A 56,900-nucleotide genomic window follows, 5' to 3' on the forward strand; every position below is an offset into this window, starting at 1 on the left:
GACCGGCCTGGGCGTGGAGCGTGTCGATGAGGAGGGTCTTGTCGGAGGACAGCGGGGAATAGAAGCGCAGCAGGCGGTTGCTGTCGGTGAAATGGGGGATGGCGGCTGCGGCGAGGGCGGCCAGGGTATCTTGGGTGTCGTCAGCGGTGTCGGCTTGCTCGGTGGAAGCGAAGGTGGGGAAGAAAGGGGCGATGGGGCTGGCGAAGTCGCGGATGGCCATGCCATGCAGCGGGTGGCCGGCGATGTGGAGCGCTTCGGCGGCTTGCTGCGCGAGGCTGGCGGCCTGGGCAGCCCTGGCGATGTCGGGGTTGAGGCGGGAGGCGGCTTGCAGGCCGTGCTGCAGGGCGCTGCCGGGGGTATCGGCTTGCAGGCCCGAGGCTGATGATGGCGATGAAGGAACGAGACCCTTGAGCGGGTCCTGTTCAGGATCATCGAAAGGCTGAAGCGACATGTGTTATTCCCGGCAATGGCATTATTTTGTTGAGCCGCGCGTCCGCAAGCAGCGCGCACAAAATTGTGCATACGACAACTAAAAAGTTGCCGGGATACTAACATGTCAAACAACGTTCGATAGTGTTTTATTAACTTTCTGTTGCGTTTAGGTTGGTATTCGCGACAGTGGACTCATCGGCCGATGTCGCTCGGTCTGGCAGATCGATGAGCCAGTCAGCCGCCGCTTTCCGTGGGCGGGGCATCGACAACTTCCCGCTTTCTGCCTTTTTCCCAGAGTACATCGCTCCCTCCCGCAAACCGGTTGAGCACCCGCGACAGCACGAACATCAGATCGGACAGGCGGTTCATGTACTGCCGCGGATTGTCGTTGATCTTTTCCGTATTGCCGAGGCTGACGATGGCGCGTTCGGCGCGGCGGCAGATGGTGCGGCAGACATGGGCGAGGGCGGCGGCGCGCGAGCCGGCCGGAAGGATGAAGTCCTTCAGCGGCGGCAGGTCGGCATTGTATTTTTCCAGCAGCGTGTCGAGCCGGCCCACGTGCACATCGGTGATCAGCGTATAGCCGGGAATGCAGAGTTCGCCGCCGAGGTCGAACAGGTCGTGCTGGATGGAAACGAGTTCCTCGCGCAGCGCATTCGGCAGTTCCTCGCACAGCAGCAGGCCGATATGGGAATTGAGTTCATCCACATCGCCCATCGCATGCACGCGCAGGCTGTCCTTGGCGACGCGGCTGCCGTCTCCCAGTCCGGTGGTGCCGTTGTCTCCGGTGCGCGTCGCGATTTTCGAAAGTCGGTTTCCCATGGCTTTTCGTCAGGTATGGTCGGGTTTGGAATGAGGCCAGCATACGACAAAAGCCGTCCCTGCGCAGTCGCCGGGGCGACGATGTCATCGGCCGCGGGAAGGGGCAAGAGAGTAAAATCGGGCAACGCCTGCAATTACACCGGAGACGCCCATGAACCATCCCGCCCAACTGGCCGCGCTGAAGAAGCCGGTGCCTGCCGAACTGCTTGCCGCGCTCGAATCGATTTTCGAGGATCGCTTTTCCACATCGCAAGCCATGCGGGAACATCACGGCCGCGACGAGTCTTCGTATGATCCGATGCTGCCCGATGCGGTCGTCTTCGCGCAGACCACCGAGGAAGTAGCGCAGGCGGTCAAGCTGTGCAGCCTGCATGAAGTGCCCATCATTCCCTACGGCACCGGCACCTCGCTCGAAGGCCATATCCTGGCGCTGCGCGGCGGCGTCACCATCGACCTGTCGCAGATGAACCAGGTGCTGGCGGTGCATGCGGAAGACCAGACCGCCACCGTCCAGGCCGGCGTCACCCGCAAGCAATTAAACCAGGAGATCCGCGACACCGGCCTGTTCTTTCCAATCGACCCCGGCGCCGATGCCTCGCTCGGCGGCATGGCCGCCACCCGCGCATCCGGCACCAATGCCGTGCGCTACGGCACCATGCGCGAAAACACGCTGGCCCTGACGGTGGTCACCTCCGACGGCCGCATCATCAAGACCGGCACCCGCGCCAAGAAATCCTCCGCCGGGTACGACCTCACCCGCGTGTTCGTCGGCAGCGAAGGCACGCTCGGCATCATCACCGAAGTCACGGTGCGCATCTATCCGCAGCCGGAAGCGGTATCGGCCGCCGTCTGTTCCTTCCCCTCGACCGCCGATGCGGTCAATGCGGTGATCCAGACCATACAGATGGGCGTGCCGATCGCCCGCGTCGAATTCCTCGACGAGCAGAGCGTGCGCTCCATCAATGCGCATGACCGGCTCAACCTGCCGGAAAAGCCGCTGCTGCTGTTCGAATTCCACGGCAGCGAACGCGGTGTCGAGGAGCAGGCGCGGACGGTGCAGGAAATCGCCGACGGCTTCAATGCCATCGGTTTCGAATGGGCAACCCGTCCGGAAGACCGGACCCGGCTCTGGACCGCGCGCCACAATGCCTACTTCGCGATGCTGCAGATGCGCCCCGGCGGAAGGGCGATCTCCACCGACTGCTGCGTGCCGATCTCGCGCCTGGCCGAATGCATCCTCGATACCAAGGCCGACTGTGAAAAGAACGGCATCATCCATGCCATCATCGGCCATGTCGGCGACGGCAATTTCCATGTGCTGATGATGGTCGACCCCAACGATCCGGCCGACATCGCCAAGGCGGAAGGCGTCAATGCCCGCATGGTGGCGCGCGCCATCTCGATGGACGGCACCTGCACCGGCGAACACGGCGTCGGCCTGCACAAGATGGACTTCCTGATCCAGGAGCATGGCGAGGAAGCCATCGAAACCATGCGGCTGCTCAAGCATGCCTTCGACCCGAAAAACATCATGAATCCAGGCAAGATCATTCAATGGTAGGACGATTTCCGATGGCGACCCGACTGCCTCCCGTACATGCCTTGTCCGCCTTCGAGGCGGCGGCCCGGCTCGGCTCTTTCGCGCTGGCGGCCGAGGAACTGTGCATCACGCCGTCGGCGCTGTCGCACCGCATCCGCCTGCTGGAGGAGTTCGTCGGCGAGCGCCTGTTCCTGCGCGACGGCCGCGCGGTCAGCCTGTCCGAGTTCGGCCGGCGCTATCTCGATGTGGTGCGGGCGGCGCTGCGCACGCTGACCGAATTTCCGATGCCGCACCGCAGCGCCCCGGCGCAGCCGCGCATCAAGGTGACGGTGCCGCCCACCTTCGCCCGCTACTTGCTGGTGCCGCGCCTGGGCGACTTCACCCGCCAGTATCCCGACATCGTGCTGGAACTGTTCCTGTCGGTGCCGCTGTACGACCTGGCGCTGTCGGAAAGCGACGTGGAGGTGCGTTTCGGCGCCGGCAATTACACCGATACCGTGACCGAAAAACTGTTCGAGGAACCGACCTTCGCGGTGGCCAGCCCGGCCTACCTGGAAAAGATCGGCCCGCTGGAGCAGCCGTCGGACCTGGCCAGGGCCACCTTGCTGCGCTCGGCGCTGGAACCCTGGCAGCCCTGGTTCGAAGTCGCCGGCCTCGACTGGCCGGAGCCGTCGAACGCGCTGCGCCTGGACGACCTCGGCCTGCTGCTGGAAGCGATCCGCCACGGCTACGGCGTCGGCCTCACCCGCAAGCATTTCGTGCAGGAGCTGCTGCAGCGCGGCGAAGTCGTCCACCTGTTCAAGGATGTGGAACTGAAGTCGCCGCCGCATGCCTACTATGTGGTCTATGAGCCGCAGGCGCGGGTGCGGCCGGAAGTCGGCGCCTTCATCGACTGGCTGAGGAAGAGTTTCGGCCGGCTGTGATGAACGATGTTCGTTCGGCAATACCCGTGAAAAGAATTCAAGCAGCCGCTGCGCAGCTTTCACCTCAGGCAGGACAATTGCACGGATAATCATCCTGCCGATGCGCGGCCGCTTGCCGCGCACCACGATGGCGGCACCGGCCGCATCATCGATGCAACGCCGACTCTCCCTGGAGCAGGACATGAACGCCCCCGCAACCCCCCAATTCACCCTGGAGCGCCAGCGCCAGGTCGCCAGCGCCCTCGACCGGCTGCTGCCGGCCGGCTGCGTGCTCTTCAACGAGGAAGACACCCGTCCTTACGAATGCGACGGCCTGTCGGCCTATCGCCAGCTGCCGATGGTGGTGGTGCTGCCGCAGAACGAGGCGCAGGTGATCGACATCCTCAAGACCTGCCGCGAGCTGCAGGTGCCGATCGTGCCGCGCGGCGCGGGCACCGGCCTGTCCGGCGGCGCGATGCCGATCGCCGACGGCGTGGTGCTGTCGACCGCCAAGTTCAACAAGATCCTCAAGCTCGATGCCTATTCCCGGACCGCCGTGGTGCAGCCCGGCGTGCGCAATCTCGCCATTTCCGAAGCCGCCGCGCCGCACGGGCTCTACTATGCGCCCGATCCCTCGTCGCAGATCGCCTGCACCATCGGCGGCAACGTCGCCGAGAACTCCGGCGGCGTGCATTGCCTGAAATACGGCCTCACGGTGCATAACGTGCTGCGGGTACGCATGGTGACCATCGAGGGCGACGTGGTCGAGCTCGGCGGCGATGCGCTCGACGCGCCGGGGCTGGATCTGCTCGCGGTCTTCATCGGTTCCGAAGGCATGCTCGGCGTGGTCACCGAAGTCACCGTCAAGCTGGTGCCGAAACCGCAGCTGGCGCGGGTCATCATGGCGTCCTTCGACGACGTGGTCAAAGGCGGCGACGCGGTAGCCAGGGTGATTGCCGCCGGCATCATCCCCGCCGGCCTTGAGATGATGGACAAGACCTCGTCGCGCATGGTCGAGCCTTTCGTGAAAGCCGGTTACGACATCGATGCCGAAGCCATCCTGCTGTGCGAATCGGACGGCATCCCGGAAGAGGTGGAAGAGGAAATCGCGCGCATGACCGAAGTGCTGAAGGCCTCGGGCGCGACCGCGATCGCCGTGTCGCAGAACGAGGTCGAGCGGCTCAAGTTCTGGTCCGGCCGCAAGAATGCCTTCCCGGCCGCCGGCCGCATTTCCCCCGATTATTACTGCATGGACGGCACCATTCCACGCAAGCATCTCGCCCATGTGCTGGTGAGCATCACCGAGATGGAAAAGAAGCACGGCCTGCGCTGCGCCAACGTGTTCCATGCCGGCGACGGCAACCTGCATCCGCTGATCATGTTCGATGCCAACATGCCGGGCGAATTCGAGCGCGCCGAAGCCTTCGGCGCCGACATCCTCGAACTCTGCGTCGAGGTTGGCGGGACGATCACCGGCGAACACGGCGTCGGCATCGAAAAGATCAATTCCATGTGCGTGCAATATTCGCCGCAGGAGCGCGAAGCCTTCTTCGCCGTCAAGCGGGCCTTCGATACCGCCTTCCTGCTCAACCCGGACAAGGCCATTCCTTCGCTGCACCGCTGCGCCGAGTACGGCAAGATGCATGTGCAGCGCGGACAGCTGAAGTTCGCCGACCTGCCGCGCTTTTAGTGGACCACTAGGAAACTTATGGAACAGGCATTGCAACAATTCCGCGACGCGATCAACGCTGCAGCATCGGCGGGCAAGCCGCTGCGCATCCGCGGCGGCGGCACCAAGGACTGGTACGGACAGGCGCTGCAGGGCGATATTCTCGATACCCGCGAATATTCCGGCATCATCGCCTACGACCCGACCGAGCTGGTCATCACCGCGCGCTGCGGCACGCCGCTGCTGGAGATCGAGGCCGCGCTGGCCCAGCACAACCAGGTGCTCGCGTTCGAGCCGCCGCAGTACGGGCCGGCATCGACCATCGGCGGCGTGGTGGCGGCCGGCCTGTCCGGTCCGCGCCGGCAGGCGGTCGGCGCGGTGCGCGACTTCGTGCTCGGGGCGGTGCTGATGGATGCGAAGGGCGAGGTGCTGCATTTCGGCGGGCAGGTGATGAAGAATGTCGCCGGCTACGACGTGTCGCGCCTGCTGGCCGGTTCGCTCGGCACGCTCGGCCTGATTCTCGAAGTCTCGCTCAAGGTATTGCCCAAGGCCTTCGCCGAAACCACGCTGCGCTTCGAGATGCCGCAGGACAGGGCGATCGACCAGCTCAACCGCTGGGGCGGGCAGCCGCTGCCGGTGTCGGCCAGCGCCTGGCACGGCGGTGTGCTGATCGTGCGCCTGTCGGGCGCCGAAGCGGCGGTGCGCTCGGCGGTGCAGAAGATGGGCGGCGAGGAAGATACGCAGGCCGAGATGTTCTGGAGCGAGCTGCGCAACCACAACAATGCCTTCTTTGCAGCCACCACCGGCCCCACCGCCTTGTGGCGCCTGTCGCTGCCATCGGTGGCGCAGCCGCTGGCGCTGGACGGCGAGCAATTGATCGAATGGGGCGGCGCCCAGCGCTGGCTGCGCAGCGAAGCCGATGCGGCCACGATACGCAACGTGACCGCGCAGGCCGGCGGCCATGCGACGCTGTACCGCGGCGGCGACAAGAGCGTCGGCGTGTTTCATCCGCTGGCGCCGGCGGTGGCGAAGATCCACCGCAACCTGAAACAATCCTTTGATCCGGCCGGTATCTTCAACCGCGGCCGGATGTACGAAGACGTCTGAATATGCAAACCAATCTTGCCGATTTCATCAAGAACACCCGCGAGGGTGAAGAAGCCGACGCCATCTTGCGCAAGTGCGTGCATTGCGGCTTCTGCACCGCCACCTGCCCGACCTACCAGCTGCTGGGCGACGAGCTCGACGGCCCGCGCGGCCGCATCTACCTGATCAAGCAGGTTCTCGAAGGCAAGCCGGCGACACAGAAAACGCAGACCCATCTCGACCGCTGCCTGACCTGCCGCAACTGCGAATCGACCTGTCCTTCCGGCGTGCAGTACGGCCGCCTGGTGGACATTGGCCGCAAGGTGGTGGAAGACCAGGTGCCGCGCCCGCTGTCGCAGCGTATCGTGCGCAATGCCCTGAAGGAAGGCTTGCCGCGCCAGTGGCTGTTCAAGCCGGCCATGGGCGCGGGACAGATGGTGCGTCCGCTGCTGCCCTCGGTGCTGCGCAACAAGGTGCCGAAGAAGCAGAGCGCCGGCGCCTGGCCGCGCACCGAACATGCGCGCAAGATGCTGGTGCTGCAGGGCTGCGTGCAGCCGTCGATGTCGCCCAACATCAATGCCGCGACCGCCCGCGTGCTCGACGCGCTGGGCGTGCAGCTGATCACCGCGCCCAAGGCCGGCTGCTGCGGCGCCATCCGCTATCATATGAACGACCATGACGGCGGCCTGAACGACATGCGCAACAACATCGATGCCTGGTGGCCGCTGGTCGAGTCCGGCGTGGAAGCGATTGTCATGACGGCCTCCGGCTGCGGCGTCACCGTCAAGGACTACGGTCACCTGTTCGCGCATGACGAGAAGTATGCGGCCAAGGCGAAGCGGATTTCCGAACTGACCAGGGACCTCAGCGAAATCCTGCCGTCCTTCGAAGCCGAACTGGCGGCGAAGCTGCAGGGCAAGCTGAACAAGCGGGTCGCCTATCATCCGCCGTGCACGCTGCAGCATGGCCAGCAGATCCGCGGCAAGGTGGAAGGCCTGCTGCGCGCCATTGGCGTCGATGTGCAGCTGTGCGCCGACAGCCACCTGTGCTGCGGCTCGGCCGGCACCTATTCGGTGCTGCAGCCGGAGATGGCCTACCAGCTGCGCGACAACAAGCTGCAGAATCTGCAAGCCACCAGGCCGGACATGATCGTGTCGGCCAACATCGGCTGCCAGACCCACCTACAGTCCGGCACCGACACGCCCGTCGGCCACTGGATCGAACTGGTCGACCAGGCTCTGGCCGAGGCGCGCTGAAATTTTCCCGCTGTTAAAATGGCGCAGGTTCCAAGCATGAGCTTTCCGGCACCGCCGGGCATCCCGCCCGGTCCGATGTCGAAATGACCATGCGCTGACGAACCTCTTGGAGAGGCGTTTCGCCCAGGCGCCCGGCCTCTCCGCAACTGCCGCCTGCCCCATCCCCGCAGTCGATATTGCCGATAAGAACCAACCGGATTTGAACCGGTCAATGTCTCCATATCCGGCATTTCTCGCTCCCATGCAATGAAGCGAGGAAACTCCATCCCATGACAAGCGCACGGCGCCCGCCGGCTTGCATGGATGGCATCGACATTCAACGCCGGCAAGGCCGGGCGATCAAGATCGCTTGCCGGCACAGGGGAGCACGCTACGTGATTACAGAACAAGAGGACCTGTTCCTGCGGGCGTTCAGATTCACCTCCATGGGCATGGCCCTGGTGACGCTGGACGGCCGCTGGCTTGATGCCAACGAGGCATTCATCCGACTGGTCGGTTATACGAGGATGGAACTGAAGGAATTGACCTTTCAGGACATTACGCATCCTGACGACCTGAGGGCCGATGTGCATCTTGCCAATCAGATGGTCAATGGCCTGATCCCGTCTTATCAGCTCGACAAGCGCTACCTGCACCGCAACGGCCAGCCGGTCTGGGTTTCGCTGACGGTTTCCATGGTGCGCGACAGGGATGGCGATCCCGACTTCCTGGTGGTGCAGGCGAGCGACATCTCCGCGCGCAAGCGGGTAGAGGCCGAACGCGATGCCTTCTTCGACCTGTCGCCGGACATGCTGGTCATTCCTGGCCGGTCGGACTGCTTCGAGCGCGTCAACGATCGGTGGACCGAGGTGCTCGGCTGGTCCGCGCAGGAACTGACTTCGCGGCCATTCCTCGACTTCGTGCATCCGGACGACCGCACGCGCACGATCGCCGAAGCCCGTGCCACTTGTCATGGCCGGCCGCTCAGGGGCTTCCGCAACCGCTATCGCCACAAGGATGGCGACTATCTCTGGCTGGAATGGAATACGCGGCTGGTGGGCAACGGGCGGCTGTACTGCAGCGCGCGGGATGTGACCGCGCAGCAGCAGGTGCTTGAACGCCTGCGGGTGCAGGGGGATGCATTGCGCGCCGCCAGCAACGGCATCGTCATCATCGACCCGACCGTTGCCGAAAGTCCGATCGTCTACTGCAATCCGGCGTTCGAGCGCATCACCGGCTACGGCCAGGCCGAAGTGCTCGGCCGGAACTGCCGTTTCCTGCACCGCAACGACAAGGACCAGGACCAGCTGCGCAAGCTCAACGAAGCCATGGCCGCCGGCCGCGAATGCCAGGTCGTGCTGCGCAACTATCGCAAGAGCGGCCAGCTGTTCATCAACGAATTGCTGATGGCGCCGGTGCGGGACAAGGCCGGACGCCTGCTCAATTATGTCGGCATCCTCGAGGACATCACCGAGCGCGTGCGGGCGCAGGATGAACTGCGGCACCGTGAACTCCACCTGCAGCAGATCATGAAGCGCGTGCCGGCGCTGATCTTCCAGTGGCATGCCCATCCGGACGGCAGGCAGGGCTTCAATTACATCAGCGAGCGCTGCCAGGACGTGTTCGGCGTGCCGGCCAGGGCACTGATGGCCGACTGGAGCCGCGTGCCCATTCATCCCGAGGACATGACCTGCTTCACCGATTCGATCGAATTGGCGATCGCCGACCGCAGCGACTGGTATTTCGAAGGACGGCTGCTGCGGCCGGACGGCGAGGTGCGATGGATCAAGGCCACTTCCTCTCCTACCGAGATGTCGGGAGACGCCATGACGTTTACCGGCATCGTGCTCGACGTGACGTCGGAACGGCAGGCGCAGGAGCACCACCGCGTGCATGAGCATCGCATCCGGCAGGTGGTCGAAAGCGCCAGTGAAGCGTTCTCCACCCGCAAGGAACTCGAACGCAAGCTGGAGCAGGAACGCCAGCTGCTCAATACCATCCTCGAAACCATTGATGTCGGCGTCAAGGTATGCGACGCCAACGGCCTCATCGTGCTCGTCAATCGCGCCGCGCGCGAGCTCAGCGGCATCGCCGACGGCCGCGGCATGACGCTCGTCGAATGGGCCGAGGCTTCGGGCATGTATGGCATGAACGCGTCGGGAGAGAAGAAGGAAATGGGCTTGTCGCAGTCCCTGCAGGGCAGGCTGGTGCGCAATCTCGATCTCGAAGTGCAGGGCGGGCAGGAGGCGCGGCAAGTCACCGTCAATGCCAAGCCGCTGCGGGACGGAACCGGCGCCATTTATGGCGCGGTGGCGGTGATGAGCGACGTCACCGAGCTCAAGGCGGTCGAGCAGCAACTCATCCTGCTGGCGCGCTACGACACGCTCACCGGATTGCCGAACCGCCGCCATTTCGATGAAAGGCTGGCTGAAGCTCTGGCGCGCGCCGGGCGTTCCGGGCAGATCCTGGCGCTGATGGTGATCGATGTCGACCACTTCAAGCACATCAACGACACCCATGGCCATGCCGGCGGCGACGCGGTGCTGCGCGAGATGGCCATGCGGCTCAAGCGCCATGTGCGGGCAACCGATACCGTGGCCCGCCTCGGCGGCGACGAGTTTGTCGTCATACTCGAAGGGCTCGGCAGTGACGAAGAGGCGGACCTGATCGCCGCCAAGCTGGTGCATGCCTGCCGTCAGCCCATCGTCCTGCAGGATGGCGAGGTCGATATCAGCATCAGTATCAGTATCGGCATCGGTTCTTCCGCGCCGGGCAGGGACCAGGATGCGCTGATGCTGGGAGCCGACAAGGCGCTCTACGAGGCAAAGTGGGCGGGGCGCAACTGCTTCCGGCGTATGCACTGAATCTACCGGGAGTAAGCAATGACGCCGGCATGGCAAGGCCCGCCCGGATTACACTAGCACCGTTATCGTTCGAACCCGGATGCAAGACGTGATCTATACCTTTGCCACCCTGCTGGTGTTCCAGACCCTGGGCGAAAGCCTGGCCTTCGCCCTGTCCCTGCCGGTTCCCGGACCGGTGATCGGCATGCTGCTGCTGTTCTGCTACCTGCTGCTGCGGCCCGCGGTCGCGGAGCGCCTGGCGCCGACCACGCTGGAATTCCTCAAGCATCTGTCCCTGCTCTTCATCCCGGCCGGCGTCGGCATCATGGTGCATGCCCAGCGGGTCGCGTCCGAATGGCTGCCGCTGGCCGCCGCGCTGCTCATCAGCGCCACCGTTTCCCTGGTGGTCACCGCGCTGGTGCTGAAGGCGCTGCAGAAATGAAGTCCGAAATCAGCCAGGTCTGGGTCTACCTGTCCGCGTCGCCGCTGCTGTGGCTGACCGCGACTTTGCTTGCCTACCAGTTTGCCTATGCCGTCTATGCGCGGGCGAAATTCAATCCGCTGGTCAATCCGGTCGCCATCGCGGTGGCGCTGCTGGTGCTGGTTCTCGTCGGCACCGGCACCCGCTATCCCACCTATTTCGAGGGCGCGCAATTCGTCCATTTCCTGCTCGGGCCGGCGACCGTGGCGCTGGCCATTCCCCTCTACCAGCAACTGGAAAAGCTCAGGCGCAACTGGTTCGCATTGGTCGTCAGCGCGCTGGTCGGCGGCGCGGCGGCGATTGCCACCGCGATGGGCGTGGCCTGGGCGCTGGGCGCCTCGCCGGCGACGGTGCTCTCATTGGCGCCGAAGGCGGTGACCATGCCGATCGCGATGGGCGTGTCGGAAAAGATCGGCGGCCTGCCGTCATTGACGGCGGTGCTGGTGATGCTGACCGGCATCCTGGGCGCATCCACCGCGCGCTGGATCTTCAACCTGATGAAGATCGACGACCACGGCGTGCGCGGCTTCGCGCTCGGCGTGACCTCGCACGGCATCGGCACGGCAAGGGCATTCCAGGTGAGCGAGGAGATGGGTGCGTTTTCCGGGCTGGCGATGGGATTGTCGGGAGTGTTGACGGCATTGCTGCTGCCGCTGGTGCTGCGGCTGCTGGGCGCGGCCTGAGCGGGAGCCGGGGAGGACGGAGCTCTTCGGAACGGCTTGCCTTGTGCAGGCACGGAGGCCTGCACTACCCGAGCGGCACTTGTCTATTCGGCCAGCAGCTTCTCGATGTCGTCGGCGATGTCCTTCGGCGCGGTCTGCGGCGCATAGCGCTTGTAGACCGTGCCGTCCTTCTTCACCAGGAACTTGGTGAAATTCCACTTGATCGCCTGTGTGCCCATCAGGCCGGGCGCTTCCGCCTTCAGGTACTTGAACAGCGGATGCGCGTTGTTGCCGTTGACGTCCACCTTGGAAAACAGCGGGAAGGTGACGCCATAATTCTTTTCGCAGAAGGCGCCGATCTCGTCTTCGCTGCCCGGTTCCTGCGAGCCGAACTGGTTGCAGGGAAAGCCGAGCACTTCCAGTCCGCGCCCCTTGAACTGCTTGTAGAGCGCTTCCAGCCCCTGGTACTGCGGCGTGAAACCGCACTTGCTGGCGGTGTTGACGATCAGCAGCACGCGGCCGCGATAAGTCTTCATGTCGACCGGCGCGCCGGCAATGCCGGCAGGGCTGAATTCGAAAATGCTCATACGATTCCCAGGTGTTCGGTGCCCTTGCTCAGGTCGCGGCCGTGGGCTTCCTTGCCATGCAGCTTGATCGACAGGCGCAGGTCGTTGACGGAATCGGCATTGCGCAGCGCATCCTCGTAGGAAATCTTGCCGCCTTCGTACAGGTCGAACAGCGCCTGGTCGAAGGTCTGCATGCCGAGCTCGCGCGACTTCTTCATGATCTCCTTGATCTCGTGGACGTCGCCCTTGAAGATCAGGTCGGAAATCAGCGGCGAATTGAGCATCACTTCCACCGCCGCGCAGCGGCCCTTGGTGTCCTTCAGGGGAACCAGCCGCTGCGAAACCATCGCTTTCAGATTGAGCGACAAATCCATCAAAAGTTGCGCCCGCCGTTCCTCGGGGAAAAAGTTGATGATGCGGTCCAGCGCCTGGTTGGCGCTGTTGGCATGCATCGTCGCCAGGCACAGGTGGCCGGTCTCGGCGAAGGCCACCGCATAGTCCATGGTCTCGCGGTCGCGGATCTCGCCGATCAGGATCACGTCCGGCGCCTGGCGCAGCGTGTTCTTCAGCGCCGCGAACCAGTCGGCGGTATCGACCCCGACTTCGCGCTGGGTGATGATGCAGTTCTTGTGCGGATGGATGTACTCGACCGGGTCCTCGATGGTGATGATGTGGCCGTAGCTGTTTTCATTGCGGTAACCGATCATGCCGGCCAGCGTGGTCGATTTGCCGGAGCCGGTGGCGCCGACCATGATCACCAGGCCGCGCTTGGTCATCGACACTTCCTTGAGCACCGGCGGCACGCCCAGGTCTTCCAGCTTGGGAATGGTGGTGGTGATGGTCCGCAGCACCATGCCGACCCGGCCCTGCTGCACGAAGGCCGACACGCGGAAGCGGCCCAGCCCGCCGGGGCTGATCGCGAAGTTGCATTCCTTGGTGGCTTCGAATTCCGCCGCCTGCTTGTCGTTCATGATGGCGCGCGCCAGTTCGACGGTATGGGTGGGCGTCAGCGGCTGGTTGGAGACCGGCGTCATCTTGCCGTCGATCTTGAAGGCCGGCGGAAATTCCGCCGTGATGAACAGGTCGGAGCCGTTCTTGCTGAGCATCAGCCGCAGCAGGTCGTGCATGAATTTGGTGGCCTGATCGCGTTCCATGTAGCTTCCTTGTCTTGATGGATTATCCCGGGAAGTTTTCCGGGATCTTCGCCGCGGCGCGCGCGGCGGCGGGTGAAATGATATTGCGGCGCACCAGGTCGGTCAGGTTCTGGTCCAGCGTCTGCATGCCGACGTTGCTGCCGGTCTGGATCGCGGAATACATCTGCGCGACCTTGGCTTCGCGGATCAGGTTGCGGATGGCCGGCGTGCCGAGCATGATTTCATGCGCCGCCACGCGGCCGCTGCCGTCCTTGGTCTTTAGCAGGGTCTGCGAGATCACCGCCTGCAGCGATTCCGACAGCATCGCCCGCACCATTTCCTTTTCCTCCGCCGGGAACACGTCGACGATACGGTCGATGGTCTTGGCGGCCGACGAGGTGTGCAGCGTGCCGAACACCAGGTGGCCGGTCTCGGCCGCGGTGAGGGCGAGGCGGATGGTTTCCAGGTCGCGCAATTCGCCGACCAGGATTGCATCCGGATCTTCGCGCAGCGCCGAGCGCAGCGCATTGTTGAACGACATCGTGTGCGGACCGACTTCGCGCTGGTTGATCAGGCACTTCTTGGATTCATGCACGAACTCGATCGGGTCCTCGACGGTGAGGATGTGCGCGTATTCGGTTTCGTTGAGATGGTTGATCATCGCCGCCAGCGTGGTCGACTTGCCGGAACCGGTCGGGCCGGTCACCAGCACCAGGCCGCGCGGCTTGAGCGCGAGGTCGGCGAAGATCTTCGGCGCGTTCAGCTGTTCCAGCGTCAGCACCTTGGAGGGAATGGTACGCAGCACGGCGGCGGCGCCGCGATCCTGGTTGAAGGCATTGACCCGGAAGCGGGCGAGGCCGGGAATGGCGAAGGAAAAGTCGCACTCCAGCACTTCCTCGTAAGCCTTGCGCTGGCCGTCGTTCATGATGTCATAGATCATGCCGTGCACGTCGCGGTGCTCGAGCGGCGGCAGGTTGATGCGGCGCACGTCGCCGTGCACGCGGATCATCGGCGGCAGGCCGGCAGACAGGTGCAGGTCGGATGCCTTGTTCTTCACGGAAAAGGCAAGGAGTTCGGAGATGTCCATTTATAATCCCGGGGATTGGCGAAACGCCATGAAAGTTACGCAACAGTGGCAGGCCGGTCAGGAGAGAAGCGCCGGATTGTTGCGAGTGTTGCAAGTATCGCAATTGTTGCTTCAAGCAAACTGATTATGTCCCCAATCTCCAGCAACTTGCAAGCCGTCAACGACCGTATCGCCACTGCCGCCCGGGCCGCATCGCGTGATCGCAACAGCGTGGTGCTGCTGGCCGTCTCCAAGACCTTCGGCGCCGACGCGGTGATCGAGGCGGCGGAGTGCGGGCAGCGCGCCTTCGGCGAAAACTACCTGCAGGAAGCGCTGGACAAGATGGCAGCCGTCAAGGCGCAGCGGCCGGACCTGTTGCTGGAATGGCATTTCATCGGCCCGATACAGAGCAACAAGACGCGGCCGATCGCCGAGCATTTCGACTGGGTGCATTCGGTTGACCGCGAAAAGATCGCGCAGCGCCTGTCCGACCAGCGGCCCGCGCATCTGCCGCCGCTCAACATCTGCCTGCAGGTCAACATCAGCGGCGAAGCCAGCAAGAGCGGCGTGATGCCGCGGGAAGCATCAGCGCTGGCGCAGCGCATCGCCGCCATGCCCCGCCTGAAGCTGCGCGGCCTGATGGCGATTCCCGAGCCGGCCGCCGACGAAGAGGCGCAGCGCGCGCCGCACCGGCAGCTGCGCCTGCTGGCGGAAGATATCGGCAGGCAGGGCATTGAACTCGACACCCTGTCGATGGGCATGTCGGCGGACCTTGCGGCTGCGGTTGCCGAAGGCGCCACCATCGTCAGGATAGGAACAGCAATTTTTGGACAACGACACTATGGCTAACTTGAAGATCGGATTCATCGGCGGCGGCAACATGGCGACCGCATTGATCGGCGGCCTCGCCGGCAAGCTCACGGATGGCGGCAACATCCACGTGGTCGACCCGAATGGGGAAGCGCTGGACAGGCTGCGGCAGCAGTTCGGCGTCACCACCGCGGGCGGCATCGATGCCGGGCTGGCGCAGTGCGACGTGATCGTGCTGTCGGTGAAGCCGCAGCAGATGAAGGATGTGGTTGCGCAGCTGCGCCCGCATGTGACGCGCCAGCTGATCCTGTCGATCGCCGCCGGCATCCGCGCCGCCGACCTGTCGCGCTGGCTGGGCGGGCATCGCGCCATCGTGCGCACCATGCCCAACACGCCGGCGCTGATCGGCAAGGGCATCACCGGCATGGTGGCGATGGATGGCGTGTCGCCGGAACAGCGCGATGCCGCCGATGCCATCCTGCGCGCGGTCGGCGCCACCGTCTGGCTGAGCGACGAGGCGCTGATCGATCCGGTCACCGCGGTGTCCGGCAGCGGTCCGGCCTATGTGTTCTATTTCATCGAGGCGATGCAGCAGGCGGCGCAGGAAATGGGCCTGACCGCGGAGCAGGGCAATGAACTGGCGATCGCCACCTTCGTCGGCGCATCGCAGCTGGCGGCGCAATCGACGGAGCCGGTGTCGCTGCTGCGCGAGCGGGTCACGTCCAAGGGCGGGACCACTTATGCCGCGCTGACGAGCATGGAGGCCAGCGGCGTGAAGGACGCGATCGGCAAGGCGCTGAAGGCGGCTGCCGCACGCGGCAAGGAACTGGGCGAGGAATTCGGCAGGGATTGAGCACAAGCGGGTCGCGCTTCCTGCGCCGACCCGCCATCCGCATCAATCCTCCCCGAATTCCCGATCCTTGCGCGCAGGCCGGTAACGGCGGCTGATGCCGACCACCACGCCGAGCGCGATGCCGGCAAGCGCGCCGACGGCGACCGCCTGCCAGGGATTTTCCTTCACATAGCGATCGGTGCTCTCCATTGTTTCGCGTGCCGTCACGGCGAGGTGATCCTCGAGCTCCGATATGCTGTGCCGGGCGGTGCTGAGCGTCGATTCAAAGCGTTCGCGGGCGGCTTGATAGCCTTCTCCGGCTTGCTGGCCGGTGCTGCGCAGCAGCTCCTCGGCCTCCCGCATGACCCGCCTGATGTCGTCCAGCAGCCGGTCGCGTGAGTTGCCGGATTGGCCGTTGCCGTCGTTGTAGTCGTTGTATTCATTGTCCATTGCGGGCTCCGCTTGGTGGTGGGGTTGTCTGCAGTGTATAGGGGCGCTTGATGGCTTGATCTTGCGCTGCGTCAAATGATTTCCTTAAGTCCACAACGCTTCGCTAGCGCAGCGCATAGTCGAGCGCAATGCCGCCGAAGATGGCCGCGCCCAGCCAGTTGTTATGGCGGAAGGCGGTGAAGCATCCCATGCGGTCGCGCTCCCGGATGAGCCGGTAATGATAGACCGCGCACGCCGCCGCTACCGCAAGGCCGGCGGCGAACCAGAAGCGCAGCCCATATTGCCAGCCAACCACGAGAATGATCGCAAAGCTTACCGCATAGCAGAGCATCACCGCCGCCACATCATGGCGGCCGAAGGTGATGGCCGAGGTCTTGATGCCGATCTTGAGATCGTCGTCACGGTCCACCATCGCATATTCGGTATCGTAGGCGACCGCCCAGAAGATATTGGCGATCAGCAGCAGCCATGCCGCCACCGGTACGCTGTCCTGCACCGCCGCGAAGGCCATCGGAATGCCGAAGCCGAAGGCGATGCCGAGATAGGCCTGCGGTATCGCGAAGAAGCGCTTGAAATAGGGATAGCTGGCGGCGATCAGGACAGCCGCGACGGAAAGCTGCTTGGTCAGCGCATTGAGCGGCAGAATCAGCGCAAAGGACACCAGCGCCAGCACGGCGGCCACCATTACCGCTTCCCAGCCGGCGATCTTGCCGCTGGTCAGCGGCCGTTCCGCGGTGCGCTTCACATGCTTGTCGAAGTCGCGGTCGGCGTAATCGTTGATCGCGCAGCCGGCCGAGCGCATCAGGATGGTGCCGAGCGTGAAGATGGCGACCAGTTTCCAGTCCGGCCTGCCCTCGGCCGCGAACCATAGCGCCGCCAGCGTCGGCCACAGCAGCAGCAGGATGCCGATGGGCTTGTCGAGGCGGACCAGGCGGGCATAGAGGGCAAGGCGGTTCATGGGCTGCTGTTTCGATGGAAGTTGATGAAGACCGCAACGCGTTCTGCGGAACACGGCTACACTTGCGCCGGTGCCCGCATCCCGCATGGGGATTTTGCGCTGCAAAATCGAATTATAAGCGCCGTGCGCGAAGTTTCAGTTATCGTAACGGGGCTGTCATATCGCACCAATAGACTACAAAATTTCTGGAGACAAGACATGCAATTTCGATGGAAGGCGCTGGCCGCCGCCAGCCTGTGCGCCACGGGCGCCGCAATCACCCTCCCTGCCTTTGCCGCAACCGAAATCGCCTGGTGGCATTCGATGACCGGCGCTCTCGGCGAGCGCGTCGCCGGCCTGGCCGACCAGTTCAACAAGAGCCAGAGCGAATACAAGGTCAATCCCATCTTCAAGGGCAACTACGAAGAGGCGATGGCCGCCGCGATCGCCGCCTACCGCGCCGGCAATGCGCCGCACGTCCTGCAGGTATTCGAGGTCGGCACCGCCACCATGATGTATTCCAAGGGCGCGATCATGCCGGTCACCGAAGTGATGAAGGCCGCCGGCGAAAAATTCGACGCTTCGGTCTATGTGCCCGCGGTCGCCGGCTACTACACCTCGCCCAAGGGCGACATGGTGTCCTTCCCGTTCAACAGTTCGACCACGGTGTTCTATTACAACAAGGACATGTTCGCCAAGGCCGGGCTCGATCCGAACAAGCCGCCGGTGACCTGGCAGGAAGTGGTGGCCGCCGCCGCCAAGCTCAAGGCCGGCGGAGAGAAATGCGCGTACACCACCGGCTGGCAGTCCTGGGTGCATCTGGAAAGCTTCTCGGCCTGGCATAACGTCGAGTTCGCCTCGAAGAACAACGGCTTCGGCGGCCTCGACGCAAGGCTCAAGTTCAACAGCCCGCTGCATGTGAAGCACATCGAGAATCTCTCCAACTGGGCCAAGCAGGGCTACTTCACCTATGCCGGCCGCAAGAACGAGCCGGAAGCCAAGTTCTATTCCGGCGAATGCGCGATGCTGACCTCGTCCAGCTCCGCCTATGCCAACATCACCAAGAACGCCAAGTTCAAGTTCGCCGTCTCGCCGCTGCCTTACTACAACGACGTGCAGGGCGCGCCGCAGAACACCATCATCGGCGGCGCCTCGCTGTGGGTCATGAGCGGCAAGAAGACCGACGAATACAAGGCGGTCGCCAAGTTCTTCAAGTTCCTGTCGCAGCCGGAAATCCAGGCCAAGTGGCACCAGGAAACCGGCTATCTGCCGATCACCACCGCCGCCTACGATCTGACCAAGAAGTCGGGCTTCTATGAAAAGACGCCGGGTCCCGACGTGCCGGTGCAGCAGATGATCGTCAAGACCACCGACAAGTCGCGCGGCCTGCGCCTGGGCAGCATGGTGCAGATCCGCACCATCATCGACGAGGAACTGGAGACCGTCTGGAACGGCAAGAAGACGGCGAAGGAAGCGCTCGACACCGCGGTCAAGCGCGGCGATGAACTGCTGGTGCGTTTCGAGAAGGCGAACAAGTAAGGCGCCGTCCAGGTAGTGCGGGCCTCCGTGCCCGCACTTGATGCATCGGTTACCTTAAAGCGCAGGCACGGAGGCCTGCGCTACTTTTATTCGCTTCATTCATGGAAAAACGCGCCCGTTTCAAATCGGCCTGGCTGCCTTATGCGCTGGTGGCCCCGCAAATCCTCGTCACGCTGCTGTTCTTCTTCTGGCCGGCGGTGCAGGCGCTGTACCAGTCGGTGCTGATCCAGGATGCCTTCGGCGCCTCGTCGCAATTCGTCTGGTTCGACAATTTCAAGGACCTGTTCAACGACTCCAACTATCTGGAGTCGTTCAAGACCACCGCCATGTTCTCGGTGATGGTGGCCTTCTTCGGCTTGTCGCTGTCGCTCATCCTTGCCGTCTTCGCCGACCGCATCATGCGCGGCGCGTCGGTCTACAAGACCTTCCTGATCTGGCCCTACGCGGTCTCGCCGGTGGTGGTGGGCGTGCTGTGGATGTTCCTGTTGAATCCGACGCTCGGCGTCCTCGCTCATGCGCTGCGCGGCATCGGCATCGAGTGGAACAACCTGCTCAACGGCCGCCACGCGATGATCCTGATCGTGATGGCGGCGATCTGGAAGCAGATCAGCTACAACTTCCTGTTCTTCCTGGCAGGCCTGCAGGCGATTCCGAAATCGCTGATCGAGGCGGCGGCCATCGACGGCGCTGGCCCGGTGCGGCGCTTCTTCACCATCGTCTTTCCGCTGCTGTCGCCGACCACCTTCTTCCTGCTGGTGATCAATATCGTGTATTCGTTCTTCGATACCTTCGCCATCATCGAAGCCACCACGCATGGCGGCCCCGGCAAGGAAACCGAGATCCTGGTGTACAAGGTCTTCCATGACGGCTTCAAGGGCGGCGACCTCGGCAGCGCGGCGGCGCAGTCGGTGGTGCTGATGGTCATCGTCATCACGCTGACCGTGGTGCAGTTCAAGTACGTGGAAAAGAAGGTGCAGTATTCATGAAGACATTCACACTGAGCGGGGAGGGCCGCCATGATTGAGCGCCGTCCCATCCTCGATTTCATCAGCCACCTGGTGCTGATCCTCGGCGTGGCCATCGTCGCCTTTCCGGTGTACGTGGCCTTCGTCGCCAGCACGCAGACGCCGGAGCAGGCGGCAATGGCGCCGATCTCGCTGATTCCCGGCGACCAGTTCTTCCACAACTATGCGTCGGTCATCATCAGCGGCGCGTCCGGCAACGCGGCGGTGCCGCCGGTGGCGCGCATGATGTGGGTGAGCCTGGCGTCGGCATTGATCATCGCCATCGGCAAGATCACGATTTCGATGCTGTCGGCATTCGCGATCGTCTACTTCCGCTTCGCGGGGCGCGGCTTTTTCTTCTGGATGATCTTCATCACGCTGATGCTGCCGGTCGAAGTGCGCATCACGCCGACCTACCAGGTGGTGTCGGACTTCGGCATGCTCAACAGTTACGCCGGCCTGACCATACCGCTGATCGCATCGGCCACCGCCACCTTCCTGTTCCGGCAGTTTTTCCTGACCGTGCCCGACGAGCTGGCGGAAGCGGCGCGCATCGACGGCGCGGGGCCGATGCGCTTCTTCAAGGATGTGCTGTGGCCGCTGTCGCGCACCAACATCATCGCGCTGTTCGTGATCATGTTCATCTATGGCTGGAACCAGTATCTGTGGCCGCTGCTGGTGGCGACCGAGCAGAGCATGTATCCGATCGGCATCGGCATCAAGACCATGATCACCGGCGGCGACGCGGCCATCGAATGGAACATGGTGATGGCCACGCTGATCCTGGCCATGCTGCCGCCGGGACTGGTGGTGGTCATCATGCAGAAATGGTTCGTCAAGGGTCTGGTGGACTCCGAAAAATAAACGAATGAACAAGACAGGGGATCCGGTGCTCCAACGCGGGATCGCTCAGGGACGCAGGCACACATGGCACAAGTACATCTGAAAAACATCACCAAGACCTACGGCAAGGGCGCAAAGGGCGTCGATGTCATCCATGGCATTTCCATCGATATCGCCGACGGCGAATTCATCGTCATGGTCGGCCCTTCCGGCTGCGGCAAGTCGACGCTGCTGCGCATGGTGGCGGGACTGGAGGAAATCACCGGCGGCGACATCGTGATCGGCGACCGCGTGGTCAACAACCTGGAACCGAAGGACCGCGACATCGCGATGGTGTTCCAGAACTATGCGCTGTATCCGCACATGAGCGTGTACGAGAACATGGCGTATGGACTGAAGATCCGCAAGTTTTCCAAGGCGGACATCGATACGCGGGTGCAGAAGGCGGCCAGGATCCTGGAACTCGGCGCGCTGCTCGACCGCACGCCGCGCCAGCTTTCCGGCGGCCAGCGCCAGCGGGTTGCGATGGGCCGCGCCATCGTGCGCGAGCCGGCGGTATTCCTGTTCGACGAGCCGCTGTCGAATCTCGATGCCAAGCTGCGGGTGCAGATGCGGCTGGAAATCCAGAAGATGCATCGCGCGCTCGGCACCACCAGCCTGTATGTGACCCATGACCAGGTGGAGGCGATGACGCTGGGGCAGCGCATGATCGTGATGAACGCCGGCCGCGCGGAACAGATCGGCACGCCGGCCGAGGTTTACGGCAAGCCCGCCACCACCTTCGTCGCCAGCTTCATCGGTTCGCCGCCGATGAACCTGCTGCCCGGCAAGCTCGGCATCGACGGTACGCAGTTCATGCTCGGCGATGGCGCCGGCATCACCTTGCCGGGCGCGATGGGATCACTGGCCAATCGCGATTGCATTCTCGGCGTGCGACCGGAGCATCTGGTTCTCGGCAGGCCGGGCATTGCGATGCAGGTGGAAATGGTGGAGGCCTTGGGCGCCGATGTCCTGGTGCATGCGCAGGCCGGCGGCCATCCGCTGGTGATCCGCGCGCCGGCGGGAATTGCGGTTGAGGCCGGGCAGCAGGTGCAGGCGGGGTTCGAAGCGGCGGCCATGCACTGGTTTGATCCGCAGAGTACGCGGCGGATCGACGTGTAGCGAAAGCCCGGACGCTGGCGCCTCGATGAGGGAAATAACCTGGCACCGGTCCTGACTCCCCTCTCCCGCAGGCGGGAGAGGGGCCGGGGGTGAGGGCGGCGTTAAAACCGCATGAGGTCGTACGATCCCCTCAACCCCAACCTTCACTCAAGCACCGAGTGTTTGCAAAGCTCCGCCTGCGGGACAAGGGAGCTCGTCCAAATCAAGCCTCCGCCGTCTCCGCCTCGTCCAGCATCATCACCCCGTGCAAGTCGCAGGCAAGCACCGCCTGCCGCACCGCCTCGATCGCCGGCCTGCGGGTAAAGCTCTTGCGCCAGGCAATCACGACGCGGCGCGACGGTCCGGGTTCCTTGAACGGCACATAGCGCAGCATGCCGTCCTTGGCCTGCATGTCGGGCACCGAAGCCTGCGGCAGCACCGTGATGCCGATCCCGGAAGCCACCATGTGGCGGATGGTTTCCAGCGACGAACCCTCGAAGGTGCGCGCAATGCCGTCGCCGGAGGTGGAGAAGCGCGCCATCTCGGGGCACACTTCCAGCACCTGGTCACGGAAACAATGGCCATTGCCGAGCAGCAGCATGGTTTCCGATTTCAGCTCTTCCGCATCGATGGCGTCACGGCTGGCCCAGGCATGGTGCTTGGGAAGCGCAACCACGAAGGGTTCGTCATACAGCGGTTGCACCATCAAGCCCTGGTCGGCGAAGGGCAGGGCCATGATGGCGGCGTCGAGTTCGCCCTGGCGCAGCAGTTCGATCAGCTTGGTGGTGAAATTTTCCTGCAGCACCAGCGGCATCTGCGGCACCGTTTCGATCATGGTCTTGACCAGGGGCGGCAGCAGGTAGGGCGCGACCGTGTAAATGACGCCGAGGCGCAAGGGCCCGGCGAGCGGGTCCTTGTTCTGCTTGGCGATTTCCTTGATGGCCGCCGTCTGTTCCAGCACGCGCTCGGCCTGGGCGACGATCTGCGAGCCCAGCGGCGTCATCGAGATTTCGGTGCCGCCGCGTTCGAAAATGGTGACGCCAAGTTCGTCCTCCAGCTTCTTGATGGCGACCGACAGCGTCGGCTGCGCAACGAAGCAGGCTTCGGCTGCATGTCCGAAATGTTTTTCACGTGCAACGGCAACGATATATTTCAATTCAGTCAGTGTCATGTGTACTGCTTACCTCAATGCTTGACGGGAGAGGGATCACTCCGTATTTTCCAAAATCAATTGATTTTTTAAGTTCGATAGTGACAGTATATAAGCTATTCCGGGATTTGCAGCAAATGGATCTGCCGGCGCGAGCGGCGATCGCATTCGATGCCAAAACCATGCCGGCGTTCGCGGTTGGCATGAAGCGTGGCGAGCCTCATACCTTCAGGAATTCCTCGCGCCCGCCCAGCCAGCGCGCCAGATGCGCCTCGACGGTGGCAGGGTCGTTCTGCAGCAGCATCTGTGCGAGACCGCGCGCCTTATCGACAAGCCATTGGTCCCGTTCCAGGTCGGCGAAGCGCAGCATCGCCTCACCCGACTGCCGCGCCCCGAGGAATTCCCCCGGCCCGCGTATTTCCAGGTCGCGCCGCGCGATCTCGAAACCATCGGTGGTTTCCCGCATCGTCATCAGTCGCTGCTTGGCGACCTGTCCGACCGGGCTCTGGTAGAGCAGCAGGCAGATGCTCGCCGCCGAACCCCGGCCGACGCGTCCGCGCAGCTGGTGCAGCTGCGACAGGCCGAACCTCTCCGCATGCTCGATCACCATCAGCGAGGCATTCGGCACGTCGACGCCCACCTCGATCACCGTGGTGGCGACCAGCACATGCACCTCCGCGCGGGTGAAGGCATCCATCACGACCTGCTTCTCCGCCGGTTTCATGCGCCCGTGCACCAGTCCCACCCGCAGGTCGGGCAGGGCGGCCGACAGCGCGGCATGGGTATCGGTCGCGGTCTGCAACTGCAGCGCTTCCGACTCCTCGATCAGCGGACAGACCCAGTACACCTGCCGGCCTTCGAGCGCCGCCGCATGCACCCGCTCGATCACTTCCTCGCGCCGGTTCTGGTCGATCACCCGGGTGACGATCGGCGTCCTGCCCGGCGGCAGCTGGTCGATCACCGACACTTCCAGGTCGGCGTAATAGGTCATGGCCAGCGTGCGCGGAATCGGCGTGGCAGACATCATCAGCTGGTGCGGCACGGTCTGATCGCCTTGTCCCGCGTTCCTCCCGGCGTTCCCGGGACCGACGCCCGCCGCATCCAGCCCCTTCGCATCGAGCCCCTTGTTGCGCAGCGCCAGCCGCTGGCCGACGCCGAAGCGATGCTGTTCATCCACGATCACCAGGCCGAGCCGGGTGAATTCCACGCCTTCCTGGATCAGCGCATGCGTGCCGATCACGAGATGGGCTTCGCCGGAGCCGATCATCGCCTGCGCCGCTTCCTTTTCCTTCTTCTTCAGGCTGCCCGTCAGCCAGGCGACCCGCACGCCGAGCGGCTCCATCCACTGTGCGATCTTGCGGAAATGCTGCTCGGCGAGGATTTCGGTGGGCGCCATCAGCGCCGCCTGGAAGCCGCTGTCGATGGCCTGCGCCGCCGCCAGCGCGGCGACCACGGTCTTGCCGCTGCCGACATCGCCCTGCAGCAGGCGCTGCATCGGAAAGGACTCGCGCAGGTCGGCACGAATCTCGGCCAGCACCCTCTGCTGGGCATCGGTCAGCTGGAAGGGCAGGGCCTTGAGGAAAGCTTCCGAGAGAGTGCCGACGACCGGCAGGGCCGCCGCGCCTTTCGCGCGCCGCGCCTGCTGCGCCCGCTTGAGCGACAGCTGCTGCGCCAGCAGTTCATCGAACTTCATGCGCGTCCAGGCGGGATGGGTGCGCTCCATCAGCGCATGTTCGTCGACGTCCGGCGGCGGATTGTGCAGCAGCTTCACCGACGGCTCGAAGCCTTGCAGCTGCAGCGAATCCAGTAATGCCGGCGACAGGGTGTCGCGCCAGTCCACGCGCTTGAGCGCATTGGAGATGGCCTTGCGCAGGTAGGACTGCGACAGGCCCTCGCCGGCGGGATAGACCGGTGTCAGCGAATCGGGCAGCGGATCGCCTTCCTCGACCACCTTGTAAGTCGGATGCACCATCTCGGCGCCGAAAAAACCGTGGCGGATTTCACCGCGCGCGCGGATGCGCACGCCGACCGCGAACTGCTTGACCTGGCTGCCGTAGAAATTGAGAAAGCGCATCACCAGCGAGCCGCTGTCGTCGGCGATCGTCACCACCAGCTGGCGGCGCGGCCGGTACTGGATGTCGCAGTCGGTGACCAGGCCTTCGACCTGGGCCGCGTTGCCGCCCATGAAGCCGGCGTCGCTGATCGGCCGGATCTGGGTTTCATCCTCGTAGCGCATCGGCAGATGCAGCACCAGATCCATGTCGCTGCGCAGGCCGAGCTTGGCCAGCTTGCTTTCGTTGGTGGCTTTCGGCTTCGGCTTGGCCTTGGCCTTGGGCTTCTCATCAGCCTTGGCCTTGGCCTGGTCCGGGCTCTTCTCGGGGGCGGCTGGCGTGGGCTTGGAGTCAGGCATACGTGAATCGGGCGGCAAGGCGTAAAATAGCGGGTTTTGTTTGCGGAAGTCGGCGTATCACGCAGTTCGACACTGCCAATCCGATACCGGTTGCAGCGATTGCAGTCAAGGGCGCGCCTGCCATTGTATGGCAATCTTGCCAAGTCGGGCAGCGCCGTTGCATACCGGATAACGCCATTGCGCGCCGACCGCCGCCTCGTTCTAGCGATCCTGAAGCATGTATTCCCTTTCCGATTTCGATTTCGACCTGCCGCAAGATTTGATCGCGCAACTGCCGCTGCCCGAGCGCAGCGCGTCGCGCCTGCTGCATGTCGACGGCGACCGCCCGGTCGACCGCGCCTTCGCTGACCTTGTCGATCTGCTCATGCCGGGCGATCTGCTGGTCTTCAACAATACCCGGGTGCTGAAGGCCCGCTTCTTCGGCGCCAAGGAGACCGGCGGCAAGGTCGAGGTGCTGGTCGAGCGGGTGCTCGACAACCGTACCGTGCACGCCCAGGTGCGCGCCTCCAAGTCGCCCCAGCCCGGCAGCCGCATACGCCTGGCCGATGCCTTCGATGTCACGGTCGGCGAACGCGCCGGCGAATTCTTCACGCTGAGCTTTCCCGAGGATGTGTTCGAACTGATCGAGGCCCACGGTCGCCTGCCGCTGCCGCCCTACATCGAGCATGCCGCCGATGCCGTCGACGAGCAGCGTTACCAGACCGTCTATGCGAAGGAGCCTGGCGCGGTCGCCGCGCCCACCGCCGGCCTGCACTTCGACCAGCCGCTGCTCGACAGGCTGCGGGCCAAGGGCGTGCGTTTCGCTTACGTGACGCTGCATGTGGGCGCCGGCACTTTCCAGCCGGTGCGCACCGAAAACCTGGCCGAGCACAAGATGCACAGCGAGTGGTACACCATCGCGCAGGACACCGTCGATGCCGTGCGCGCGACCAAGGCTGCCGGACGCAGCGTGGTGGCCGTCGGCACCACCAGCATGCGTGCGCTGGAATCGGCCTCGCAGTCGGGCGAACTGCAGGCCGGCAGCGCCGATACCGCGCTGTTCATCACGCCGGGCTATGCCTTCAAGACGGTCGACCGCCTGGTGACCAATTTCCATCTGCCCAAATCCACGCTGCTGATGCTGGTGTCGGCCTTCGCCGGCTACCGGCAGATCCGCGACGCCTATGCGCATGCGATACAGCAGCGCTACCGTTTCTTCAGCTATGGCGACGCCATGCTACTGACCCGACTCTGAATTCCGACATGCTCAATTTCAAACTACTCAAGACCGACGGCAAAGCCCGCCGCGGCCAGCTGACGCTCAACCACGGCGTGGTGGAAACCCCGATTTTCATGCCGGTCGGCACCTACGGTTCGGTCAAGGCGATGTCGCCGCTCGAACTCGAGGAAATCGGCGCCCAGATCATTCTCGGCAACACTTTCCACCTGTGGCTGCGTCCCGGTCTGGACGTGGTCGGCAAGTTCGAGGGCCTGCACCGCTTCATCGGCTGGAGCAAGCCCATCCTGACCGACTCCGGCGGTTTCCAGGTGTTTTCGCTGGGCGCGATGCGCAAGATCACGGAAGAGGGCGTGAAGTTCGCCTCGCCGATCAATGGCGACAAGCTGTTCCTGTCCCCGGAAATCTCGATGCAGATCCAGCGCGTGCTCAATTCCGACATCGTGATGCAGTTCGACGAATGCACGCCGTACCAGATCGGCGACCGCCCCGCCACCGAGGACGAGGCCGGCAAGTCGATGCGCATGTCGCTGCGCTGGGCCAAGCGCTCGCGTGATGAATTCGACAAGGGGGAAAACCCGAACGCCCTGTTTGGCATCGTGCAGGGCGGCATGTACGAGAACCTGCGCGACGAGTCGCTGGCAGGGCTGCAGGAAACCGGTTTCGAAGGCTACGCCATCGGCGGCCTGTCGGTCGGCGAACCGAAAGAGGACATGATGCGGGTGCTGGAGCACGTCGGCCCGCGCCTGCCGGCCGACAAGCCGCATTACCTGATGGGCGTCGGCACGCCGGAAGACCTGGTGGCCGGCGTGGCCAACGGCGTCGACATGTTCGACTGCGTCATGCCGACCCGCAATGCGCGCAACGGCTGGCTGTTCACCCGCTTCGGCGATCTGAAGATCAAGAATTCCCGCTATAAAGATGATGAAAAGCCGCTGGATGAAAGCTGCGGCTGTTATGCATGCCGCAACTTCTCCCGCGCCTACCTGTACCACCTGCACCGGGCGGGCGAGATCCTCGGCGCGCGCCTGAACACCATTCACAACCTGCACTATTACCTGCAGCTGATGAAGGAAATCCGCGCAGCCATTGACGAAGATCGCTTCCAGGCTTTTGTCATCCAGTTCCACGCCGACCGCGCGCGCGGCGTCTAGCGCGCAATCGCCTCGGCCGGCCGCGCTGCCTGTCCCCGGCCGGCCATGCCGGAATGCCATCGGCGCAAGGCCGGCTGCCATTCCGGCAAGCGTTCGGAAGACTTTCCCGAACGCTCAAGAATCGCATTCCCGGGTGTTAGAATCACGGGTTGATCACCATTACAACCCGGAGTTAAAAAAGTGTTCATTTCCAACGCCTACGCACAAACCGCCGCCGCAGGTCCCGAGAGCAGCCTGATGAGCTTCCTGCCCATCATCCTGATGTTCATCGTGCTGTACTTCCTGATGATTCGTCCGCAGATGAAGCGTCAGAAAGAGCAGAAAGCCATGATGGACGCGCTCGCCAAGGGCGATGAAGTCATTACCGCCGGCGGCATCGTCGGCAAGGTGTCCAAGGTAACCGACGCCTATGTCACGCTGGAAGTCGCCGACGGCACCGAAATCGTCGTCCAGAAAGCCGCTGTTTCCACCTTGTTGCCCAAGGGCACCATCAAGGCGCTGTAACGTAGCGCGGAAAGCCAAGGCAAGCGCCGGCCATCCGCGGCGCTTCCTGCGGGCGCAGCGCCCGCTCAACATGCAAGTTGAATCCTATGAATCGCTACCCCATCTGGAAATACATCCTCATCCTGCTGGTGCTCACCTTCGGTGTGCTCTACACGGTGCCCAATTTCTTCGGCGAGTCGCCGGCGGTGCAGGTCAGCAGCGCCAAGGCCACCGTCAAGGTCGATCAGTCGACCCTGGTACGGGTTGACGAAGCCCTGAAAAAAGCCGGCATCGCCGCCGACGGCGTGCAGTTCGACGTGGCGGGCAACCAGGGCTCGGTGCGTGCGCGTTTCCACGACACCGATACCCAGTTCCGCGCCAAGTCGCTGCTGGAAAAATCGCTCAACAGCGACCCCGCCGATCCGACCTACATCGTTGCCTTCAACCTGCTGCCCAATACGCCGCAGTGGCTGCAGAACATCCGTGCGCTGCCGATGTATCTGGGTCTCGACCTTCGCGGCGGCGTGCACTTCCTGATGCAGGTGGATACCAAGGCGGTAGTGAGCAAGCGCATGCAGGGTCTGCAGACCAGCGTGCGCAGCCTGCTGCGCGACAAGAACGTGCGCCATGCCGGCATCAGCCGCAACGGCGACCAGATCGTGGTGCTGTTCCGTGACGAAGACACCCGCAACAAGGCGCGCGAAGTGCTGGTTGCCCAGCTCGGCGACCTGGCGCTGCAGGATGCCGCGGAAGGCGCGGATCTCAAGCTGATCGGAACCTTCCGGCCGGAAGCGCTCAAGCGCACCGTCGAGGAAGCCGTGCAGCAGAACATCAGCACCCTGTCCAAGCGCGTCAATGAACTCGGCGTGGCCGAGCCGATCATCCAGCGCCAGGGCGCCGACCGTATCGTCGTGCAGTTGCCCGGCGTGCAGGACGTCTCGCGCGCCAAGGACATCATCGGCCGCACGGCAACCCTCGAAGTGCGCATGGTCGATGAAAGCGTGATGCGCGGCACCGAGGAAACCGCCGCCGTGCCGCTCGGCTCGGAACTGTTCAAGATCGGCAAGGGCGCACCGGTGGTGCTGTACAAGGACCCGGTCATCACCGGCGAATACATCTCCAGCGCCAGCGCCAGCTTCGACCAGAACCAGCAGCCGGCGGTCAGTATCGACCTCAACGGCGACGGCGGCCGCCGCATGCGCGACGCCACGCGCAGCAAGATCGGCAAGTCGATGGCCATCGTGCTGTTCGAAAAGAACAAGGGCGAGGTACTGACGGTAGCCACCATCCGCGACGAACTCGGCTCCCGCTTCCAGATCACCGGCATGGGTTCGGCCGAAGCGGCCAACGACCTTGCGCTGCTGCTGCGCGCCGGTTCGCTGGCGGCGCCGATGGAGATCATCGAGGAAAGCACCATCGGCCCGCAGCTTGGCGCCGAAAACATCCAGAAGGGCTTCAACTCGACGCTGTACGGCTTCGCGGCGATCGCCATCTTCATGATCGTCTACTACCACCTGTTCGGCTTCTTCAGCGTGTTCGCACTCGCGGTCAACCTGATGCTGCTGATCGCCGTGCTGTCGCTGATGCAGGCGACGCTGACCCTGCCGGGCATGGCGGCGATCGCCTTCACGCTGGGCATGGCGATCGACGCCAACGTGCTGATCAATGAACGTATCCGCGAAGAACTGCGTGCCGGCAATTCGCCGCAGGCGGCCATCGCGACCGGCTTCGACCGCGCCTGGGCCACGATTCTGGACTCGAACGTGACCACCATGATCGCCGGCCTCGCGCTGCTGATCTTCGGTTCCGGCGCGATCCGCGGCTTTGCGGTGGTGCACTGCATCGGCATCCTGACTTCCATCTTCTCGGCAGTCTTTGTCTCGCGCGGCGTTGCCAACCTGTGGTACGGACGCAAGAAGCGCCTGGCCAGCGTATCGATCGGCCAGGTGTGGAAGCCCAATGCCTGATGCCTGATGGCCGATGCTTTCGGCCCATGGTGCGATGATGTGATGATGCGCCATGGCGCCAGTCGCCTCCTGCAGATAGTCTGCGAGGCGCACCCGATGAAGAATGATTGCGGTTTGATGGGTGCCTGAAAAAGGCGCAGGCTTGCTTTGCAAGGCGGCGCCGACGGCAAGACCCGAAAGGAAAAAGTAATGGAGTTGTTCCGGATTAAGAAGGATATTCCCTTCATGCGCCATGCGTTGATCTTCAACGTGATCTCGGCGCTTACCTTTGTCGCGGCAGTGTTCTTCCTGTTCTACAAGGGCCTGCATCTGTCGATCGAATTCACCGGCGGCACGGTGGTCGAGGTTGTCTACAACAAGCCGGCCGATCTGGAAAAGGTGCGCACCTCGATTGAGGGTCTCGGCTACACCGATACCCAGGTGCAGAGCTTCGGCACCGCCCAGAACGTGATGATCCGTCTGCCCGCGCGCAAGGATGTGAGCTCGGCGCAGCAGAGCGAGCGGGTGATGGCCACGCTCAAGGCCGACGACAGCAGCGTGCAGCTGCACCGAGTCGAATTCGTCGGCCCCCAGGTCGGCGATGAACTGACGCACGACGGCCTGCTGGCGCTCGGCATGGTGATCATCGGCATCGTGATCTATCTGGCCTTCCGCTTCGAATGGAAGTTCGCCATTGCCGCCATCATCGCGAACCTGCATGACGTGGTGATCATCCTCGGCTTCTTCGCGTTCTTCCAGTGGGAATTCTCGCTGACCGTGCTGGCGGCGGTGCTCGCCGTGCTCGGCTATTCGGTGAATGAATCGGTGGTGGTGTTCGACCGGGTGCGCGAAACCTTCCGCGACCGGCGCTACGGCAAGCTCGGCACGGACGAGGTGATGAACCATGCGATCACCAGCACGATCTCGCGCACCATCATCACCCACGGCTCAACCCAGATGATGGTGCTGTCGATGCTGCTGGTCGGCGGCGCGACCCTGCATTATTTCGCGATTGCGCTGACCATCGGCATCCTGTTCGGCATCTATTCCTCGGTGTTCGTTGCCGCAGCCGTCGCCATGTGGTTGGGCGTCACCCGCGAAGACCTGATCAAGCCGGTCAAGGAAAAGGACGAGACCGACGGCGCCGTCGTCTAAACGAAGAGCCCGGACTGCCCAGGCAAAAAGGCCAGCCGCGGGGCTGGCCTTTTTTCGTCTACACTTTCCCTGTGAGCCATCGGAAGCAAGGAGCAAACATGAAAAAAGTGCGTGTCTGGGATCTGCCGGTTCGCCTGTTCCACTGGGCGCTCGTGGTGCTGATCGCCGTTGCGGTGATTACCCAGAAAATCGGCGGCAATGCGATGGAATGGCATTTCCGCGCCGGCTATTCGATACTGGCGCTGCTTGCCTTCCGCATTGTCTGGGGCCTGGTGGGCCCGCGTTACGCCCGGTTTTCCAGTTTCCTCTATGGGCCTTCCACCATCGTCGGTTATGTCCGCGGCGGCACGGAAGCGCTCAAGCGAAAGTATCTCGGGCACAATCCGCTCGGCAGCCTTTCGGTATTCGCCCTGCTCGGCGCGGTGCTGGCGCAGGCGGTCAGCGGCCTGTATGCGAACGACGACATCGCCAGCGAAGGCCCCCTGGTGAAATTCATCAGCAAGGAATTGTCGGACCAAATCACCTGGTTCCACAAGGATGTGTCCGCCAACCTGATCTACATACTGGTGGCGATGCATATTCTCGCGATCGTTTTCTACCATGTCCGCAAGCGGCAGAATCTCGTCAGACCCATGCTGACCGGGGACCATGAAGTGGATTTCGAGGCCCCGCCGGCCAACGACACCTGGGGCATGCGTCTGCTTGCCGTCGTCATTCTTGCCTTGTGCGCCGCGGCAGTCTACTGGCTCATCAGCCTGCCGGCAAAAGGCATGTAGGAAAGCCGTGAGGCAGGCTCGGGCCCGGCACATGGTCCTTCAGCCCGCCGCCGGAATGAAAACGCCCGGCCATGGGCCGGGCGCATCGTACAGACATTGGCGATGTCATGCCTTGGAAATTGGCACTGGTATTACTTGTTGCGGTAGTTGTCGTGGCAAGCCTTGCATGACTGGCCGACGGCGCCGAATGCGGTCTTGATCGCATTCAGGTCGCCCGACTTCGATGCGGCGGACAGCTTGCCAACCTCGGCCTGCATCTTGTCGGCGGCCGCCTTGAACTTGTCCTGTTCTTTCCAGATTTCCGGCTTGGCTTTGGAATTGGCGGCTTCCGAGCCCTGCGGGAAGGCGGTCCAGGGCAGCTTCGACACCATCTCCATCACGGCCACGTCCGCTTCAACCGATGCCTTGTCATAGGGCTTTTCGCCCTTGACCACCGCGCCGACGCGTCCGGTATGCGCACCCAGCAGGGTGAACGCCGCCTGGCGGTATTTCACGGCATCTTCCGGCTTGGCGAATTGCGCCTGGGCCGTGAACGGCGCGGCGAGCATGGCAGTCAGGGTAATGCTGGCTAACGCAAGTTTCATACACTCTCCTTGTGAACGGATGAACAGCTGGCTTCCCTAGCGGACGTTGGTGCAGGACGAACCGGGCAGACAAGGCAGCAATCAGCCCGGTTTCGGCATGGTGGCGTCCAGATGGCTTTTCAGCTTTGCCAGCTCGCGGTCGAGCGCGGCAAAGTCTTCGTCACTGTAGCCCAAAAACGCTTGCTTGCAAAATTGTATATGCGGCCCGAACAGCCGTTCGAACTCGGCCTGGCCCTGTTCGGTGAGCCGTACGATCATGCTGCGCCGGTCTTCCAGGCAGCAGGTGCGTATCACCAGCCCCTTTTCCTCGAGGCGGTCAACAATGCCGGTCAGCGTTCCCTTGGTGATGAGCGTCTTCTGCCCCAGTTCCTTGAATGACATGCCCTCGGTATTGCCAAGGGTGGCAAGGATGTCGAATTGCGGCGAAGTCAGTCCCAGCGTGCGCACATGGGTATCGGAGATGTGCTGGAAGGCATGGAAGCATTCCGCGAGCAGGCGGATGCTGCGCAGGTAACGTTCTTTTTTCATGGGTCGCGCGGTGAATCGATCAATCAGGAATAAAAAAAGCCGGCGCAGTCTGCAGCCGGCTTTGGCGAAACAATCCGCGATCAGTCGGCGATCAGCGCTTCTACCTGGATGGCCAGCTTCACGTCCGGGGAGAACATCGGCGTGGCGTAATTCAGGCCGAAGTCGGTACGCTTGAATTCGCCGGACGCATCGGCGCCGCAGACTTCACGCTTGAGCATCGGATGCTGGATGCACTTGAATTTGTTGATCGTCAGGTTCACCGGCTTGGTCACGCCCAGCATGGTCAGCTCGCCTTCGACGGCCACCGGGGTGTCGCCGTTGAACTTGATCGACTTGCCCTTGTAGGTGATGGTCGGATGCTGCGCCACGTTGAACATGTCCTTGTTCTTTGCGTGGTCGTTCATCTTGGCATGACCGAAATCGATGGAGTTCGCATCGATGGTGATGTCCATGCTGCCGCTCTTGGCCTTGCGGTCCAGGTTGATGGTGCCGCTGGTCTTGGTAAACTTGCCGCGCCAGACGGAAATGCCCATGTGATCGGCTTCAAAGCTCGGGTAGGTGTGGTTGGGCTCGATGTTGTAGGTCTGGGCGAATGCGGAAGTCGCGCTGGCCGCGAGCAGGGCGGCGGCAAGATACTTGAATGTCATGAAAACTCCTTGTGAGATGACTGGACTGACTGCGTTTATTGTGCCGCGACGACGCGGAACTTGATGACAACTTCATCGGCGACCATGCTGGTGTCTTTCCATTCACCTTCGCCGATATTGAAGGCCAGCCGCTTGATGGGCAGCGCGCCTTCGAAAACCTGGGTGGTGCCTTCTTTCTTCACGCTCAGCGGAAAGGCGACATCGGCGGTCTTGCCCTTGATGGTCAGCTTGCCGACGACATCCAGCTTGCCGCCGGCGGCGGGCTTGAGCGCGGTCGATACGAAGCTGGCCTTGGGAAACTGCGCGCCGTTGAACCATTCCTTCTTCTGGACTTCCTTGTTGTACTCGGCATCACCGAGGTCGAAGCTGGGAACGTCGATGTCGATGGCAGCCTTGGCAGCTTCCGGCTTGGCGGCGTCATAATCGATCTGGGCCGTGAATTTCTTGAACTTGGCTTCCACCGGCACATTCATCTGCTTGAAGACCGCGGATACGCTGCTCTTGGCGGGATCGGTCTTGAGGACGGCCGCGAGAGCGGGCAGTGCAAGAACCAGGGCTGCAGCCGCGGCGGTGCGGCTCAGGACGTGGGAAATCGACATCGTTGGAATCCTTATGGAAAAGAGGGCAGCGGGAAGCATCAGGGCAGCATGCGCTTGAGCACGCCGTCCCGGTCAATGAACTGGTGCTTGAGAGCGGCCGCAACATGCACGATGAACAGGGCGAGCAGCGTCATGTTGAGCCAGTAGTGAACGGACTTGAGCAGCGGCTTCAGCTCGGGATTGGGCTCGATCAGCGCCGGCATGGGGATGACGCCGAGGTAGACCACCGGGACGCCGGCCGCCAGGCTGTACAGATAACCGGATACCGGAATGGCGAACATCAGCATGTAGAGCAGTCCATGCAATCCATGCGCAGCGCTCTGCTGCCATCCGGCCATGCCGGCGGGGTAGGCCGGGGCCTTGTGCCCCAGGCGCCACAGCAGGCGAAGGCAGGCGAAACCGAGGACGGTAATGCCCAGCCACTTGTGCCAGGAAAAATACTTGAGCTTGGTCGGCGTGATGCCGGGAATGTCGACCATGGTCACGCCCAGGGCAAACGCGGCGATGATAAGCAGGCCGATGAGCCAATGCAGCAGGATCGCGGGAAGAGTGTAGCGCGGCATTATTTTACTTATGGCAATTAGTTCGAATTAGGACTAAATGTACCACAGAACTTTTCATGCTTGCAGGCGACATGGGTACGCGCCTGTACCGGCGAACCTGCAGTGACGTAGTGTCGTGTCGGGATGGGGAGAATGGAGTCGGCGGCGAGTAGATGGAACGGGTACTCGCCGCCGCAATGGCGGGATTGGCATTAGAGCGGTTTCACCCCGCCCTGCCTGACGCTCCCGGACGGATTGGCATTGGCATTGGCACGGCGTTGTGACTCCTGGCCATGTCGCGTCGTCACGGCTTGTTCCAGCGGCAATCCGCCTCGGCCTCGACCAGACCGGTCAAGGCGAAAACGCTCTAGATAGCGCGCGCCAGTTTTTCGGCGTGGCCGATGTAATTGGCCGGTGTCATGGCCAGCAGATGATCCTTGGCCGCCTGCGGAATTGCCAGGCCATTGATGAATTCGCGCAGGGCTTCGCGGGAGATGCCCTTGCCGCGGGTGAGTTCCTTCAATTGCTCGTACGGATTCTCGATGCCGTAGCGGCGCATCACGGTCTGCACCGGTTCGGCCAGCACTTCCCAGGTGGCGTCCAGGTCTTCAGCCAGGCGCGCGGGGTTGACTTCGAGCTTGTTCAGGCCGCGCAGGCAGCTGTCATAGGCCAGCACCGCATAGCCGAAGGCCACGCCGATATTGCGAAGTACCGTCGAGTCGGTCAGGTCGCGCTGCCAGCGCGAGACCGGCAGCTTTTCCGACAGATGCTTGAGCACGGCGTTGGCCAGGCCGAGGTTGCCTTCGGAGTTTTCGAAATCGATCGGGTTGACCTTGTGCGGCATGGTCGACGAACCGATTTCCCCAGCCTTGGTGCGCTGCTTGAAATAGCCGAGGGAAATATAACCCCAGATGTCGCGGTTCAGGTCGAGCAGAATGGTGTTGACGCGGGCGACGGCGTCGAACAGTTCCGCCATGTAGTCATGCGGCTCGATCTGGATGGTGTAGGGATTGAATGTCAGGCCGAGGCGCTGCTCGATCACGTTCTTCGAGAAGTTTTCCCAATCGAATTCCGGATAGGCGGACAGGTGGGCGTTGTAGTTGCCGACCGCGCCGTTCATCTTGCCGAGCAGCTCGACACCGGCGATACGCTGTTCCGCGCGCTTGAGGCGAGCCACCACATTGGCGATTTCCTTGCCGAGCGTCGTCGGGCTGGCCGGCTGGCCATGGGTGCGCGACAGCATTGGCAGGGCGGCGTTGTCATGCGCCAGTTCGGTCAGCTTGGCGATGACTGCGCGCAGGGATGGCAGCAGCACGTCATTGCGCGCCGCCTTGAGCATCATGCCGTGCGAGGTGTTGTTGATGTCTTCCGAGGTGCAGGCAAAATGGATGAACTCGGTCGCGGCGACCAGTTCCGGCACGTCGGCGACCTTTTCCTTGAGCCAGTACTCGACCGCTTTCACGTCATGGTTGGTGACGGCTTCGATGGCCTTGATGCGCTCTGCATCGGTTTCGCTGAACTCATTGGCGAGCTTGTCCAGCAGTGCATTGGCGGAGGAGGAAAACGGTTTGATTTCCGCGAAGCCGGCTTGCGACAGGGCCTGAAGCCAGGCAATCTCCACCTTCACGCGATGATGCATGAAGCCGGCTTCGGACAGGATCGGGCGCAGCTTGTCGGTCTTGGCGGCGTAGCGGCCGTCCAACGGGGAAAGGGCGGAGAGAGCGGAAAGCGACATGATATGAAGTGCGGAGAAGTGAGTAAAAGTGCGCGCAATCGAGGGAATTGATGCGCCAAACCAGCGGAATCCGCCATTTTACCATTCTCGCCCGGCCCGAAAGCCAGGCCGGCTGCACGCCTTCAGCCAGGCCCCGGCGGATTCCGTGAGCTTGCTCAATGTTATAATCGTGTCCACTTCATACCATATCCATCTATGAAACTCATCGGTTCCATCGCCAGCCCCTACGTTCGCAAAGTCCGTGTCGTCATGGCGGAAAAAAAGCTCGACTACGAACTCATCCTGGAAAACGTCTGGGCGCCGGATACCAAGATCATGCAGTCCAATCCGCTCGGGAAAGTGCCCTGCCTGGTCATGGAGGACGGCGGCGCGATGTTCGACTCGCGGGTGATCGTCGAGTATCTGGATACTCTGACGCCGGTCTGCAAGCTGATTCCGCCCAACGGGCGCGAGCGCGCCGAAGTCAAATGCTGGGAAGCGCTGGCAGACGGCGTGCTCGATGCTGCGGTGGCGGTCAGGCTTGAGCGCACCCTGCGTCCGCAAGAACAGCAGAGCGAGGAATGGGTCAAGCGTCAGATGGACAAGGTGCACGCCGGCCTGAAGGCGATGTCCGCCGGTCTGAAGGACACTCCGTTCTGTACGGGCACGCATTACTCGCTGGCGGATGTGGCCGTCGGCTGCGCGCTGGGATGGCTTTCCTTCCGCTTCCCGGAAATCGACTGGCGCGGTGACTACCCTAATCTTGTGAAGCTGTTCGACAAATTATCGGAGCGGCAGTCGTTTAAGGATACTGTGCCGCATTGATTGCGGCGCCAGCCTGTGTTTGCCAGGCTGCTGCGCGGCCCGGATCCGTGCCTGTGGCGCTCGGCGTACTGTCCGTATGCTTGCGCTTTCGCTGCTTACCGCAACGCAGCGCAACGCACTGTGACCCCGAGCCACTTGCGACGCTTATCAGGCATAGGCCGCCGCACGTCCGCAGCGGCGCTTTTTGCGGAGAGGAATAATGCAAAAGGGCAGTCACCATGACTGCCCTTTTTTATTGGATCGACAGACGACAGAAGTCGGCTTGCCGGAAGCTTATTCGCCCATCTGGGACTGAAGGTAGTTCTGCAGTCCGACCTTGTTGATCAGGTCGAGCTGTGTCTCGATCCATTCGATGTGCTCTTCCGTGTCATCGAGAATGTCGACCAGGATCTCGCGGGAGACGAAATCGCCCGCGGCCTCGCAAGCCTTGATGCCGTCCTTCACTGTTTGCTGGGATGCCTGCTCCAGCTTGAGGTCGCATTCCAGCATTTCCGGCGTCGATTCGCCGATCATCAGCTTGTGCAGGGCTTGCAGATTGGGCAGGCCGTCCAGCATCAGGATGCGGTTGATCAGATTGTCGGCATGCTTCATTTCGCCGATGGATTCTTCGTATTCCTTCTTGCCGATCTTCTCAAAGCCCCAATGCCTGTACATGCGGGCATGCAGGAAATACTGGTTCACCGCGGTGAGTTCATTGGTCAGCTGCGCATTGAGCAGTCTGATGATATTGGGGTCGCCTTTCATGGGGGTCCTCTGCAAACGTGTCGTGAAGGGACGGACCTGTCGCTGCCAGTCATCCCGGGAAGTACACGCATGATAACGCACGATGTCGTTTTTTCCATCTACCACCATGCATTTCGTTAGCAGTAATCATTCGCACTTCGAACTGCATTCGAATGTGCGAGGACATGGTGTGCCGGGTGGTAAGGAAATGTCGCGCGAAAGAGTGGATATGAAGGTGGAAGAGCAGAGGTGAGCTTAATTGACCGGCCTGGCATGAGGGACAGTCAGGGAACGCGAATGGCAATGGCCGCCACCGTACCCGCGGGGGAACACGGCGCCCAGCCATGCAGTTCCTGCGATGAACGCCAGATTAGCTCAGGCGGCAAAGGCAGGGCGGAACATTACAGGTTGCGCTTCCAGCTCGCGTTCCTCGAGGCATTCGCGCAGTACGGTTTTGGCGCAGGAGTGGCATTTGCCGCAGCAGGTGCCGACGCCAAGCTGCTCGCGCAACTGCGGCATCGTGTTCACACCCTTGTCGACGGCTTGACGAATCTTTCGTTCAGAAACATTGTGGCAAACGCAAACAATCATTCATGCACCCTGTGGTTGTCTTCCAGTTATCTTCCAGTTGTCTTGCGGACGAGGCGGTGAAGCCCCGTCTTTACTTGTGTTTCCGCAGCGGGGTCAGGGCATCTGCATGCATGACCGGTGCTGCGTTCTGCTACGTTACTGCGATCCCAGTCGTCAATTTGGCCGGCTGCCTGTCACCAGGCGGAAAAAACGGTTCTGGCGCTGCGTCGATGCCATGGTGCGCTCGACAACAAGTGCCCACTGCTCCGACAGCTGCTGGCAGGTTGCCCGGAGTACCGGGGCCAGCTCGGGCACGTCGGCCAGTGCCTTCAAATGCCTTTCAATGACCGATGCCAGCTTGGTGCAAGCCCTGGACTCCTGGCTGTTGGCTGTGTAGTGCGACATCAGGTGCAGCACCGCGGATACCAGCAGTTCGGGTTGGGCCGGCGCATTGGCCGGTTCAAACAGCGCGGGATCGATTGTTTCGGTTGCCATCAGACATTCCTTTCCTTCGTTGTTTGCTGGCTACCGTACATTCTGCGACCGGCTGGCTGGCTGAATTCATGCGTAGCGTTGCGCCTTGGGCTATCCCTTATGCAGTCAGGATGAGTTTGTTCAGCTGCGTCAACCTCAAACGGTAGATCCTGCCGTGATGGTCAATCTCTACTTCGCGCTGCTGCTGCAACAGGTCTTCACTCTTGATCCTTGTTACCCGCGTACCCGCGTCAGGATCGGTCCCGGACGCCACGACAACGACTTCCTTCTGTTGCGTGCTTTGGTTCATGACCTTGTCCTTAAGTAAATGCGAACTATTCTTATTTCGATTATTGGCCAATTTAATCGGGATTGCAAGGGTTTTTCTATGAAGCCGCAACGCCAGTATGGGAAAGCGCAAAAAACGCAACAGCCGTATTGAGCGATGGAAATGAAACGTTGGAATTCAAGCGCCTTCACTGCTTCCTGGTAATGCCAAAGCACGCTGGGAGCGCCAAGAGTTGTCGTCGGGTCAAGACTCGGTGCAGCCGGCAGGACTGTTCAGCCAAGACAATCGAGACTGGAATACGGGGAGAGTGGAAGCGGGGAAATCGGAAGAGAAGAAACGGCCGAGGGCACCGCCGATGTCATCCGTCCGGGAAAGGGAGGAGGCCATGGAGCCCGAAGCTCCATGGCGGGGTCCGAGAATCAGGTGATTGCGGAATTGATAATGCCACCGCCAAGGCAGACTTCGCCGTCATACAGTACGGCGGACTGGCCGGGAGTAACCGCCCATTGCGCAGACTCGAAGCGCAGGGAGAACCGCTCTGCATCCGTCACCGCGATCGAGCACGGCACATCCGTCTGGCGGTAGCGGGTCTTGGCGGCAATCTGCTCGATGCCGGGCGGTTCGCCGGCGATCCAGCTGGCCTGGGCCGACTCCAGTGCGGCCGACAGCAGCCAGGGATGGTCATGTCCCTGGACGACATAAAGCACGTTGTTGGCGACATCCTTCTTCGCGACATACCAGGCATCGCTGCTGCCCTCGGCATTCTGGTAGGACTTGATGCCGCCCAGTCCGATGCCCTTGCGCTGGCCGAGCGTGTAAAAGCTGAGGCCGACATGCTCGCCGACCACGGCGCCGTCGGGCGTCATCATCGGTCCGGGCTTGTAAGACAGGTAACGGTTCAGGAATTCCCGGAACGGACGTTCGCCAATGAAGCAGATGCCGGTGGAATCCTTTTTCTTCGCATTCGGCAAGCCGATTTTCTCGGCGATGCCCCGTACTTCCGTCTTGGGGATCTCGCCTAGCGGAAACAGGGTTTTCGAGAGCTGCGCCTGGTTCAGCCTGTGCAGGAAATAGCTCTGGTCCTTGGTGGCGTCGAGGGCCTTCAGTAACTCGAAACGGCCGTTCGCCGCTTGCCGCACGCGCGCATAGTGACCGGTCGCGATGAGGTCCGCTCCCAGCTTCATCGCATGATCGAGGAAAGCCTTGAACTTGATCTCGGCATTGCACAGCACGTCCGGATTCGGCGTGCGTCCCGCCTGGTACTCGCGCAGGAATTCGGCAAAAACCCGGTCCTTGTATTCGGCGGCGAAGTTGACCGCCTCGATGTCCACGCCCACCACGTCGGCCACGCTGGCCGCGTCGATCCAGTCCTGCCGGGTCGAGCAGTACTCGGAATCGTCATCGTCTTCCCAGTTCTTCATGAACAGGCCGATGACTTCATATCCCTGTTCCTTCAGCAGCCAGGCCGATACCGACGAATCGACGCCGCCCGACATGCCGATCACAACACGCTTCCTAGCCACTGAATGCTCCGATCACGCTGGGGTGGGTATAGATGAGGGATAGCGGCGCCCGTTGTCCGGCGAGATAGTCGTCGACGCAGCGCATGACGAGCGGACTGCGATGCTTGCTTTCGCAGGCCAGCATTTCCTCGCGCGTCATCCACACCGCGCGCAGGATGCCAAGGTCGAGCGGACGGTCGTGCCGCGCGCCGACTTCGCCGCAGAAGGCAAAGCGGAGATAGGTGACTTCCTTGTTGGTGCGGGCCGATAGGTAACGCGACATGTACATGCCGACCATCGCGGTGGCCGAGAACTCGTGCGCGGTTTCTTCCATGGTTTCACGCGCCACCGCCTCGATCAGCGATTCATTCGGATCAAGATGGCCGGCCGGCTGGTTGAAACGGATGCCATCGCTGGTTTCTTCTTCGACTAGCAGGAACTGGCCATCACGCTCGATGACTGCGGCGACGGTAACGGAGGGTTTCCAGACTTCAGACATGGTATTCCTTGAGAAGGGCGACATTTTACCTCGCATGCCGCGCCGCTGCCTCGCCCTGCGGCAAGCGTCCGGCGCGCAAGTTGTTGATTGGCGGAATGATCGCTTTCCGGGCCAAACATGATCTTGATTTTCCACAACTGTTTTTGGAAGTATAAAAATGGCATGAAAAGCTGCTACATTCCTCTATTGATCGGGGTTCCACTCAGGCTGGAATTTAGCCATGTATGTCATTGAATCTCGGGAATTTGGCATTTTTTTGAAGAAAAATATAAAAAAGAACGGTTGTGCTAATTTTTGGATTGCGTGTAAGATCGGTGCAAGTCTTGATGAACTGGAATGATTTTGCTGCTACATGTCAGATGCACCCCGTTGCAATGGCGCGGCAAGCTTGTTTCGGACTGCGAATTTCATAAAGAAGGGGAAGCGTATGTCTTTAGTCATTGGCGTACCTCGGGAAGTATTTCCGGGCGAAAAGCGGGTTGCCACCGTACCCGATGTCGTTGAAAAACTGATCAAGCTCGGTTTTTCAGTGACGGTCGAGTCCGGTGCGGGCGATGCCGCAAACTTCAGCGACGATGCGTACCGGGCAGCCGGTGCGCAGATCGTGGAGGGGGCGGCCAATCTGTGGTCTTCATCCGATATCGTATTCAAGGTCCGCGGCCCGTCGCCGGAGGAAGTCGGCCTGATCCGCGAGGGCAGCACGCTGGTCAGCTTCATCTGGCCGGCGCAGAATCCGGAGCTGATGCAGCAGCTGGCGGCAAGGCGGGTAACCGTGCTGGCGATGGACAGCGTGCCTCGCATGTCGCGCGCCCAGAAGATGGATGCGCTGAGCTCCATGGCCAATATCGCCGGTTACCGCGCCGTCATCGAGGCGGCCCATCATTTCGGCCGTTTCTTCACCGGCCAGATCACCGCCGCCGGCAAGGTGCCGCCGGCCAAGGTGTTCGTGATCGGCGCGGGTGTCGCCGGTTTGGCGGCCATCGGCGCCGCTTCCGGTCTGGGCGCCATCGTGCGGGCCAACGACACCCGTCCGGAAGTGGCCGACCAGGTCAAGTCGATGGGCGGCGAGTTCGTCGCCGTCGACTATACCGAGGAAGGCTCCGGCGTCGGAGGTTATGCCAAGGTCATGAGTGAAGGCTTCCAGAAAGCCCAGCGCGACACCTTTGCCAAGCAGGCCAAAGATGTCGACATCATCATCACCACCGCGCTGATTCCCGGCAAGCCGGCGCCCAAGCTGATCACGGCGGAAATGGTCCAGTCCATGCGGCCGGGCAGCGTGATTGTCGACCTCGCCTCCGAGCAGGGCGGCAACTGCGAGCTGACCGAGCCCGGCCAGGTCGTGGTCAGGCACGGCGTCACCATCATCGGCTATGCCGACCTGCCCAGCCGCCTGTCGAAGCAGTCCAGCACGCTGTACGCGACCAATCTGCTGCGCCTGACCGAGGAGCTGTGCAAGAACAAGGATGGCACCATCAACGTCAACATGGACGATGAAGTCATCCGCGGCACTACCGTCATCAAGGAAGGCAACATCACCTGGCCGCCGCCGCCGCCCAAGCTGTCGGCGGCGCCTGCCGCCGCCGCCAAGCCCGCCGCCGCACCGCCGGCCAAGGCGCACGGGCATGGCGCGCCGAGCGCACCGGCTTCGGGTTCGCGCATCGCGGTCATGTTCGGTGTCGCGGCCGTCCTGTTCTGGCTGATCGGCGCGTATGCGCCCGCGGCCTTTCTCGGCCATTTCACCGTTTTCGTGCTGGCCTGCTTCATCGGCTACATGGTGGTCTGGAACGTTACGCCCGCATTGCATACGCCATTGATGAGCGTCACCAACGCGATTTCCAGCATCATCGCCATCGGCGCCCTGGTGCAGATCGCGCCGCCGCTGGCGACCGGCGTCGAGCGGCCGACCGACTGGATCCGCTGGCTCGCCGTGATCGGCATCGTGCTGACCACCATCAACATGTTCGGCGGCTTCGCCGTTACCCGCCGCATGCTGGCGATGTTCCGTAAATAAGGGGAGCGGACAATGTCTGAAAGTCTCACAACGGTCGCTTACCTCGGTGCGGCCATCCTGTTCATCCTCAGCCTGGGCGGCCTGTCCAATCCGGAAACCTCCCGGCGCGGCAACCTGTACGGCATCATCGGCATGGCGCTGGCGGTGGTGGCCACGGTGATCGGGCCGCATGTCACCCCTGCAGGCATTCCATGGATCGTCGGCGCGATGGTGGTCGGTGCGGCGATCGGCCTGTATGCGGCGCGCACCGTGCAGATGACGCAGATGCCGGAACTGGTCGCGCTGATGCACAGCCTGGTCGGCCTGGCGGCGACGCTGGTCGGTTATGCCAGCTTCATCGATCCGGCGGCATCGGCCAACTTCAGCGGCGCCGAAAAGCTGATCCATGAAGTGGAGATCTATATCGGCGTGCTGATCGGTGCCGTAACCTTCTCCGGTTCCATCATCGCCTTCGGCAAGCTGTCGGCACGCATCGGCGGCAAGCCGCTGCTGCTGCCCGGCCGCCATCTGCTGAACCTGATCGGCCTGCTGATCGTGATCTGGTTCGGCGTGCAGTTCGTGCGCGCCGGCTCGATCCAGGAAGGCATGATGCCGCTCATCATCATGACGGTGATCGCGCTGCTGTTCGGCATTCACATGGTGATGGCCATCGGCGGCGCCGACATGCCGGTGGTGGTATCAATGCTCAACAGCTATTCCGGCTGGGCGGCGGCGGCAACCGGCTTCATGCTGTCGAACGACCTCTTGATCGTCACCGGTGCGCTGGTCGGATCGAGCGGCGCCATCCTGTCCTACATCATGTGCCGCGCGATGAACCGCAACTTCATCAGCGTCATTGCCGGCGGCTTCGGCAGCGACACCGGCAAGGCCAAGCCGGCGGGCGGCGCGGCAGCGCAGCCCGAGGGCGAGGCGGTGCCGGTTACCGCGGCGGAAACCGCGGAGATGCTGCGCGATGCGAAGAACGTGATCATCGTGCCCGGCTACGGCATGGCGGTCGCCCAGGCCCAGCACACCGTGTATGAAATCACCCGGCTGCTGCGGGAGAAGGGCGTCAACGTGCGCTTCGGCATTCACCCGGTGGCCGGCCGGATGCCGGGCCACATGAACGTGCTTCTGGCCGAAGCCAAGGTGCCTTACGACATCGTGATGGAGATGGACGAGCTCAATGAAGACTTCGGCGATACCGACGTGGCCATGGTCATCGGCGCCAACGACATCGTCAACCCGGCGGCGCAGGACGACCCGAACAGCCCGATCGCCGGCATGCCGGTGCTTGAAGTCTGGAAGGCGAAGACATCCATCGTCATGAAGCGCAGCATGGCTTCCGGTTATGCGGGCGTGGACAATCCGCTGTTCTACAAGGACAACAACCGGATGCTGTTCGGCGATGCGAAGAAGATGCTGGATGAAGTGCTGGGCGCGCTGAAGGCGGCCTGACCGCCATTGCCGCCGGCGTCGTATCGGCCTTGCCTGTCAAAACCCCCGGCTGTTCCGGGGGTTTTGTTTTTTGCGGCCGCTATTCGGTATCCGGTATTTGGTATCCGGCTTCGGGAATGAGATATGTTGCTGGAGCGGATTGCGGATGCGTGTCAGGTCGCCTCGGCCCGCCTCCCAGGACAAACCGATTTTTCCTTGCGCCTGCCCGCTTCAGGAACGGCGGCCAAACATCATCTGTTCGGCCAGCAGCTTCTTCGCCGGATCGACCAGATCCAGGGCGCCCAGCGACAGGCCGAGCATGCCTTGCGAGAACGAGCCGCCGCCGGTGTTGGCGAACAGGCGGGCCATCGCATCGGTAAGGCGGATGGTGAGGCTGCGGTCGGCATGCCGTTCGGCGGCAAACCGCTGCAGCGCCGATGAGGAAAGGTCGCCTGCCAGCAGCCGTGCGAGTATCACGGCGTCGCGCATGCCGAGATTGAGCCCCTGGCCCGCCACCGGATGCAGGGTCTGCGCCGCATTGCCGATGGCGACCGTGCGCGCGGTGACGGCCGGCTGGGCATTGAGGCCGAGCGGATAGACGGCGCGCGGCGATATCTTGCTGAAAGTGCCGACGCGGGTGCCGAAGGCATCGCCCAGTTCGGCAAGGAAGGCGGGGTCCGGCAGTGCCTGCAGGCGCGCGGCCGTCTCGGGACGCACGCACCATACCATTGCGTAGCCGTCTTCCTGCGGCAGCAGGGCCAGCGGGCCTTCATCGGTGAAACGCTCGAAGGCCCGATGCGAGACCGGTGCGGTCGATGTCACGTGGGCGATGATGGCGGTTTGCTCATAATCGCGCCGGGTGCTCTTCGCAGCCTGTTCCGAAAACACGCCTCCCTCGGCCTGCGCCATGATGCCGGCGCTAATCGAACGGCCGTCGGCGAACAGCAGTTCGACCTGGTCGGCGCGTTCCGTCGAGGATGACACATGCATCGGCCGCAGCACGGCGATGCCCGACTTGCCCGCTTCGGCGGCGAGCGCGGATACGAGCGCGCCGTAGCGGGCGACATAGCCGAGCGCCGGCAGGCCGTAGGTATCGCGGTCGATCAGCGTGCGGCCGAAATGGCCGCGCCGCGAGACATGGATCTGGTGGATGGGGTCGGCGGCGACAGGCCAGCAATCGATGCTTTCAAGGATTTGCCGGCTGCCGTAGGAGAGGGCGATCGAGCGCGGATCGGCTGCGGCCTGTTCGGCAGTCTTCGCATCGATCAATGCGATGCGCGAGGCGGGCAGGCCGCGCCTGGCCAGCAGCAGGGCCTGCGTCAGCCCGACCGGGCCGGCGCCGCAGATGGCGATGTCATAGTCGCTTGCCGTCATCGATTGTTCCGGTCGTTCCAGTTGTTCTGCGCCGCAGCCTCAGCGCTTCATCACGGCTTCAATCTCGGCCACCGTCTTCGGCGCGGCGGCGGTGATCAGTTCGCAGCCGCTTGCCGTCACCAGCGCGTCGTCTTCAATGCGAATGCCGATGTTCCAGTACTTTTCAGGCACCGCCGGATCGGGGCGGACATAGATGCCGGGTTCGATGGTCAGCACCATGCCGGGCTGCAGGGTGCGCCACGGCTTGCTGCCGTCCGGCGCGGGAGGATCGCGGTATTCGCCGACGTCATGCACATCCATGCCGAGCCAGTGGCCGGTGCGGTGCATGTAGAACTGGCTGTAGGCGTTCTTGGCGATCACGTCTTCCAGCGAGCCGACCTTGTTGCGGTCGAGCAGGCCGGTGTCGAGCATGCCCTGCGCCAGCACCTTCACCGCGGCGTCGTGGCCATCCATGAAGCGCATGCCGGGTTTTGTCACGGCGACGGCGGCTTCCTGGGCGGCGAGCACAAGCTCATACAACTCCTGCTGCGGCGCGCTGAACTTGCCGTTGGCGGGGAAGGTGCGGGTGATGTCGGATGCGTAGCTGTCAAGTTCGCAGCCGGCATCGATCAGCACCAGGTCGCCGTCCTTGAGTTCGGCGTCGCTGGCGCGGTAATGCAGCACGCAGGCATTGGCGCCGGTGGCGACAATCGAGCCGTAAGCGGGAAATTGCGAGCCGTTGCGGCGGAACTCATGCAGCAGTTCGGCTTCGAGGTGGTACTCGCGCAGGCCGGGGCGCGACAGCTGCATCGCGCGCTGATGGGCTTCGGCGGAAATCGCGGCGGCCTTTTTCATGATGCCGATTTCATCCGCGTCCTTGATCAGGCGCATGTCGTCAAGCAGCACGCGCACATCATGCACGCTGGTCGGCGCGGTCACGCCGGCGCGCGCCTGCATGCGCACCGCCTGCAGCCATTGCTGCACCTGGCCGTCGAGCTTGCCGTCGCTGCCGAGCGAATAGAACATGGCCGGCGCATTGGCCATCAGCTTGGGCATTTCGGTGTCGAGTGCCGAGACCGGATAGGCGGCATCGAAACCGAAGGCTTCCCGGGCAGCTTCCGGGCCGTAGCGGTAGCCGTCCCAGATCTCGCGTTCGAGATTCTTTTCCCGGCAGAACAGGATGCTCTGATCCTTCTCGCCGGCCACCAGCACGATCACCGCTTCCGGCTCGGTGAAGCCGGACAGGTAGTAGAAGTAGCTGTCATGCCGGTAGGGATAGTCGGCATCGCGGTTGCGCATGACTTCGGGCGCGGTCGGAATGACGGCCACGCCGCCGCCCTTGGCCCGCATCTGCGCCATCAGTGCGGCGCGCCGTGCTGCATAGGTATTCATGTTGTCCTTTCCCCGTTGAGTTGCGCCAGCCGTTCCGGCGTGCCGACATCGGTCCAGTCGCCGCGGTAGACCTCGCCGCCGACCTGGCCGCGCGCTGCGTACTCGCGCAGGATCGGCGCGAGCTTGGCGGATTGTCCCGGCTCGATGGCGTCGAATATCTCGGTGCGGTAGACGCCGATGCCGGAAAACGTATATTTCGGATCGCCCTCGTTGGCGATCGAGAAGCTGTTGAGCGCGAAATCGCCATTGAGGTTGTGCGCCGGATTCTTCACCAGGTAGAGCCAGGCCACGTCCCGCTTGTCGGCCGGATGCGGATTGCCCCACATGTCGTTGTCCTGCAGCGCTTCCTTGACCTGCTCGAAATCGAAGTGCGGGCAATAGATATCGGCCGCGACGGCGACGAAGGGTTCGTCGCCCAGCAGATGGCGCGCCTTGGCGATGCCGCCGGCGGTTTCCAGCGCCGTGCCTTCGGAGGAATAGCTGATGCGCGCACCGAACTTTGCGCCGTCGCCGAGCGCTTCCTCCACCATGTGGCCGAGGTGCGCATGGTTGATCACGATGTCGCGGATATCGGCGCGCACCAGGTTGAGAATATGCCAGACGATCAGCGGCCGGCCGCGCACCGTCAGCAGAGGCTTGGGACAGGTATCGGTCAGCGGACGCATCCGCTCGCCACGTCCGGCGGCGAAAAGCATGGCTTTCATTCGGTGACTTTCTTCAGTGCATTGATGGCGGCGCGCAGCGCGCTTCCCCGGGCCGGATGGCGTCCGGGGAAGCGGCCTGCCTGCCGCCTATTCTATCGGTTCTATTGCTTCTATCGGTTGATGCAGCTTGCCGCGGTGCGCAACGCCAGCGCGTCAGAAGGTAAAGCCGACCGACGGACCTTTTTCCTCGAGTTCGTCGAGCAGGCGGATCAGCGGCGCCAGCGCGTTGTAGCGGCCGGCCGTCTTGCGGGTGTATTCCATGACCAGCGGCAGGTCCTTCAGGTAGCCGTCCTTGCCGTCGCGGTGATACAGCCGGGCGAAAATGCCGAGCACCTTGAGATGCCGCTGCAGGCCCATGAATTCGAAATCGCGGTAGAAGGCGTCGACGTTGGGATTGACCGGAAGGCCGGCGCGGCGCGCCTTTTCCCAGTAGCGGATCGCCCAGTCGAGCACCATTTCCTCGTCCCACTGGATGTAGGCATCGCGCAGCAGCGAAACGAGGTCATAGGTGATCGGTCCGTACACCGCATCTTGGAAGTCGAGAATGCCGGGATTGCCCTGGCTGGTGACCATCAGGTTGCGGGAATGATAATCGCGGTGCACGTATACCTGCGGCTGCGCCAGGTTGTTGGCCAGCAAGGCCTCGAACACCTTGTTGAGCGTCTCGGTCTGCTTGTCGGTCATGGCGATGCCGAGGTGCTTGCCCACATACCAGTCGGGAAACAGCATCAGTTCGCGGTGCAGCAGCGCGCGGTCGTATTCGGGCAGCACGCCCGGCTTGCTCTGCGCCTGGATCAGCACCAGGGCGTCGATCGCGTCGAGATAGAGCTTGTGCGCGGTATCGTGGTTGAGCTGGTGCAGGTAGGTGGTGTTGCCGAGGTCGCTCAGCAGCAGGTAGCCGCGCTCCACGTCGCGTGCCAGGATTTTCGGCACGGAGGCGCCGGATTGCCCGAACACCTCGGCGACATGGATGAAGGGGCGGACATCTTCCTGCGGCGGCGGCGCATCCATCAGGATGTAGGTATTGCCATTGTCGCCATCGCTGCCGTCGACGCGGAAATAGCGGCGGAAGCTGGCGTCGGAAGACGCCGGACGGACCGATTCGGGAGAAACCTTGAGTTCAGGCAGTGTTGCAAGCCATTGTTTTGCTTCGGAAAGACGAATATCGGAAGAGGAATTTACAGACATGAAACAACCTGGGAATGAATACAATCCGGATACAATCCGTTCGGGGGTACGAGTTCCCATATAATAAGGGATTCATCTCAAAAAAGCGCCCGCCGACCTCTCTTTTCATGAACCGGTATCCCGCACTTCCTCCCTCGCAACTTTTGCTCCGTCTTCTAGCCGCCACCATTGCCGTCGCCGCAACGCCCACGCTCGCGTCGGCCCAGGCCGCCGGCCAGGCAGCGGCGGAGGATGAAAAAAATGCACCGGCGACCGTGAGCGCCGAAAGAATGAGCGGCCGGCCCGATCGGGAAGTGATCCTCGAGCGCGATGTCGAAATCATCCGCGGCCCGACCACGGTCAATGCCGATCGCGCCACCTATCGCGTGGTCGAAGACGAGGTGGAGGCATCCGGCAATATCCGCATGCGCCGCTTCGGCGATACCTATACCGGCGACGAAATGCGCCTGCGCCTGGAAGCCCAGGAAGGGTACGTCACCCATCCGACTTACCGGCTGCAGCTCAACAATGCGCAGGGCGGTGCCCAGCGCATCGACTTCGAGGGCGAAGACCGCGCCACCGTCACCGAAGGCACCTACAGTACCTGCGAGGCGCCGGACCCCGACTGGTATCTGAGGTCGAGCAAGCTCAATCTCGATACCGGCCGCGAAGAAGGCATGGCGCGCAATACCGTCGTCTATTTCAAGGGCGTGCCGATCCTGGCCGCGCCCGCCATGTCCTTCCCCCTGTCGGACGCCCGCAAGAGCGGCGTGCTGCCGCCGACCATCGGCACGACGAACAAGGGCGGCCTGGATGTGACGGTGCCGTACTACTTCAATATCGCGCCCAACCGCGACCTGACGCTGTATCCGCGGCTGTTCGCGCGGCGCGGCCTGCAGCTTGGGGCCGAAGCGCGCTATCTCGGCGATACCTATTCCGGCGAAACGCGCGTCGAATACCTGCCCGACGACAGGCGCACCGGCACCACGCGCTATGCGTATTCCTCGACCCATACGCAGTCGCTGTCGCCCAGCCTGTTCTTCAACTGGAACATCAACGGCGCCTCCGACGACCAGTATCCCGACGACATCACGCGCACCCGGACGGCGGCCAGCCAGCGCCTGCTGCCGCGCGATTTCTCGCTCAATTACGGCGGCTCGTTCTGGAGCGCCTCGGCGCGCGCGTCGAGCTACCAGGTGCTGCAGGACCCGATCGTTCCGATCGTGCGGCCTTACGACCGGCTGCCGCAGCTCAGCTTTCAGAGCGGACGTCAGGACGTGAACGGATTCGACTGGAATGCGGATGCGGAATTCACCCATTTCTATCATCCCGACCTGCTGCGCGGCGACCGCCTGCTGATCAATCCGCGGATTTCCTATCCGATCATCCGCCCCGGCTATTTCATTACGCCAAGACTGTCGCTGCACGGCACTAAGTACAACCTGCAGAATCCCGTGCCGGGCGCGCCCGACAGCCTGTCGCGCTTCCTGCCTACGGTGTCGCTCGACAGTGGCATGGTGTTCGAGCGTGATGCGAAGTTCTTCGGCAACAACATGACCCAGACGCTGGAGCCGCGCCTGTTCTACGTGTACACGCCGTACCGCGACCAGAGCGCGTTCCCGCTGTTCGACACGGCCGAAGCCGACCTCAGCTTCGCCCAGCTGTTCAGCGAAAACCGCTTCATCGGCAATGACCGCATCAGCGACGCCAACCAGGTGACCGCGGCGCTGATCTCGCGCTATATCGAGCCCACCGGGGTGGAGCGCATGCGCTTTGCCGTCGGCCAGCGCTTCTATCTCGATGAGCAGCGCGTCACGCTCGGCGCCGGCACCGGACGCAACGAGAGCCGCTCCGATCTGCTGCTGTCCATCTACGGCCGCGTGACCCAGACCATCAGCGTCGACAGCAACGTGCAGTACAGCCAGACGCTCGATTCCGTCAGCCGCGCCAATTACGGCGTGCAATGGGCTCCGGCGCCGCGCAAGGTGCTCAATCTCAAATACCGGCGCGACCGGGTCAACAACCTGGAACAGGTCGATCTGTCCGGGCAATGGCCGATCTCCGACCGCTGGTACGGCGTGGCGCGGGTCAATTATTCGCTGCCGGACAGCAAGGTTGCCGAGGGCCTGCTCGGCCTCGAATACAAGGCCGACTGCTGGATATTCCGCGTCGTCGGCCAGCGCACGCCGACCGCGACCACCGCGGCCACCACCTCCCTGTTCTTCCAGCTGGAATTGAACGGCCTGACCCGTCTCGGCTCCAATCCGCTGGATGCGCTGCGAGCCAACATCCCCGGCTACCAGTTGGTGAATCAACCCAGTAACCCCTAACGAAGTACGCGAACCATGAAGACATTACCGACACTGCGAGTTGCAACGAACCCGGTCCGCAGCATTGCGCTGGCGGCAGCACTGGTCTGCGGCGCGGCACTGCTGCCGCAGGCGCATGCGCAGTTCAGGGCCGTGCCTCCGGCCAATGCCCTGACGGCTCCGGCTCCGGCTCCGGCACCCGCGCCGGCGGCCCAGGGCACGCCGCGCATCTATCTGGCCGATGCGATCATCGCCGTAGTCAACAATGAAGTCATCACGCGCCAGGAACTGGTCGAACGCCTGAAGCAGGTGGAACAGCGCATGCGCAACCAGAATATCGCGCTGCCGCCGCAGCCCGAGTTCCAGCGGCAGATGCTCGAGCGCATGATCGTCGACCGCGCCCAGCTGCAGCTGGCCAAGGAAGTCGGCATCCGCGTCGACGACACGATGCTGGATCGGGCGGTCGCGCGCATCGCCGAGCAGAACAAGATGACGCTGGCGCAGTTCCGCGCCGAGCTGGAGAGGAGCGGCACGCCGTTCGCCCGCTTCCGCGAAGACATCCGCGAAGACATCATCATGCAGCGGCTGCGCGAACGCGAGGTCGACAACAAGATCCAGATTTCCGAATCCGAGGTCGACAACTATCTCGCGGCGGAACAGAGCGCGGCGGCCAACCAGAAGGAATTCAACGTGTCGCACATCCTGGTGCGCCTCCCGGAAAACGCGACGCCCGAGCAGACCGCCGAGCGCCGTCGCCGGGCCGAGGAAGTGCTGCGCCAGCTTCAGGGCGGCGCCGATTTCGCCAAGCTGGCGGCAACCTATTCCGACGCCACCGATGCGCTGACCGGCGGCGATCTCGGCTGGCGCAGTCCCGAGCGCCTGCCGCAACTCTTCGTCGACGCCATTGGCTCGATGAAGCAGGGCGAGGTCTCGCCGCTGCTCAAGAGCAATACCGGATTCCACATCGTCAAGCTGGCCGGGGAACGCACTCCCAGCGTGATGAAGGGCGGCGCCGCCACCGCGTCGGTGCAGCAGACCCGCGTGCGCCATATCCTGATCAAGACCAATCAGATCGTGTCGCCTTCCGAGGCGCGCCGCAAGCTGACCGAACTGAAGCAGCGCCTGGACAACAAGGCGGCGACCTTCGACGAACTGGCCAAGCTGTTTTCCAATGACTTGTCCGCCTCGCGCGGTGGCGACCTCGGCTGGATCTATCCGGGCGACACGGTGCCCGAATTCGAGCGCGCGATGGATGCATTGCAGCCGGGGCAGGTCAGCGAGCCGGTGGAGTCGCCGTTCGGCTACCACCTCATCCAGGTGGTGGAGCGCAAGAAGGATGATGTGTCCAAGGAGCGCCAGCGCCTGATCGCACGCCAGGCGATCCGCGAGCGCAAGCTGGAAGAAGCGACGCAGGACTGGCTGCGTCAGCTGCGCGACCGCGCCTATGTCGAATACCGCTTCGACAACGCCGACTCGCGTTCCTGATTTTCCATCGATCGACTCGGGACAGCAGATGAAAACCAGGCCGACCATTGCCATTACCTGCGGCGAACCGGCGGGCATCGGCCCCGAGATTTCCATCCGCGCCGCCTGGGAACTGCGGGAAGAGGTGCGCAGCGTTCTCGTGGGCGATGCCGCGCTGCTGTCCATGATCGCCGGCGACATCGATCCGGCGATCCGCCTGGTGGCGCTGTCCACCATGGCGCTCGGCCATGGCGGGCTGCCCAATCTCCGTCCTGACCAGATCGCGGTGATCGATTGCCCGCTGGCTGAACCGGCCGTGCCGGGCAGGCTCGACCCCCGCAACGGATATGCGGTGCTGCAGACACTGGACGTTGCCATCGAAGGCGCAATGCAGCGCCGCTTCGACGCCATCGTCACGGCGCCGCTGCAGAAAAGCACGATCAACGACGCCGGCGTTGCCTTCACCGGCCACACCGAATATCTTGCGGAAAAGACCGGGACGCCGCAGGTGGTCATGATGCTGGCGGGCGGCGAACCGCTGTTGCGGGTGGCGCTGGCCACCACCCATCTGCCTTTGAAGGACGTCTCGGCCGCCATCACCTTCGACAGCCTGATGCAGACCATCGACATCGTGCATGCCGACCTGCGGCGCAAATTCGGCCTGCCGCATCCGCGCATCCTGGTCGCGGGCCTCAATCCGCATGCGGGCGAGGGCGGCTATCTCGGCCGCGAGGAGATCGACGTGATCACGCCGGTGCTGCAGGCGGCGCAGGCCAGGGGCATTGCCGTCAGCGGCCCGTATCCGGCCGACACGCTGTTCCAGCCCAAGTATCTGCAGGAAGCGGACTGCGTGCTGGCGATGTACCATGACCAGGGCTTGCCGGTGCTCAAGCATGCAAGCTTCGGACGCGGCGTCAATATCACGCTCGGCCTGCCGATCATCCGCACCTCGGTCGATCACGGCACCGCGCTCGACCTGGCCGCGGCCGGCCTCGGCAAGGCCGACCATGGCAGCATGGTGGTCGCCATCAACGTCGCTGCGCAGATGGCAAGGGCGGCGGCCTGAGCCGCCTGAACAGTCGGCCGCACCCCGGGCATCCGAGCCGCACCCGGCAGCCTCATTTCACATACGATTTCGGCACTCAATGAAACACATTCCACGCAAGCGCTTCGGCCAGAATTTCCTTACCGACCAGACGGTGCTGTACGACATCATCCGTGCCATCGATCCGCAGCCTGATGATGCGATGGTGGAAATCGGCCCCGGCCTGGCGGCGATGACCAGCCTGCTGCTGGAATCGCTGCGTCAATTGCATGTGGTGGAACTCGACCGTGATCTCGTCACGCGGCTGAAGAAGAAATTCGACCCGGCGCGCCTGATCGTGCACGAGGGCGATGCGCTGAAATTCGACTTCGCCTCGATACCGGTTCCGGAGGGAGGCAAGCTGCGCGTCGTCGGCAATCTTCCCTACAACATTTCCAGCCCTCTGCTGTTCCACCTGGCCGCCATTGCGCCCCAGGTGCAGGACCAGCATTTCATGCTGCAGAAGGAAGTGGTGGAACGCATGGTGGCCGAACCGGGCGGCAAGAGCTTCGGCCGGCTGTCGGTGATGCTGCAATGGCGCTATTACATGGACCTGCTGTTCGTGGTGCCGCCTTCCGCCTTCGATCCGCCGCCGCAGGTCGATTCCGCGATCGTGCGCATGATTCCCTTGCCCAATCCGCTGCCCTGCGATGAACGCAAGCTGGAACAGGTGGTGACCAAGGCGTTTTCGCAGCGGCGCAAGGTGATCCGCAACTGCGTGGCCGGCATGTTCACGGAAAACGATCTGATCGATGCCGGCGTCGATCCGCAGGCGCGGCCGGAGGCGGTGCCGGTGGCGCAGTTCGTGGCCTTGGCGAATCGGCTCGGAGGAGCCTGACGCGTCTTCTGGAACAGGGCGGAATGGAGCTGCGCAGGCGGCGATTGGCTGCTCCTGTCCCGCCGCTGGTATGCGCCGATTGCTCCCGCTCGTTCAAGGGCCCCTCGCGCAGGGGCGCCCGGGGTAGCGACGCCTGGCGCAGGGAGGGGAGGGTCTGGCGTTGCGCATTGAACCCATCCTCCTCCCAGCCTCTCCCTTGAAGGCAGGCGTTTCTTTAGAGCGGGTTGCAAGTGAATGTACGGTCGCCTCGGCTTGCCCTGGGCGCATGGCCGCGTTATTCGCCGCTTATGTGGCCCGCCACACGGCGCTCCTCCCGCCTTGTCCTGCACCCAGCGCAAACCGATTCTTCCATACACCCACCTGCAATCCGCTCTAAGCGTGCAAGCCATTTCTACTGTGCCGCCCTGGTGCATGCACCGCGAAACTCCTGCTGCATCTGCTCGCAGACGCTCTCAATCCCGCTGGATGAATTCGATCTTGTATCCGTCCGGATCCTGCACGAACGCGATCACGGTGGAGCCGCCCTTGACCGGGCCGGCTTCGCGCGTCACGGAGCCGCCCTGCGCCTTGACCGCATCGCAGGCCTTGTAGGCATCTTCAACCTGGAGCGCGATATGGCCGTAGGCGGTGCCCAGGTCATACTTGTCGACGCCGTAGTTGTAGGTCAGCTCCAGTTCCGCATGTTCGGGATTGGTGCCGTAGCCGACGAAAGCCAGCGTGTACTTCTGATCGGGACGGTCGGTGGTGCGCAGCAGTTTCATGCCGAGAACCTTGGTGTAGAAATCGATGGAACGCTGCAGGTCGCCGACTCGCAGCATGGTGTGAAGAATGCGCATGGTTGCTCCGATTGATGAGTGATGCGCACCGCGCCGTTGGCGGTGCGTCGTTGAGGTTGTTTGTCGAAAGCCGAATGATGGATGCAGGCAGGACCGCGGCATGGCCGCGAATCCGACGCGAAAGCACCAGGCGCTAGAATACCGGCAAAGTATCCGGCCCGCTTTCGCGCAGCACCCGCTTTGCTGCCTGGAATTCCGGGAACACCGATTGCACGGTCGCCCAGAAGCGCGGGCTGTGGTTCATCTCGCGCAGGTGCGACAGCTCGTGCGCCACCACATAGTCGATCATCGGCATGCCGAAATGCACCAGCCGCCAGTTGAGCCTGATCCTGCCGTCGGCCGTACAGGAACCCCATTGCGTGGTGGCGGACGACAGCGCGAACGACTTGTAGACGACGCCCAGCCGTTCGGCATAAACCGGCAGGCGCTCGGCGAAGATGCGCTTCGCTTCCGTCTGCAGCCAGCCCTGCACCCTGTCTTTCAGTTGCTGTTCGCCGGCGTCCGGCGGCAGGCTCACCGCGAGTTCTCGGGTGGCGGCATCGAAAGCA

The 56,900-nt window shown here is 62.9% G+C and carries 54 protein-coding genes (1 of these 54 running past the window's edge); 27 read left to right on the top strand and 27 right to left on the bottom strand.

The genetic code is table 11. The features are described 5' to 3' along the window. Together FH061_RS15465 and FH061_RS15470 are read right to left on the bottom strand one after the other, a co-directional pair. The coding region (locus FH061_RS15465) for a hypothetical protein (protein ID WP_151636737.1) at positions 1-451 on the bottom strand (451 nt) is incomplete at its 3' end. Positions 452-666: 215 nt separating this feature from the next. After that, the gene (locus FH061_RS15470) at positions 667-1,254 is read right to left on the bottom strand and encodes a cob(I)yrinic acid a,c-diamide adenosyltransferase (RefSeq protein WP_151636738.1); all 588 of its coding nucleotides are present in this window, start codon (positions 1,252-1,254) and stop codon (positions 667-669) included. Positions 1,255-1,405: 151 nt separating this feature from the next. Between FH061_RS15470 and FH061_RS15475 the strand changes: the two genes are divergently transcribed. From FH061_RS15475 to FH061_RS15510, 8 genes are all read left to right on the top strand, one after another. Further along, complete coding sequence (locus tag FH061_RS15475; protein WP_151636739.1) at positions 1,406-2,815, top strand: FAD-binding oxidoreductase; 1,410 nt, start codon at positions 1,406-1,408, stop codon at positions 2,813-2,815. An 11-nt stretch (positions 2,816-2,826) separates the two neighbouring features. Further along, positions 2,827-3,717 carry a LysR substrate-binding domain-containing protein gene (locus tag FH061_RS15480; RefSeq protein WP_151636740.1) on the top strand — a complete coding sequence of 297 codons (891 nt, stop codon included), beginning with the start codon at positions 2,827-2,829 and terminating at the stop codon, positions 3,715-3,717. A 181-nt stretch (positions 3,718-3,898) separates the two neighbouring features. After that, entirely contained in the window at positions 3,899-5,386 is a 1,488-nt protein-coding gene (locus tag FH061_RS15485; RefSeq protein WP_151636741.1) for an FAD-linked oxidase C-terminal domain-containing protein, read from the top strand. Positions 5,387-5,404: 18 nt separating this feature from the next. Continuing rightward, positions 5,405-6,472, top strand: a complete 1,068-nt coding sequence (glcE, locus tag FH061_RS15490) for a glycolate oxidase subunit GlcE (protein ID WP_151636742.1) — start codon at positions 5,405-5,407, stop codon at positions 6,470-6,472. A 2-nt stretch (positions 6,473-6,474) separates the two neighbouring features. Continuing rightward, positions 6,475-7,707, top strand: coding sequence for a glycolate oxidase subunit GlcF (gene glcF / locus FH061_RS15495; RefSeq protein WP_151636743.1), 1,233 nt, complete (start codon positions 6,475-6,477; stop codon positions 7,705-7,707). A 374-nt stretch (positions 7,708-8,081) separates the two neighbouring features. Next, positions 8,082-10,550 carry a sensor domain-containing diguanylate cyclase gene (locus tag FH061_RS15500; RefSeq protein WP_192805086.1) on the top strand — a complete coding sequence of 823 codons (2,469 nt, stop codon included), beginning with the start codon at positions 8,082-8,084 and terminating at the stop codon, positions 10,548-10,550. Positions 10,551-10,638: 88 nt separating this feature from the next. After that, positions 10,639-10,971 (top strand): CidA/LrgA family protein, encoded by a 333-nt coding sequence (locus tag FH061_RS15505; RefSeq protein ID WP_151636907.1) that lies wholly within the window; start codon positions 10,639-10,641, stop codon positions 10,969-10,971. Beyond that, positions 10,968-11,693, top strand: a complete 726-nt coding sequence (locus tag FH061_RS15510; protein WP_151636745.1) for an LrgB family protein — start codon at positions 10,968-10,970, stop codon at positions 11,691-11,693. The genes FH061_RS15505 and FH061_RS15510 overlap by 4 nt, the downstream gene beginning before the upstream one ends. 83 nt (positions 11,694-11,776) lie before the next feature. Here FH061_RS15510 and FH061_RS15515 read toward each other — a convergent pair whose 3' ends face one another. From FH061_RS15515 to FH061_RS15525, 3 genes are read right to left on the bottom strand one after another with little or no spacing between them, the layout of a single operon-like run. Next, positions 11,777-12,259 (bottom strand): glutathione peroxidase, encoded by a 483-nt coding sequence (locus FH061_RS15515; protein WP_151636746.1) that lies wholly within the window; start codon positions 12,257-12,259, stop codon positions 11,777-11,779. Beyond that, positions 12,256-13,392 (bottom strand): PilT/PilU family type 4a pilus ATPase, encoded by a 1,137-nt coding sequence (locus FH061_RS15520; RefSeq protein WP_151636747.1) that lies wholly within the window; start codon positions 13,390-13,392, stop codon positions 12,256-12,258. The genes FH061_RS15515 and FH061_RS15520 overlap by 4 nt, the downstream gene beginning before the upstream one ends. A 22-nt stretch (positions 13,393-13,414) precedes the next feature. Next, positions 13,415-14,458 (bottom strand): type IV pilus twitching motility protein PilT, encoded by a 1,044-nt coding sequence (locus FH061_RS15525; RefSeq protein ID WP_151636748.1) that lies wholly within the window; start codon positions 14,456-14,458, stop codon positions 13,415-13,417. Between the two features lie 126 nt (positions 14,459-14,584). Here FH061_RS15525 and FH061_RS15530 point away from each other — a divergent pair, with 126 nt between their 5' ends. Next, positions 14,585-15,286, top strand: a complete 702-nt coding sequence (locus tag FH061_RS15530; RefSeq protein ID WP_151636749.1) for a YggS family pyridoxal phosphate-dependent enzyme — start codon at positions 14,585-14,587, stop codon at positions 15,284-15,286. Continuing rightward, a complete protein-coding gene (gene proC / locus FH061_RS15535; protein WP_151636750.1) occupies positions 15,279-16,100 on the top strand; it encodes a pyrroline-5-carboxylate reductase in 822 nt (273 codons plus the stop codon). Before FH061_RS15530 ends, proC begins: the two co-directional genes overlap by 8 nt. Before the next feature lie 42 nt (positions 16,101-16,142). Here proC and FH061_RS15540 read toward each other — a convergent pair whose 3' ends face one another. After that, on the bottom strand, positions 16,143-16,529 hold the full coding sequence (locus FH061_RS15540) for a DUF883 family protein (RefSeq protein ID WP_151636751.1): 387 nt from the start codon (positions 16,527-16,529) through the stop codon (positions 16,143-16,145). 103 nt (positions 16,530-16,632) lie between these two features. Further along, positions 16,633-17,487, bottom strand: a complete 855-nt coding sequence (gene ubiA, locus FH061_RS15545) for a 4-hydroxybenzoate octaprenyltransferase (RefSeq protein ID WP_151636752.1) — start codon at positions 17,485-17,487, stop codon at positions 16,633-16,635. 198 nt (positions 17,488-17,685) lie between these two features. Between ubiA and ugpB the strand changes: the two genes are divergently transcribed. From ugpB to FH061_RS15565, 4 genes are all read left to right on the top strand, one after another. Next, the gene (gene ugpB, locus FH061_RS15550; protein ID WP_151636753.1) at positions 17,686-19,005 is read left to right on the top strand and encodes a sn-glycerol-3-phosphate ABC transporter substrate-binding protein UgpB; all 1,320 of its coding nucleotides are present in this window, start codon (positions 17,686-17,688) and stop codon (positions 19,003-19,005) included. A gap of 101 nt (positions 19,006-19,106) precedes the next feature. Continuing rightward, a complete protein-coding gene (ugpA, locus tag FH061_RS15555; protein ID WP_151636754.1) occupies positions 19,107-19,991 on the top strand; it encodes a sn-glycerol-3-phosphate ABC transporter permease UgpA in 885 nt (294 codons plus the stop codon). Between the two features lie 30 nt (positions 19,992-20,021). Then, positions 20,022-20,873 (top strand): sn-glycerol-3-phosphate ABC transporter permease UgpE, encoded by an 852-nt coding sequence (gene ugpE, locus FH061_RS15560; RefSeq protein WP_151636755.1) that lies wholly within the window; start codon positions 20,022-20,024, stop codon positions 20,871-20,873. A 63-nt stretch (positions 20,874-20,936) separates the two neighbouring features. Continuing rightward, positions 20,937-22,013, top strand: a complete 1,077-nt coding sequence (locus FH061_RS15565) for a sn-glycerol-3-phosphate import ATP-binding protein UgpC (protein ID WP_151636756.1) — start codon at positions 20,937-20,939, stop codon at positions 22,011-22,013. A gap of 202 nt (positions 22,014-22,215) precedes the next feature. Here the strand turns inward: FH061_RS15565 and FH061_RS15570 are convergent, their stop codons facing one another. Together FH061_RS15570 and recG are read right to left on the bottom strand one after the other, a co-directional pair. Continuing rightward, positions 22,216-23,163 carry a hydrogen peroxide-inducible genes activator gene (locus FH061_RS15570; RefSeq protein WP_151636757.1) on the bottom strand — a complete coding sequence of 316 codons (948 nt, stop codon included), beginning with the start codon at positions 23,161-23,163 and terminating at the stop codon, positions 22,216-22,218. 199 nt (positions 23,164-23,362) lie between these two features. Further along, positions 23,363-25,552 (bottom strand): ATP-dependent DNA helicase RecG, encoded by a 2,190-nt coding sequence (gene recG, locus FH061_RS15575; RefSeq protein ID WP_151636758.1) that lies wholly within the window; start codon positions 25,550-25,552, stop codon positions 23,363-23,365. A gap of 217 nt (positions 25,553-25,769) precedes the next feature. Between recG and queA the strand changes: the two genes are divergently transcribed. From queA to FH061_RS15605, 6 genes are all read left to right on the top strand, one after another. Next, the gene (gene queA, locus FH061_RS15580; RefSeq protein WP_151636759.1) at positions 25,770-26,786 is read left to right on the top strand and encodes a tRNA preQ1(34) S-adenosylmethionine ribosyltransferase-isomerase QueA; all 1,017 of its coding nucleotides are present in this window, start codon (positions 25,770-25,772) and stop codon (positions 26,784-26,786) included. An 8-nt stretch (positions 26,787-26,794) separates the two neighbouring features. Continuing rightward, a complete protein-coding gene (tgt, locus tag FH061_RS15585) occupies positions 26,795-27,922 on the top strand; it encodes a tRNA guanosine(34) transglycosylase Tgt (protein WP_151636760.1) in 1,128 nt (375 codons plus the stop codon). Between the two features lie 237 nt (positions 27,923-28,159). Beyond that, positions 28,160-28,426, top strand: a complete 267-nt coding sequence (gene yajC, locus FH061_RS15590) for a preprotein translocase subunit YajC (protein WP_264158744.1) — start codon at positions 28,160-28,162, stop codon at positions 28,424-28,426. A gap of 86 nt (positions 28,427-28,512) precedes the next feature. Then, on the top strand, positions 28,513-30,372 hold the full coding sequence (gene secD / locus FH061_RS15595) for a protein translocase subunit SecD (RefSeq protein WP_151636762.1): 1,860 nt from the start codon (positions 28,513-28,515) through the stop codon (positions 30,370-30,372). 189 nt (positions 30,373-30,561) lie between these two features. Continuing rightward, a complete protein-coding gene (gene secF / locus FH061_RS15600; protein WP_151636763.1) occupies positions 30,562-31,506 on the top strand; it encodes a protein translocase subunit SecF in 945 nt (314 codons plus the stop codon). A gap of 98 nt (positions 31,507-31,604) precedes the next feature. Further along, positions 31,605-32,282 carry a cytochrome b/b6 domain-containing protein gene (locus tag FH061_RS15605; protein ID WP_151636764.1) on the top strand — a complete coding sequence of 226 codons (678 nt, stop codon included), beginning with the start codon at positions 31,605-31,607 and terminating at the stop codon, positions 32,280-32,282. Positions 32,283-32,413: 131 nt separating this feature from the next. Here the strand turns inward: FH061_RS15605 and FH061_RS15610 are convergent, their stop codons facing one another. The 6 genes from FH061_RS15610 to purB all read right to left on the bottom strand — a co-directional run bounded on the left by FH061_RS15610 (position 32,414) and on the right by purB (position 36,917). Continuing rightward, on the bottom strand, positions 32,414-32,866 hold the full coding sequence (locus FH061_RS15610) for a c-type cytochrome (protein WP_151636765.1): 453 nt from the start codon (positions 32,864-32,866) through the stop codon (positions 32,414-32,416). 81 nt (positions 32,867-32,947) lie between these two features. Next, on the bottom strand, positions 32,948-33,394 hold the full coding sequence (locus tag FH061_RS15615) for a MarR family winged helix-turn-helix transcriptional regulator (RefSeq protein WP_151636766.1): 447 nt from the start codon (positions 33,392-33,394) through the stop codon (positions 32,948-32,950). Positions 33,395-33,474: 80 nt separating this feature from the next. After that, a complete protein-coding gene (locus FH061_RS15620; RefSeq protein ID WP_151636767.1) occupies positions 33,475-34,041 on the bottom strand; it encodes a YceI family protein in 567 nt (188 codons plus the stop codon). Positions 34,042-34,076: 35 nt separating this feature from the next. Further along, complete coding sequence (locus FH061_RS15625) at positions 34,077-34,640, bottom strand: YceI family protein (protein WP_151636768.1); 564 nt, start codon at positions 34,638-34,640, stop codon at positions 34,077-34,079. 38 nt (positions 34,641-34,678) lie between these two features. Then, positions 34,679-35,203 (bottom strand): cytochrome b, encoded by a 525-nt coding sequence (locus FH061_RS15630; RefSeq protein ID WP_151636769.1) that lies wholly within the window; start codon positions 35,201-35,203, stop codon positions 34,679-34,681. A 346-nt stretch (positions 35,204-35,549) separates the two neighbouring features. Continuing rightward, on the bottom strand, positions 35,550-36,917 hold the full coding sequence (purB, locus tag FH061_RS15635) for an adenylosuccinate lyase (RefSeq protein WP_151636770.1): 1,368 nt from the start codon (positions 36,915-36,917) through the stop codon (positions 35,550-35,552). Positions 36,918-37,112: 195 nt separating this feature from the next. On the opposite strand from purB, the gene FH061_RS15640 reads away from it, so the two are divergent. Beyond that, complete coding sequence (locus FH061_RS15640; protein ID WP_151636771.1) at positions 37,113-37,721, top strand: glutathione S-transferase C-terminal domain-containing protein; 609 nt, start codon at positions 37,113-37,115, stop codon at positions 37,719-37,721. Between the two features lie 273 nt (positions 37,722-37,994). Here FH061_RS15640 and bfr read toward each other — a convergent pair whose 3' ends face one another. The 6 genes from bfr to FH061_RS15670 all read right to left on the bottom strand — a co-directional run bounded on the left by bfr (position 37,995) and on the right by FH061_RS15670 (position 41,778). After that, positions 37,995-38,465, bottom strand: a complete 471-nt coding sequence (gene bfr, locus FH061_RS15645) for a bacterioferritin (RefSeq protein WP_151636772.1) — start codon at positions 38,463-38,465, stop codon at positions 37,995-37,997. 354 nt (positions 38,466-38,819) lie between these two features. Then, on the bottom strand, positions 38,820-39,035 hold the full coding sequence (locus FH061_RS15650) for a (2Fe-2S)-binding protein (protein WP_151636773.1): 216 nt from the start codon (positions 39,033-39,035) through the stop codon (positions 38,820-38,822). A 153-nt stretch (positions 39,036-39,188) separates the two neighbouring features. After that, positions 39,189-39,509, bottom strand: a complete 321-nt coding sequence (locus tag FH061_RS15655; RefSeq protein ID WP_151636774.1) for a hypothetical protein — start codon at positions 39,507-39,509, stop codon at positions 39,189-39,191. Between the two features lie 97 nt (positions 39,510-39,606). After that, positions 39,607-39,798 carry a hemin uptake protein HemP gene (gene hemP, locus FH061_RS15660; protein WP_151636775.1) on the bottom strand — a complete coding sequence of 64 codons (192 nt, stop codon included), beginning with the start codon at positions 39,796-39,798 and terminating at the stop codon, positions 39,607-39,609. Positions 39,799-40,196: 398 nt separating this feature from the next. Beyond that, the gene (mnmA, locus tag FH061_RS15665) at positions 40,197-41,300 is read right to left on the bottom strand and encodes a tRNA 2-thiouridine(34) synthase MnmA (protein WP_151636776.1); all 1,104 of its coding nucleotides are present in this window, start codon (positions 41,298-41,300) and stop codon (positions 40,197-40,199) included. Then, positions 41,293-41,778: an NUDIX hydrolase gene (locus FH061_RS15670; RefSeq protein WP_151636777.1), complete on the bottom strand. Its 486-nt coding sequence runs from the start codon at positions 41,776-41,778 to the stop codon at positions 41,293-41,295. Before FH061_RS15670 ends, mnmA begins: the two co-directional genes overlap by 8 nt. Before the next feature lie 427 nt (positions 41,779-42,205). Here FH061_RS15670 and FH061_RS15675 point away from each other — a divergent pair, with 427 nt between their 5' ends. Together FH061_RS15675 and pntB are read left to right on the top strand one after the other, a co-directional pair. Beyond that, positions 42,206-43,789: a Re/Si-specific NAD(P)(+) transhydrogenase subunit alpha gene (locus FH061_RS15675; protein WP_151636778.1), complete on the top strand. Its 1,584-nt coding sequence runs from the start codon at positions 42,206-42,208 to the stop codon at positions 43,787-43,789. Between the two features lie 12 nt (positions 43,790-43,801). Next, on the top strand, positions 43,802-45,226 hold the full coding sequence (gene pntB / locus FH061_RS15680; protein WP_151636779.1) for a Re/Si-specific NAD(P)(+) transhydrogenase subunit beta: 1,425 nt from the start codon (positions 43,802-43,804) through the stop codon (positions 45,224-45,226). Positions 45,227-45,436: 210 nt separating this feature from the next. On the opposite strand, the gene FH061_RS15685 is transcribed toward pntB, so the two are convergent. The 4 genes from FH061_RS15685 to FH061_RS15700 form a co-directional block, all read right to left on the bottom strand. Beyond that, complete coding sequence (locus FH061_RS15685) at positions 45,437-46,579, bottom strand: UbiH/UbiF/VisC/COQ6 family ubiquinone biosynthesis hydroxylase (RefSeq protein WP_151636780.1); 1,143 nt, start codon at positions 46,577-46,579, stop codon at positions 45,437-45,439. A gap of 39 nt (positions 46,580-46,618) precedes the next feature. After that, the gene (pepP, locus tag FH061_RS15690; RefSeq protein ID WP_151636781.1) at positions 46,619-47,950 is read right to left on the bottom strand and encodes a Xaa-Pro aminopeptidase; all 1,332 of its coding nucleotides are present in this window, start codon (positions 47,948-47,950) and stop codon (positions 46,619-46,621) included. Next, complete coding sequence (gene murU / locus FH061_RS15695) at positions 47,947-48,654, bottom strand: N-acetylmuramate alpha-1-phosphate uridylyltransferase MurU (protein ID WP_151636782.1); 708 nt, start codon at positions 48,652-48,654, stop codon at positions 47,947-47,949. The genes pepP and murU overlap by 4 nt, the downstream gene beginning before the upstream one ends. Positions 48,655-48,807: 153 nt before the next feature. Then, positions 48,808-49,842 carry an aminoglycoside phosphotransferase family protein gene (locus FH061_RS15700; RefSeq protein WP_151636783.1) on the bottom strand — a complete coding sequence of 345 codons (1,035 nt, stop codon included), beginning with the start codon at positions 49,840-49,842 and terminating at the stop codon, positions 48,808-48,810. A 107-nt stretch (positions 49,843-49,949) separates the two neighbouring features. On the opposite strand from FH061_RS15700, the gene FH061_RS15705 reads away from it, so the two are divergent. The 4 genes from FH061_RS15705 (at position 49,950) to rsmA (ending at position 55,516) form a co-directional block, all read left to right on the top strand. Then, positions 49,950-52,151: an LPS-assembly protein LptD gene (locus FH061_RS15705; protein WP_151636784.1), complete on the top strand. Its 2,202-nt coding sequence runs from the start codon at positions 49,950-49,952 to the stop codon at positions 52,149-52,151. Positions 52,152-52,166: 15 nt separating this feature from the next. Further along, complete coding sequence (locus tag FH061_RS15710; protein ID WP_151636785.1) at positions 52,167-53,615, top strand: peptidylprolyl isomerase; 1,449 nt, start codon at positions 52,167-52,169, stop codon at positions 53,613-53,615. Positions 53,616-53,643: 28 nt separating this feature from the next. Then, positions 53,644-54,660: a 4-hydroxythreonine-4-phosphate dehydrogenase PdxA gene (gene pdxA / locus FH061_RS15715; protein WP_151636786.1), complete on the top strand. Its 1,017-nt coding sequence runs from the start codon at positions 53,644-53,646 to the stop codon at positions 54,658-54,660. 79 nt (positions 54,661-54,739) lie between these two features. Beyond that, the gene (gene rsmA, locus FH061_RS15720; RefSeq protein WP_151636787.1) at positions 54,740-55,516 is read left to right on the top strand and encodes a 16S rRNA (adenine(1518)-N(6)/adenine(1519)-N(6))-dimethyltransferase RsmA; all 777 of its coding nucleotides are present in this window, start codon (positions 54,740-54,742) and stop codon (positions 55,514-55,516) included. A gap of 452 nt (positions 55,517-55,968) precedes the next feature. Here the strand turns inward: rsmA and gloA are convergent, their stop codons facing one another. Beyond that, positions 55,969-56,352, bottom strand: a complete 384-nt coding sequence (gene gloA / locus FH061_RS15725; protein WP_151636788.1) for a lactoylglutathione lyase — start codon at positions 56,350-56,352, stop codon at positions 55,969-55,971. A gap of 133 nt (positions 56,353-56,485) precedes the next feature. Then, positions 56,486-56,900, bottom strand: the 3' end of a protein-coding gene (locus tag FH061_RS15730; protein WP_151636789.1) for a M48 family metallopeptidase. It continues 536 nt past the right edge of the window; only the last 415 of its 951 coding nucleotides appear in the window; its start codon lies off the right edge, out of view — the gene reads right to left on this strand; the stop codon is at positions 56,486-56,488.

The organism is Noviherbaspirillum aerium, assembly GCF_008929045.1.
Lineage (GTDB): Bacteria > Pseudomonadota > Gammaproteobacteria > Burkholderiales > Burkholderiaceae_D > Noviherbaspirillum > Noviherbaspirillum aerium.

Coding starts and splice junctions, on each gene's coding strand:
- FH061_RS15685 (WP_151636780.1), bottom strand. CDS start 46,579: ATGACGGCAAGCGACTATGACATCGCCATCTGCGGCGCCGGCCCGGTC.
- bfr (WP_151636772.1), bottom strand. CDS start 38,465: ATGAAAGGCGACCCCAATATCATCAGACTGCTCAATGCGCAGCTGACC.
- ubiA (WP_151636752.1), bottom strand. CDS start 17,487: ATGAACCGCCTTGCCCTCTATGCCCGCCTGGTCCGCCTCGACAAGCCC.
- FH061_RS15510 (WP_151636745.1), top strand. CDS start 10,968: ATGAAGTCCGAAATCAGCCAGGTCTGGGTCTACCTGTCCGCGTCGCCG.
- queA (WP_151636759.1), top strand. CDS start 25,770: ATGTATTCCCTTTCCGATTTCGATTTCGACCTGCCGCAAGATTTGATC.
- secD (WP_151636762.1), top strand. CDS start 28,513: ATGAATCGCTACCCCATCTGGAAATACATCCTCATCCTGCTGGTGCTC.
- yajC (WP_264158744.1), top strand. CDS start 28,160: ATGAGCTTCCTGCCCATCATCCTGATGTTCATCGTGCTGTACTTCCTG.
- FH061_RS15530 (WP_151636749.1), top strand. CDS start 14,585: ATGTCCCCAATCTCCAGCAACTTGCAAGCCGTCAACGACCGTATCGCC.
- FH061_RS15705 (WP_151636784.1), top strand. CDS start 49,950: ATGAACCGGTATCCCGCACTTCCTCCCTCGCAACTTTTGCTCCGTCTT.
- pdxA (WP_151636786.1), top strand. CDS start 53,644: ATGAAAACCAGGCCGACCATTGCCATTACCTGCGGCGAACCGGCGGGC.
- FH061_RS15620 (WP_151636767.1), bottom strand. CDS start 34,041: ATGACATTCAAGTATCTTGCCGCCGCCCTGCTCGCGGCCAGCGCGACT.
- hemP (WP_151636775.1), bottom strand. CDS start 39,798: ATGAACCAAAGCACGCAACAGAAGGAAGTCGTTGTCGTGGCGTCCGGG.
- FH061_RS15710 (WP_151636785.1), top strand. CDS start 52,167: ATGAAGACATTACCGACACTGCGAGTTGCAACGAACCCGGTCCGCAGC.
- ugpB (WP_151636753.1), top strand. CDS start 17,686: ATGCAATTTCGATGGAAGGCGCTGGCCGCCGCCAGCCTGTGCGCCACG.
- FH061_RS15640 (WP_151636771.1), top strand. CDS start 37,113: ATGAAACTCATCGGTTCCATCGCCAGCCCCTACGTTCGCAAAGTCCGT.
- FH061_RS15570 (WP_151636757.1), bottom strand. CDS start 23,163: ATGACACTGACTGAATTGAAATATATCGTTGCCGTTGCACGTGAAAAA.
- pepP (WP_151636781.1), bottom strand. CDS start 47,950: ATGAATACCTATGCAGCACGGCGCGCCGCACTGATGGCGCAGATGCGG.
- tgt (WP_151636760.1), top strand. CDS start 26,795: ATGCTCAATTTCAAACTACTCAAGACCGACGGCAAAGCCCGCCGCGGC.
- FH061_RS15655 (WP_151636774.1), bottom strand. CDS start 39,509: ATGGCAACCGAAACAATCGATCCCGCGCTGTTTGAACCGGCCAATGCG.
- FH061_RS15605 (WP_151636764.1), top strand. CDS start 31,605: ATGAAAAAAGTGCGTGTCTGGGATCTGCCGGTTCGCCTGTTCCACTGG.
- FH061_RS15520 (WP_151636747.1), bottom strand. CDS start 13,392: ATGGAACGCGATCAGGCCACCAAATTCATGCACGACCTGCTGCGGCTG.
- glcF (WP_151636743.1), top strand. CDS start 6,475: ATGCAAACCAATCTTGCCGATTTCATCAAGAACACCCGCGAGGGTGAA.
- FH061_RS15610 (WP_151636765.1), bottom strand. CDS start 32,866: ATGAAACTTGCGTTAGCCAGCATTACCCTGACTGCCATGCTCGCCGCG.
- FH061_RS15470 (WP_151636738.1), bottom strand. CDS start 1,254: ATGGGAAACCGACTTTCGAAAATCGCGACGCGCACCGGAGACAACGGC.
- FH061_RS15675 (WP_151636778.1), top strand. CDS start 42,206: ATGTCTTTAGTCATTGGCGTACCTCGGGAAGTATTTCCGGGCGAAAAG.
- secF (WP_151636763.1), top strand. CDS start 30,562: ATGGAGTTGTTCCGGATTAAGAAGGATATTCCCTTCATGCGCCATGCG.
- FH061_RS15670 (WP_151636777.1), bottom strand. CDS start 41,778: ATGTCTGAAGTCTGGAAACCCTCCGTTACCGTCGCCGCAGTCATCGAG.
- murU (WP_151636782.1), bottom strand. CDS start 48,654: ATGAAAGCCATGCTTTTCGCCGCCGGACGTGGCGAGCGGATGCGTCCG.
- FH061_RS15700 (WP_151636783.1), bottom strand. CDS start 49,842: ATGTCTGTAAATTCCTCTTCCGATATTCGTCTTTCCGAAGCAAAACAA.
- FH061_RS15525 (WP_151636748.1), bottom strand. CDS start 14,458: ATGGACATCTCCGAACTCCTTGCCTTTTCCGTGAAGAACAAGGCATCC.
- purB (WP_151636770.1), bottom strand. CDS start 36,917: ATGTCGCTTTCCGCTCTCTCCGCCCTTTCCCCGTTGGACGGCCGCTAC.
- FH061_RS15515 (WP_151636746.1), bottom strand. CDS start 12,259: ATGAGCATTTTCGAATTCAGCCCTGCCGGCATTGCCGGCGCGCCGGTC.
- FH061_RS15480 (WP_151636740.1), top strand. CDS start 2,827: ATGGCGACCCGACTGCCTCCCGTACATGCCTTGTCCGCCTTCGAGGCG.
- FH061_RS15630 (WP_151636769.1), bottom strand. CDS start 35,203: ATGCCGCGCTACACTCTTCCCGCGATCCTGCTGCATTGGCTCATCGGC.
- proC (WP_151636750.1), top strand. CDS start 15,279: ATGGCTAACTTGAAGATCGGATTCATCGGCGGCGGCAACATGGCGACC.
- FH061_RS15565 (WP_151636756.1), top strand. CDS start 20,937: ATGGCACAAGTACATCTGAAAAACATCACCAAGACCTACGGCAAGGGC.
- FH061_RS15625 (WP_151636768.1), bottom strand. CDS start 34,640: ATGTCGATTTCCCACGTCCTGAGCCGCACCGCCGCGGCTGCAGCCCTG.
- FH061_RS15650 (WP_151636773.1), bottom strand. CDS start 39,035: ATGATTGTTTGCGTTTGCCACAATGTTTCTGAACGAAAGATTCGTCAA.
- glcE (WP_151636742.1), top strand. CDS start 5,405: ATGGAACAGGCATTGCAACAATTCCGCGACGCGATCAACGCTGCAGCA.
- FH061_RS15615 (WP_151636766.1), bottom strand. CDS start 33,394: ATGAAAAAAGAACGTTACCTGCGCAGCATCCGCCTGCTCGCGGAATGC.
- recG (WP_151636758.1), bottom strand. CDS start 25,552: ATGCCTGACTCCAAGCCCACGCCAGCCGCCCCCGAGAAGAGCCCGGAC.
- pntB (WP_151636779.1), top strand. CDS start 43,802: ATGTCTGAAAGTCTCACAACGGTCGCTTACCTCGGTGCGGCCATCCTG.
- FH061_RS15475 (WP_151636739.1), top strand. CDS start 1,406: ATGAACCATCCCGCCCAACTGGCCGCGCTGAAGAAGCCGGTGCCTGCC.
- gloA (WP_151636788.1), bottom strand. CDS start 56,352: ATGCGCATTCTTCACACCATGCTGCGAGTCGGCGACCTGCAGCGTTCC.
- ugpE (WP_151636755.1), top strand. CDS start 20,022: ATGATTGAGCGCCGTCCCATCCTCGATTTCATCAGCCACCTGGTGCTG.
- FH061_RS15485 (WP_151636741.1), top strand. CDS start 3,899: ATGAACGCCCCCGCAACCCCCCAATTCACCCTGGAGCGCCAGCGCCAG.
- FH061_RS15540 (WP_151636751.1), bottom strand. CDS start 16,529: ATGGACAATGAATACAACGACTACAACGACGGCAACGGCCAATCCGGC.
- ugpA (WP_151636754.1), top strand. CDS start 19,107: ATGGAAAAACGCGCCCGTTTCAAATCGGCCTGGCTGCCTTATGCGCTG.
- rsmA (WP_151636787.1), top strand. CDS start 54,740: ATGAAACACATTCCACGCAAGCGCTTCGGCCAGAATTTCCTTACCGAC.